Origin of the sequence: Actinomycetospora sp. (assembly GCF_036497585.1) — a bacterium.
In the GTDB taxonomy this organism is placed as follows: domain Bacteria; phylum Actinomycetota; class Actinomycetes; order Mycobacteriales; family Pseudonocardiaceae; genus Actinomycetospora.
In genome coordinates, this window is record NZ_DASXJD010000196.1 from 1 (window position 1) to 56698 (window position 56698).

Annotated in this window: 54 protein-coding genes, 1 tRNA gene and 1 pseudogene (1 of these 56 cut by a window edge); 32 read left to right on the forward strand and 24 right to left on the reverse strand. The window is 74.0% G+C overall.

All coding sequences use genetic code 11. The features are described 5' to 3' along the window. The first annotated feature begins 133 nt into the window (after positions 1-133). Positions 134-1216 carry a ferrochelatase gene (locus VGH76_RS18700; protein WP_331558222.1) on the forward strand — a complete coding sequence of 361 codons (1083 nt, stop codon included), beginning with the start codon at positions 134-136 and terminating at the stop codon, positions 1214-1216. A 70-nt stretch (positions 1217-1286) separates the two neighbouring features. On the opposite strand, the gene VGH76_RS18705 is transcribed toward VGH76_RS18700, so the two are convergent. Continuing rightward, on the reverse strand, positions 1287-2078 hold the full coding sequence (locus VGH76_RS18705; protein ID WP_331558223.1) for a hypothetical protein: 792 nt from the start codon (positions 2076-2078) through the stop codon (positions 1287-1289). A 140-nt stretch (positions 2079-2218) separates the two neighbouring features. On the opposite strand from VGH76_RS18705, the gene VGH76_RS18710 reads away from it, so the two are divergent. From VGH76_RS18710 to VGH76_RS18725, 4 genes are read left to right on the forward strand one after another with little or no spacing between them, the layout of a single operon-like run. Then, positions 2219-3130, forward strand: a complete 912-nt coding sequence (locus VGH76_RS18710) for a DUF3097 family protein (protein ID WP_331558285.1) — start codon at positions 2219-2221, stop codon at positions 3128-3130. A gap of 24 nt (positions 3131-3154) precedes the next feature. Next, positions 3155-3583: an NfeD family protein gene (locus tag VGH76_RS18715; protein ID WP_331558224.1), complete on the forward strand. Its 429-nt coding sequence runs from the start codon at positions 3155-3157 to the stop codon at positions 3581-3583. 26 nt (positions 3584-3609) lie between these two features. Beyond that, positions 3610-4764, forward strand: coding sequence for an SPFH domain-containing protein (locus VGH76_RS18720; RefSeq protein WP_414637757.1), 1155 nt, complete (start codon positions 3610-3612; stop codon positions 4762-4764). A 9-nt stretch (positions 4765-4773) separates the two neighbouring features. Continuing rightward, complete coding sequence (locus tag VGH76_RS18725) at positions 4774-6444, forward strand: glutamate--tRNA ligase (RefSeq protein ID WP_331558225.1); 1671 nt, start codon at positions 4774-4776, stop codon at positions 6442-6444. 106 nt (positions 6445-6550) lie between these two features. On the opposite strand, the gene VGH76_RS18730 is transcribed toward VGH76_RS18725, so the two are convergent. The 3 genes from VGH76_RS18730 to VGH76_RS18740 form a co-directional block, all read right to left on the reverse strand. Further along, on the reverse strand, positions 6551-7279 hold the full coding sequence (locus VGH76_RS18730; protein WP_331558226.1) for a TSUP family transporter: 729 nt from the start codon (positions 7277-7279) through the stop codon (positions 6551-6553). Positions 7280-7387: 108 nt separating this feature from the next. Next, positions 7388-9346 carry a DUF6777 domain-containing protein gene (locus tag VGH76_RS18735; protein WP_331558227.1) on the reverse strand — a complete coding sequence of 653 codons (1959 nt, stop codon included), beginning with the start codon at positions 9344-9346 and terminating at the stop codon, positions 7388-7390. 155 nt (positions 9347-9501) lie between these two features. Further along, entirely contained in the window at positions 9502-10968 is a 1467-nt protein-coding gene (locus tag VGH76_RS18740) for an NAD-dependent succinate-semialdehyde dehydrogenase (RefSeq protein WP_331558228.1), read from the reverse strand. A gap of 144 nt (positions 10969-11112) precedes the next feature. Here VGH76_RS18740 and VGH76_RS18745 point away from each other — a divergent pair, with 144 nt between their 5' ends. Together VGH76_RS18745 and VGH76_RS18750 are read left to right on the forward strand one after the other, a co-directional pair. Further along, the gene (locus VGH76_RS18745; protein ID WP_331558229.1) at positions 11113-12645 is read left to right on the forward strand and encodes an FAD-dependent oxidoreductase; all 1533 of its coding nucleotides are present in this window, start codon (positions 11113-11115) and stop codon (positions 12643-12645) included. A 101-nt stretch (positions 12646-12746) separates the two neighbouring features. After that, the gene (locus VGH76_RS18750) at positions 12747-13007 is read left to right on the forward strand and encodes a hypothetical protein (RefSeq protein ID WP_331558230.1); all 261 of its coding nucleotides are present in this window, start codon (positions 12747-12749) and stop codon (positions 13005-13007) included. Between the two features lie 157 nt (positions 13008-13164). Here VGH76_RS18750 and VGH76_RS18755 read toward each other — a convergent pair whose 3' ends face one another. Both VGH76_RS18755 and VGH76_RS18760 read right to left on the reverse strand, forming a co-directional pair. Then, positions 13165-13833, reverse strand: a complete 669-nt coding sequence (locus tag VGH76_RS18755; RefSeq protein WP_331558231.1) for a TVP38/TMEM64 family protein — start codon at positions 13831-13833, stop codon at positions 13165-13167. A gap of 14 nt (positions 13834-13847) precedes the next feature. Continuing rightward, entirely contained in the window at positions 13848-14471 is a 624-nt protein-coding gene (locus VGH76_RS18760) for a putative glycolipid-binding domain-containing protein (protein ID WP_331558232.1), read from the reverse strand. A gap of 67 nt (positions 14472-14538) precedes the next feature. Between VGH76_RS18760 and VGH76_RS18765 the strand changes: the two genes are divergently transcribed. Both VGH76_RS18765 and VGH76_RS18770 read left to right on the forward strand, forming a co-directional pair. After that, a complete protein-coding gene (locus tag VGH76_RS18765) occupies positions 14539-15693 on the forward strand; it encodes a hypothetical protein (RefSeq protein WP_331558233.1) in 1155 nt (384 codons plus the stop codon). A gap of 82 nt (positions 15694-15775) precedes the next feature. Then, positions 15776-15958 carry a hypothetical protein gene (locus tag VGH76_RS18770; protein WP_331558234.1) on the forward strand — a complete coding sequence of 61 codons (183 nt, stop codon included), beginning with the start codon at positions 15776-15778 and terminating at the stop codon, positions 15956-15958. A 227-nt stretch (positions 15959-16185) separates the two neighbouring features. On the opposite strand, the gene VGH76_RS18775 is transcribed toward VGH76_RS18770, so the two are convergent. Then, positions 16186-18459 carry a heavy metal translocating P-type ATPase gene (locus VGH76_RS18775; RefSeq protein ID WP_331558235.1) on the reverse strand — a complete coding sequence of 758 codons (2274 nt, stop codon included), beginning with the start codon at positions 18457-18459 and terminating at the stop codon, positions 16186-16188. A 58-nt stretch (positions 18460-18517) separates the two neighbouring features. Between VGH76_RS18775 and VGH76_RS18780 the strand changes: the two genes are divergently transcribed. The 3 genes from VGH76_RS18780 to VGH76_RS18790 are packed head-to-tail and all read left to right on the forward strand — an operon-like array spanning position 18518 to position 22191. Next, a complete protein-coding gene (locus VGH76_RS18780; RefSeq protein ID WP_331558236.1) occupies positions 18518-18985 on the forward strand; it encodes a hypothetical protein in 468 nt (155 codons plus the stop codon). Next, positions 18982-20913 carry a cytochrome c oxidase assembly protein gene (locus VGH76_RS18785; RefSeq protein ID WP_331558237.1) on the forward strand — a complete coding sequence of 644 codons (1932 nt, stop codon included), beginning with the start codon at positions 18982-18984 and terminating at the stop codon, positions 20911-20913. Before VGH76_RS18780 ends, VGH76_RS18785 begins: the two co-directional genes overlap by 4 nt. Before the next feature lie 45 nt (positions 20914-20958). Next, on the forward strand, positions 20959-22191 hold the full coding sequence (locus VGH76_RS18790) for an MFS transporter (RefSeq protein ID WP_331558238.1): 1233 nt from the start codon (positions 20959-20961) through the stop codon (positions 22189-22191). 10 nt (positions 22192-22201) lie between these two features. Here the strand turns inward: VGH76_RS18790 and VGH76_RS18795 are convergent, their stop codons facing one another. From VGH76_RS18795 to ilvA, 5 genes are all read right to left on the reverse strand, one after another. Further along, positions 22202-22492, reverse strand: a complete 291-nt coding sequence (locus tag VGH76_RS18795) for a hypothetical protein (protein ID WP_331558239.1) — start codon at positions 22490-22492, stop codon at positions 22202-22204. A 212-nt stretch (positions 22493-22704) separates the two neighbouring features. Beyond that, the gene (locus VGH76_RS18800) at positions 22705-23031 is read right to left on the reverse strand and encodes an AzlD domain-containing protein (protein ID WP_331558240.1); all 327 of its coding nucleotides are present in this window, start codon (positions 23029-23031) and stop codon (positions 22705-22707) included. Beyond that, entirely contained in the window at positions 23024-23749 is a 726-nt protein-coding gene (locus VGH76_RS18805; RefSeq protein ID WP_331558241.1) for an AzlC family ABC transporter permease, read from the reverse strand. Before VGH76_RS18805 ends, VGH76_RS18800 begins: the two co-directional genes overlap by 8 nt. Then, positions 23746-24552: a PIG-L family deacetylase gene (locus tag VGH76_RS18810; RefSeq protein ID WP_331558242.1), complete on the reverse strand. Its 807-nt coding sequence runs from the start codon at positions 24550-24552 to the stop codon at positions 23746-23748. The genes VGH76_RS18805 and VGH76_RS18810 overlap by 4 nt, the downstream gene beginning before the upstream one ends. 111 nt (positions 24553-24663) lie before the next feature. Beyond that, a complete protein-coding gene (gene ilvA / locus VGH76_RS18815) occupies positions 24664-25935 on the reverse strand; it encodes a threonine ammonia-lyase IlvA (protein ID WP_331558243.1) in 1272 nt (423 codons plus the stop codon). Positions 25936-26204: 269 nt separating this feature from the next. Between ilvA and htpG the strand changes: the two genes are divergently transcribed. Genes htpG through VGH76_RS18830 form a run of 3 tightly spaced genes read left to right on the forward strand, consistent with a single transcriptional unit; the run spans position 26205 to position 30015 of the window. Beyond that, entirely contained in the window at positions 26205-28094 is a 1890-nt protein-coding gene (gene htpG / locus VGH76_RS18820; protein ID WP_331558244.1) for a molecular chaperone HtpG, read from the forward strand. A 29-nt stretch (positions 28095-28123) separates the two neighbouring features. After that, the gene (locus VGH76_RS18825; RefSeq protein ID WP_331558245.1) at positions 28124-29116 is read left to right on the forward strand and encodes an LLM class flavin-dependent oxidoreductase; all 993 of its coding nucleotides are present in this window, start codon (positions 28124-28126) and stop codon (positions 29114-29116) included. A 50-nt stretch (positions 29117-29166) separates the two neighbouring features. Then, positions 29167-30015, forward strand: coding sequence for an NUDIX hydrolase (locus VGH76_RS18830; RefSeq protein WP_331558286.1), 849 nt, complete (start codon positions 29167-29169; stop codon positions 30013-30015). 9 nt (positions 30016-30024) lie between these two features. Here the strand turns inward: VGH76_RS18830 and VGH76_RS18835 are convergent, their stop codons facing one another. Together VGH76_RS18835 and VGH76_RS18840 are read right to left on the reverse strand one after the other, a co-directional pair. Then, the gene (locus VGH76_RS18835) at positions 30025-31275 is read right to left on the reverse strand and encodes a cytochrome P450 (protein WP_331558246.1); all 1251 of its coding nucleotides are present in this window, start codon (positions 31273-31275) and stop codon (positions 30025-30027) included. 167 nt (positions 31276-31442) lie between these two features. Next, positions 31443-32549, reverse strand: a complete 1107-nt coding sequence (locus VGH76_RS18840) for a cation diffusion facilitator family transporter (RefSeq protein WP_331558247.1) — start codon at positions 32547-32549, stop codon at positions 31443-31445. Between the two features lie 153 nt (positions 32550-32702). Between VGH76_RS18840 and VGH76_RS18845 the strand changes: the two genes are divergently transcribed. From VGH76_RS18845 to VGH76_RS18855, 3 genes and pseudogenes are all read left to right on the forward strand, one after another. Further along, positions 32703-33143, forward strand: coding sequence for an SRPBCC domain-containing protein (locus tag VGH76_RS18845; RefSeq protein WP_331558248.1), 441 nt, complete (start codon positions 32703-32705; stop codon positions 33141-33143). Further along, a complete protein-coding gene (locus VGH76_RS18850) occupies positions 33133-33531 on the forward strand; it encodes a helix-turn-helix domain-containing protein (RefSeq protein ID WP_331558249.1) in 399 nt (132 codons plus the stop codon). The genes VGH76_RS18845 and VGH76_RS18850 overlap by 11 nt, the downstream gene beginning before the upstream one ends. Then, positions 33528-34049, forward strand: a pseudogene (locus VGH76_RS18855) (DUF899 family protein); the annotation flags it as partial. The gene VGH76_RS18850 and the pseudogene VGH76_RS18855, both read left to right, overlap by 4 nt. Positions 34050-34083: 34 nt before the next feature. Here VGH76_RS18855 and VGH76_RS18860 read toward each other — a convergent pair. Genes VGH76_RS18860 through VGH76_RS18880 form a run of 5 tightly spaced genes read right to left on the reverse strand, consistent with a single transcriptional unit; the run spans position 34084 to position 40356 of the window. After that, positions 34084-34908 carry a TIGR02206 family membrane protein gene (locus VGH76_RS18860; RefSeq protein ID WP_331558250.1) on the reverse strand — a complete coding sequence of 275 codons (825 nt, stop codon included), beginning with the start codon at positions 34906-34908 and terminating at the stop codon, positions 34084-34086. A 40-nt stretch (positions 34909-34948) separates the two neighbouring features. Continuing rightward, a complete protein-coding gene (locus tag VGH76_RS18865) occupies positions 34949-36127 on the reverse strand; it encodes a hypothetical protein (RefSeq protein WP_331558251.1) in 1179 nt (392 codons plus the stop codon). A 4-nt stretch (positions 36128-36131) separates the two neighbouring features. Then, the gene (locus tag VGH76_RS18870) at positions 36132-37283 is read right to left on the reverse strand and encodes a hypothetical protein (RefSeq protein ID WP_331558252.1); all 1152 of its coding nucleotides are present in this window, start codon (positions 37281-37283) and stop codon (positions 36132-36134) included. Further along, the gene (locus tag VGH76_RS18875) at positions 37280-38533 is read right to left on the reverse strand and encodes a cytochrome P450 (RefSeq protein ID WP_331558253.1); all 1254 of its coding nucleotides are present in this window, start codon (positions 38531-38533) and stop codon (positions 37280-37282) included. Before VGH76_RS18875 ends, VGH76_RS18870 begins: the two co-directional genes overlap by 4 nt. Beyond that, the gene (locus VGH76_RS18880; RefSeq protein WP_331558254.1) at positions 38530-40356 is read right to left on the reverse strand and encodes an amino acid adenylation domain-containing protein; all 1827 of its coding nucleotides are present in this window, start codon (positions 40354-40356) and stop codon (positions 38530-38532) included. Before VGH76_RS18880 ends, VGH76_RS18875 begins: the two co-directional genes overlap by 4 nt. A 355-nt stretch (positions 40357-40711) precedes the next feature. On the opposite strand from VGH76_RS18880, the gene VGH76_RS18885 reads away from it, so the two are divergent. From VGH76_RS18885 to VGH76_RS18930, 10 genes are all read left to right on the forward strand, one after another. After that, positions 40712-42712, forward strand: a complete 2001-nt coding sequence (locus VGH76_RS18885) for a glycosyltransferase (protein WP_331558255.1) — start codon at positions 40712-40714, stop codon at positions 42710-42712. A gap of 284 nt (positions 42713-42996) precedes the next feature. Then, entirely contained in the window at positions 42997-43842 is an 846-nt protein-coding gene (locus tag VGH76_RS18890) for an aldo/keto reductase (protein WP_331558256.1), read from the forward strand. A gap of 225 nt (positions 43843-44067) precedes the next feature. Beyond that, positions 44068-44235 (forward strand): hypothetical protein, encoded by a 168-nt coding sequence (locus VGH76_RS18895; RefSeq protein ID WP_331558257.1) that lies wholly within the window; start codon positions 44068-44070, stop codon positions 44233-44235. Positions 44236-44253: 18 nt separating this feature from the next. Continuing rightward, a complete protein-coding gene (gene zwf, locus VGH76_RS18900) occupies positions 44254-45702 on the forward strand; it encodes a glucose-6-phosphate dehydrogenase (RefSeq protein ID WP_331558258.1) in 1449 nt (482 codons plus the stop codon). Between the two features lie 240 nt (positions 45703-45942). Then, entirely contained in the window at positions 45943-46158 is a 216-nt protein-coding gene (locus tag VGH76_RS18905; protein ID WP_331558259.1) for a hypothetical protein, read from the forward strand. A 37-nt stretch (positions 46159-46195) separates the two neighbouring features. After that, the gene (locus tag VGH76_RS18910; RefSeq protein ID WP_331558260.1) at positions 46196-46792 is read left to right on the forward strand and encodes a hypothetical protein; all 597 of its coding nucleotides are present in this window, start codon (positions 46196-46198) and stop codon (positions 46790-46792) included. A gap of 139 nt (positions 46793-46931) precedes the next feature. Beyond that, complete coding sequence (locus tag VGH76_RS18915) at positions 46932-47390, forward strand: GreA/GreB family elongation factor (RefSeq protein WP_331558261.1); 459 nt, start codon at positions 46932-46934, stop codon at positions 47388-47390. Positions 47391-47651: 261 nt separating this feature from the next. Continuing rightward, positions 47652-48083, forward strand: coding sequence for an Hsp20/alpha crystallin family protein (locus tag VGH76_RS18920; RefSeq protein ID WP_331558287.1), 432 nt, complete (start codon positions 47652-47654; stop codon positions 48081-48083). A 25-nt stretch (positions 48084-48108) separates the two neighbouring features. Next, positions 48109-48279 carry a hypothetical protein gene (locus tag VGH76_RS18925; RefSeq protein ID WP_331558262.1) on the forward strand — a complete coding sequence of 57 codons (171 nt, stop codon included), beginning with the start codon at positions 48109-48111 and terminating at the stop codon, positions 48277-48279. A gap of 274 nt (positions 48280-48553) precedes the next feature. Then, the gene (locus tag VGH76_RS18930) at positions 48554-48943 is read left to right on the forward strand and encodes a hypothetical protein (RefSeq protein ID WP_331558263.1); all 390 of its coding nucleotides are present in this window, start codon (positions 48554-48556) and stop codon (positions 48941-48943) included. 1038 nt (positions 48944-49981) lie between these two features. Here the strand turns inward: VGH76_RS18930 and VGH76_RS18935 are convergent. From VGH76_RS18935 to VGH76_RS18945, 3 genes are all read right to left on the reverse strand, one after another. Further along, a complete protein-coding gene (locus VGH76_RS18935) occupies positions 49982-50431 on the reverse strand; it encodes an Hsp20/alpha crystallin family protein (RefSeq protein ID WP_331558288.1) in 450 nt (149 codons plus the stop codon). A 416-nt stretch (positions 50432-50847) separates the two neighbouring features. After that, positions 50848-50988, reverse strand: a complete 141-nt coding sequence (locus VGH76_RS18940) for a hypothetical protein (protein WP_331558264.1) — start codon at positions 50986-50988, stop codon at positions 50848-50850. Between the two features lie 213 nt (positions 50989-51201). After that, positions 51202-51285 (reverse strand) — tRNA-Leu (locus VGH76_RS18945). 64 nt (positions 51286-51349) lie between these two features. Between VGH76_RS18945 and VGH76_RS18950 the strand changes: the two genes are divergently transcribed. Genes VGH76_RS18950 through VGH76_RS18960 form a run of 3 tightly spaced genes read left to right on the forward strand, consistent with a single transcriptional unit; the run spans position 51350 to position 54392 of the window. Beyond that, a complete protein-coding gene (locus VGH76_RS18950; RefSeq protein WP_331558265.1) occupies positions 51350-52666 on the forward strand; it encodes a M20/M25/M40 family metallo-hydrolase in 1317 nt (438 codons plus the stop codon). After that, a complete protein-coding gene (locus VGH76_RS18955; RefSeq protein ID WP_331558266.1) occupies positions 52660-53430 on the forward strand; it encodes an SDR family oxidoreductase in 771 nt (256 codons plus the stop codon). The genes VGH76_RS18950 and VGH76_RS18955 overlap by 7 nt, the downstream gene beginning before the upstream one ends. Positions 53431-53432: 2 nt before the next feature. Next, entirely contained in the window at positions 53433-54392 is a 960-nt protein-coding gene (locus VGH76_RS18960; RefSeq protein ID WP_331558267.1) for an NADPH:quinone oxidoreductase family protein, read from the forward strand. Positions 54393-54446: 54 nt separating this feature from the next. On the opposite strand, the gene VGH76_RS18965 is transcribed toward VGH76_RS18960, so the two are convergent. Together VGH76_RS18965 and VGH76_RS18970 are read right to left on the reverse strand one after the other, a co-directional pair. Next, entirely contained in the window at positions 54447-54698 is a 252-nt protein-coding gene (locus tag VGH76_RS18965; protein ID WP_331558268.1) for a DUF5703 family protein, read from the reverse strand. Between the two features lie 71 nt (positions 54699-54769). Then, a complete protein-coding gene (locus tag VGH76_RS18970; protein WP_331558269.1) occupies positions 54770-55777 on the reverse strand; it encodes an aldo/keto reductase in 1008 nt (335 codons plus the stop codon). A gap of 108 nt (positions 55778-55885) precedes the next feature. On the opposite strand from VGH76_RS18970, the gene VGH76_RS18975 reads away from it, so the two are divergent. After that, positions 55886-56698, forward strand: the 5' portion of a protein-coding gene (locus tag VGH76_RS18975; protein ID WP_331558270.1) for an undecaprenyl-diphosphate phosphatase. 18 nt of this gene lie beyond the right edge of the window; the window shows 813 of its 831 coding nt (coding positions 1-813); the start codon lies at positions 55886-55888; its stop codon lies beyond the right edge, outside the window.

The following is a 56698-nucleotide window of genomic DNA, read 5'->3' on the forward strand; positions in this document are numbered from 1 at the left end:
CCCCCCTGAACGGCGCAGAGCCCCCTCGCACCGTGATGAAAGGTAAAGGCGATCACTCGTCCGAGCGATCGGCCATTCGGAGCAGTCCGGGGTCACACGTGGCAGGAACGCTGTGCCGGGGAACGATGGTGAGGTGAGCACGAACCCGTTCGACGCCGTCCTCCTCCTGTCCTTCGGCGGTCCGGAGGCTCCGGACGAGGTCCGGCCGTTCCTCGAGAACGTCACGCGGGGCCGGGGCGTCCCGCCCGAGCGGCTCGACGCCGTCGAGGAGCACTACCACCACTTCGGCGGCCGCTCGCCCATCAACGACCTCAACCGCGAGATCATCGCCGCGCTCCGTCGCGAGCTCGCGACCGCCGGGTACGACCTGCCGGTCTACTTCGGCAACCGCAACTGGCACCCGTTCGCCGAGGACACCGTCACCGAGATGGCCCGCGACGGCGTCCGGAACGCGCTCGTGTTCGCGACCAGCGCCTACGGCGGCTACTCGGCCTGCCGGCAGTACCACGAGGACATCGCGCGGGCCCGGGCCGCCGCGGCCGAGCGGCTGGGCGACGAGTCCGCGGTGCCGGACCTGACCAAGCTGCGGCACTTCTACGACCACCCGCTGTTCGTCGAGGCGGTCGCCGACGGGGTGCGGGCCGCGCGGGAGACCCTCGACGCCGGTCTCGACGCCCGTCTCGTCTTCACCGCGCACTCGATCCCGGTCTCGGCCGACGAGACCGCGGGGCCGCCCGAGGAGGGCGGGCACCGCTACTCGCGGCAGGTCGGCGAGGCGGCGCGGCTCGTGGCCGACGAGCTCGGTGCCGCCGAGCACGACCAGGTCTGGCAGTCCCGCTCGGGGCCGCCGCAGATCCCCTGGCTGGACCCCCAGATCGAGGACCACCTCGACGCCCTGGCGGCCGACGGGGTGACCGACGTGGTGGTGAGCCCGGTCGGGTTCGTCTCCGACCACATCGAGGTCGTCTTCGACCTCGACACCGAGCTCGCCGAGCAGGCCGACAAGCTCGGCGTCCGCATGGCCCGCGCGGCGAGCGCCGGCTCCGATCCGCGCTTCATCCGCATGATCGTCGAGCTCATCGCGGAGCAGGTCGACGGTGTCGCGGTGCGGGAGCTCGGGGACGGGCCGCGTGGCGGGGTCGGCTGCAACGGCACGCTGTGCGCGCCCGGCTGCTGCGAGCCCGCGGCCCGGCGGCGCCCGGCGAGCTCCACCTGAGACGAGCGAGCGTCACCCTCGCTGCTTCTCAGTGCGCGAGAGTGCCGCTCGCTCGTCTCAGGGGGAGGGCTCAGGCCGCCGTCAGGACCCGGACCGTCTCGGCGACCGCGGCCACCCGCGCGGCCCGGACGGCGGTCGCGAGCGGACGCAGCGCATCGGTGCGGGCGAGCGCGCTCGCCGAGGTGAGCGCGCCGCCGGGATCGTCCCCGGAGGCGGCGACGAGGATCGCCTCGACCTCGTCGGCGTGCTGCAGCACCCGCAGCGGGCGCCCCGGGGTCCCGGCGGGCCAGGTCGGCTGGGGACGGGCGCGCAGCGAGGCCGCGATCTCGTCGCGCACCCCGGCGCGCGGCCGCGCCACGTCCATCTCGGCCAGGGTGGTGGCGGCCTCGCGCACGCCGGTGCGCAGGTCGTGCTCGGCGTCGGTGAGGCTGGGGTGCGCCTGCGGCGGGACCTCGTCGACGACGTGGGCGGTCCAGCGCAGCACCCCGTCGGCGACCACGGAGGGGACGACGGCGAGGCCCGCGCCCGGGAACACCGCGCACTCGCCCGCCGTCAGCGCCGAGGTCCGCAGCGTCTCCGGGCCGGGCAGGCCCCGGACGTCCCCGGCGACGGGGAGGACGACCCGGGCGTCCAACTCGCCCCCGGCGCAGCGACGGCGCAGCAGCACCAGCAGTGCGGCGAGCCCGGCGCCCGCGCGGTCCGGGGTCGGCAGATCGGTCTCCGCGGCGACCCCCGCGTCGGCGGCCACGACATCGTGGGCCTCGGACCACGGGGCGAGCGCGTCGAGGACGTCGTCGGCGGCGGCCGCGCCGGCGATCCACGCCGCGCCCCACACCGCCAAGGAGGCACTCGCAGCAGGCATGCGCACCAGCCTAAGCAGGTGTTCGGCGGGCCGACCACCGCGCCCGGGGCACCGGCCGCCGGAGGACGCGTGTCGCGCCGCCGTCCGGGTACGGACCGCCACTACCGTCGTCCCCCGTGGCGAGAACGCAGGGCCGCGGCATGAACGGCTCCACCGGCGACGCGGGCTTCCGCACGACCGGAGGCCTGGGCCGGCAGGCATCCGGCCCCCGCAGCGGCGGCCCGTCCAGCGGCGCCGGCCGCTCCGGCGGGCTCCCCGGCCTCACGAACCACCGTCCCACGCAGGAGATCGTCACCGTCGAGGCCGAGCCCGGCCTCGTCGTCGAGGACGCCACCGGGAGTTTCTGCGGCGCGGTGATCCGCGCCGACGTCCGCGAGGTCGTCCTCGAGGACGCCGCCGGGCGTCGTCGCCTGTTCCCGATGAAGCCCGCCTCGTTCCTCTTCGAGGGCCGGCTCGCCACCCTGACCCCGCCGCGCCCGCGGGAGTCGCCCGAACAGCAGCGCTCGGCGTCGGGATCGGTCCGCGGCGACGACCGGCGCGCCAAGGTCGCGAGCCCGCACCGCATCTGGGTCGAGGGCGTGCACGACGCGGCCATCGTCGAGCGGGTGTGGGGCCACGACCTGCGCGTGGAGGGCGTCGTCGTCGAGCCGCTGCACGGCGCGGACGTGCTGGTCGAGGCCGCGCAGGAGTTCGCCCCCGGCCCGGACCGCCGGCTCGGGGTGCTCGTCGACCACCTCGTCACAGGCTCGAAGGAGACGCGGATCGCGGAGGGGCTCCGCCGTGACCTCGGGGCCGCCGCCGAGCACGTGCTGGTGCTCGGCCACCCCTACGTCGACATCTGGGAGGCCGTGAAGCCCGCCGCCGTCGGCATCCGGGAGTGGCCGACGATCCCGCGCGGCATCGAGTGGAAGAAGGGTGTCTGCGCGGCCCTGGGGTGGGGCGACGAGCGCGACGGGGCCCGGCGTGTGCTCGGGGCGGTGTCGACCTGGAACGACCTGCAGACCCCGCTCATCACGGCGATGGAGCAGTTGATCGACTTCGTCACCACGTGACGCCGGATGGGGCACACTAACGGTGTGATCCCGCTCATCTGGGCGATCGCGGGAGTGGTGCTCGTCGTCGCCGAAGTCCTCACCGGGGGCTTCGTGCTGCTCATGCTCGGCGCCGCCGCCCTCGGGACGGCGGCCGTCTCCGCGGCCGGGGTCCCCCTGGGGCCGGACCTCGCGGTCTTCGCGGTGCTCTCCGCCCTGCTCGTCCTCGTCGCGCGGCCGGCGGTCCGCCGGCGGGTCCTGGCACACGACGCGGTGAACACCGGGGCCACCGCGCTGCTCGGCACGCGGGGCGAGGTCGTCGAGGCCGTGGCCGCCGGATCCGGCACCGTCCGGCTCCGCGGCTCCCTCTGGTCGGCCCGATCGCTGCACGACGACGACCTCCCGACCGGCACGGCCGTCGTCGTCGTCGAGATATCCGGGGCGACGGCCGTCGTCACCCCCACCGAAGCCTGAACCATCCGCAGAGCGGGGGAGGAGCGATGGACGTGTCCGTCGTCGTCATAGTCCTCGTGGTGCTCGTCGTGATCCTCGTGGTCACCACGATCGCCAGGAGCATCACCGTCGTCCGGCAGGCCGAGGCCGCCGTCATCGAGCGCCTGGGCCGCTACCAGCGCACCGCCGAGCCCGGCCTGACGCTGCTCGTGCCCTTCATCGACCGCATCCGCGAGCGGGTCGCGCTCTGGGAGCAGGTCGTCTCGTTCCCGCCCCAGCCCGTGATCACCCAGGACAACCTGACGGTCTCCATCGACACCGTCGTCTACTACCAGGTCACCGAGCCCCGCAACGCCGTCTACGAGATCAACGACTACATCAACGGCGTCCAGCAGCTCACGACGACGACGCTGCGCGACGTGGTCGGCGGGATGAGCCTGGAGCAGGCGCTGACCTCCCGGGAGACCATCAACACCGGGCTGCGCCGCGCCCTCGACGACGCCACCGGGCCCTGGGGCCTGCGGGTGGTCCGCGTGGAGCTCAAGGCGATCGACCCGCCGCCGTCGATCCAGGACTCCATGGAGAAGCAGATGCGCGCCGACCGCGAGAAGCGCGCCATGATCCTCACCGCCGAGGGGCACCGCGAGGCCTCGGTCGCCGAGGCGCAGGGCAACAAGCAGGCCGCCATCCTCAACGCCGAGGGCGCCAAGCAGGCGGCGATCCTCGAGGCGGAGGCCGACCGCCAGTCGCGGATGCTGCGCGCCCAGGGCGAGCGGGCCGCCCGCTACTACCAGGCGCAGGGGCAGGCGAAGGCCATCGAGAAGGTCTTCGCGGCCATCAAGGCCGGCAAGCCGACTCCCGAGCTGCTGGCGTACCAGTACCTGCAGACGCTGCCGCAGATGGCGCAGGGCGACGCGAACAAGATGTGGGTAGTGCCGAGCGACTTCGGCAAGGCGCTGGAGGGCTTCACCCGCATGCTCGGCGCCCCGGGTGAGGACGGGGTGTTCCGCTTCCAGCCCTCGCCGGTCGACGACGAGACCGCCGCGAAGCGCGCCGGGGACGCCGACGACGACGTCGCCGACTGGTTCGACACCCGCACCGACCCGGAGATCGCGGCCGCGGTGGCGAAGGCCGAGGCGATCGCCACGCAGGGTGTCGCGGGCGCCGGGTCGAACGGGAGCCCGACCACGGGCGACCACTAGCCTGGGGACATGCTGGACCGCGCCGCCGTCGACTCCCTCTTCCCGCCCGACCTGCCGGAGACGGCCGAGTGGGAGCAGCGGTACCCGGCCCGCGACGTGCCGTCCGGGGCGTTCGTGACGCGGTTCGGGCCCAGCCCCACCGGGTTCGTGCACATCGGCGGGATCTACACCGCGATGGTGTCCCGCGACCTCGCGCACGCCTCGGACGGCGTCTACTTCCTCCGGATCGAGGACACCGACCAGGCCCGCGAGGTGGCCGGGGCCGACGCGCAGTTCGCCCGGGCGTTCGACGCGTTCGACCTGCGTCCCGACGAGGGGCCGACCTCGCGCACGGGCGACGACGGCCCCTACGCGCCCTACCGCCAGTCCGAGCGCAGCGCGATCTACCTGTCGTTCGTGCGCGAGCTGATGCGCCAGGGCCGCGCCTACCCGGACTTCGCGACCAAGGACGAGCTCGCCGAGATCTCCGAGCGGCAGCGGACGCTGAAGCTGCCCACCGGCTACTACGGCCGGTGGGCCCCGTGGCGCGACGCCGACGACGACGAGGTGCGCCGCCGGCTCGAGGCCGGCGACCCGTACGTCGTTCGGTTCCGCTCCGAGGGCCGGGTCGGCGAGCGGGTGGCGTTCACCGACCGGCTCCGGGGGCGCGTCGAGGCCGAGGACAACCACAACGACGTCGTCATCCTCAAGACCTCCGCCACCCTCGACACTGGGGGCCTCCGGCTGCCGACCTACCACTTCGCCCACGCCGTCGACGACCACCTCATGCGGACCTCGCTGGTGGTGCGCGGCGACGAGTGGCTGTCCTCGGTGCCGACCCACCTGCAGCTCTTCGCCGCGCTCGGCTTCCCCCAGGTCGAGTACGCCCACCTCGCGCCGCTGATGAAGCAAGAAGGGAGCTCGCGGCGCAAGCTCTCCAAGCGCAAGGACGCCGAGGCCTCGGTCGACTTCTACCTCGAGGCCGGCTACCCCGCCGAGGCCGTCCTGGCCTACCTGCGCGGCCTGGCGAACGCGCGTCTGGCCGAGCTCCCGGTGCCCGAGGCGCTCGCCACCCCCCTGCGCCTCGACGACTTCCAGGCGGCCGGCCCGCTGGTCGACACCGTGAAGCTCGCCGACATCTGCGCCGACTTCGTCGCGACGCTGCCCGCCCCCGAGGTGCTCGCGGCCGTGCGGGGATGGGCGGCGACCTACGACCCCGAGCTCGTCGAGGTGCTCGACGAGCACGAGGCGCTGGCGCTGGCCGCGATCGACGTCGAGCGGATCGGGGTGGAGAACCCGCGCAAGGACCTCGCGCGCTGGTCGGACTTCCGCAGCGCGTACGGATTCTTCTTCCCGGCGCTGTTCACCGACGTCACCGACCCCGCCGACGAGCGCTTCAACGGCCTCGCCCCCGAGATCGTGCACGCGCTCGCCGCCGACCTCGCGGCCGGCTACACCCACGAGGGCGACCAGCCGACCTGGTTCCAGCAGATCCGCGACCTCGCCGAGAGCCACGGGTTCGCGCCCAACCCGAAGACCTACAAGAAGGACCCGGACGCCTTCCCGGGCATGCTGCGCGACGCCGCCAACGTGATCCGCGTACTCCTCACCGGGGCGCAGCGCAGCCCGGACCTGTACGAGGTCACCCGGGTGCTCGGGGCGGACGAGGTGGTGCGCAGGCTGGGGGCGCTCGGGCGCTGAGGGCGATTCGTGACGAACGCCCCGTGGTGGCCGGATGATGGAGTCCCGACCGCCTGATCTCGGCGGCGGCGCCGCTACGGCGGCCCGGTTCGTCGTGTGAGCCGCCTCAGAGCGTGAGCACGCCGCGGGCCACCGTCGCCGCCGCGCCCGCCGTCGCCACCGCCAGCACGAGACGCCGGCCCGCGACCGGGCCCAGGCGCCGCGACACCGGACCCCCGGCCGCCACCCCCACGACCAACGCCGCCGCGCCGGCCCCCCAGACCGCGACCGGCAGCGTCGGGACGCCCTTGACCAGCAACGACGTCACGTTGATCGCCAGCAGCACGACCTGCGCCGTCGCGACGAAGCTGGTCCGGTCCCAGCGCCGGGCCATCCCGTAGGCCGAGATCAACGGGCCGCCGACCCCCGCGGCGGCGTTGACGAAGCCCGCGGCGACCCCGGCCCCGACCGCGCCCGGGAAGCCGCGGAGCACGACCCCGGCCTGGGGCAGCGCCGCCAGCGCGATCCCCAGCAGCGCGAGACCGCCGACGACGACCAGCAGCGGCCCCTCGGGGAGCCTGCCCACCAGCAGCGCCCCGGCGGGCACCCCGACCGCCGCGCCGAGCAGCAGCGCACCGGCCGCGCCCCAGCGGGTGGTCCGCCACGTCCCGATCAGCACGAGCAGGCAGAGCACGATCTGCAGGGCGTTCCCGAACGACACCCCGTCCTGCGGCCCGAGCACCGCCACGAGGAACGGCGCGGCGACGAGGGCGAGACCGAGGCCGGTGGTGCGCTGCAGCGTCGCGCCCCCGGCGACCGGGACCGCGACCAGCAGGGCGGTCACGACCGGGCTCACGCCCGGCATCGTCCCGCACGAGGGCGGGCGCGCGCTGCACCCGGAGACGACGACGGGCCCCGGCACCACCTCTGGTGCCGGGGCCCGTCGCGCGTGACGTACCGGCGATCAGCCGCCCGAGGTCGAGCTCCCGCTGCCCGACCCGCCGCTCGAGCCGGAGCCGCCGCTCGAACCACTGCCGTCGGACGAGCCGCTGCCGTTCGAGCCGCTCCCGCCGCCGCTCGTGCTGGTGCCGGAACCGGTGCCCGTGCCGCTGGTCGAGCTGCCCTCGGTCGAGGTCCCGGTCTGCTTCTCCGGGACCGCCGGGCAGGCCGGCGTGGTGGCCGTGGCCGGGGTCCCCGGCACGCAGGCGGTCTGGCCGGTCTGCCCGGTCTGGCCCGCCGTCCCGGCCGTGCCGGGAGTACCGGGCTGCCCGGCCGTGCCGTGACCCTGCTGCCCCGTCGTGCCGGTCTGCTGCGCGTTCTGGGCGTTCTTCTGCGCGTCGCCGCCGATCGTGCCGTTCGCGTTCTGGAACGTCTTGTCGATCTTCGCGTCCGGCGGCGGGGTGTTGTTGCCGTTCTGGTCGACCTTCCCACCGTTCGGCAGGTCGACGTCGGCGCGCGGCGTGCCGTTCGGGTTGAACACCTGGGTGCTCGGGGGCTGGGTGAACGAGCCGTCCGGCCCGACCACGGCGCCCGCCGGGATCGTCGTCGTGGACCGCGGCGTCCCGTTCGCGTTGAGGATCTGGACCTTCCCGTCCTTGCCGGGCGTCACGATCGTCACGGAGCCGTCGTAGTTGAACACCACCACCTGTCCGTTGTTGAGCACCTTCGTCTGGCCGTCCACGATCTGCCCGTTGATGACGATCGGGTTCCGCGTGGTCCCGTCGACGTTGAGGATCACGCCGTTGGGCAGCTTGTGCCCGCCGTCGGGCAGGGTCTGCGTGTTGGGCGGCAGATCGGCCACGACCTTCGGCGGCACGACCTTGCCGTTGGCGTCGAGGATGCGGCCGTCGGAGAGCGTGACCGTGCCGTCGTAGTTGCGCGTGGCGGTGAGGACCAGCTGGCCCCCCGCCGTCGTCGGCGGACCCGGGTTCGGCTTCGGGTTCGGGTTCGGCGGCAGCGGCTTCGGGCTCGGGGTGTTGGTGCCCGGGTTGACCACGATGATCTGGGTCTGCGGCGCCGGGGCCGGCGTCACGACGATCGTGCGCTCCTTGACCCAGCCGTTCCACGGCAGGCCGACGTACGAGCCCGAGTTGTTCGACGCGGTCGGGGCGCCCAGCGGGTCGCCGTTGTAGCACTTGACCGTCGGCTCGCCGTAGCTGTTGACGAGCACCGCGGTCCCGGCCTGCAGCACCGCCGGATAGGGCTGGAACTGCCCGCTGCCGTACCCGTACTCGGTGACCGCGGTGTCCGCCCGCAGCGTCACCGCGTCCAGGCTGTTGACGAACCCGCCGACGCCGTTCGCGTCGATGCCGAGCGGCTTCGCCCACGCGGCGGCCTTGGCCGGGTCCGCGGTGACCCGGTTGACCAGCGACGCGGTGTCACAGGACGCCTTCGCGGGGTCCTGGGCGTAGAGCCCGCCCGTGTTGCCCGGCTGCGTCCCCTGGGCGTTGGCCGGGGCGACGACGCCGGCCGTGTCCTGGCCGACGGGGGCCGTGAACGGCGAGGGCCCGGCGGTCGAGGTGGCCTCCAGCTGCACCTGGGCGGCCTGGGCGCTCGAGGTCCCCCACAGCGCGAACCAGGCGACGCCGCCGACGACGAGCAGGGCAACCACGCCGACGGCGATCCAGATGCGCGCCCGGGAGTGCCCCGTCCGCGGCGGCTTCCCGCCGAGGGCGGGAGGCGGCGTCCCGGCGCCCGTCCCCGGCGGCGGCCCGCCGGGCCCGGTCGGACCCGGGATGCCGCCGCTCGGCGGGCCCCACTGCTGCGGCACGGGTGGCGCCGTGTGCGGGGTGGTGGCCGACGTCGCCGCGCCGAACCCCCCGGTCGCCCCGGGTGGCGTCGCCCCTCCGCCGCCACCCAGCGGCGAGTACCTCGGCGTCCACCCCGACGGGTTCATCCCGCCCGGCGACGAATCCTGGCCCATCCCGGCCCTCCCCACCCTGACCCCGGCCTGTGATGACACACGTCACCTGTCGCCGGGGACGATGCCGCTGCGGCACCGGCCGGTATGCCGTAGTGCACTACTGCACTTCGGAGTGGATCATCTCGACCACGCTGCGTGGTCAGGGTCCGGAGGATCTACACGTTCATCGCGACGTACTTGATCTCCAGGTACTCGTCGATGCCCACGTCGCCGCCCTCGCGGCCCAGGCCGGACTGCTTCCAGCCGCCGAACGGCGCGCCGGCGTTGGAGACCATGCCCTGGTTGAGGCCCACCATGCCGGCCTCGAGCCGCTCGGAGAGCCGGATCGCCCGCTGCAGGTCCCGGGTGTACAGGTAGCTCACGAGGCCGAACTCGGTGTCGTTGGCGGCGCGGACCGCCTCGTCGTCCTCGGTGAAGGTGAAGACCGGCGCGACCGGGCCGAAGATCTCCTCCTTGACCAGCCGCGCCGAGGTGGGCACGTCGGCGAGCACGGTGGGGGGGTAGAAGTAGCCGGCGCCGTTCGGCACCTGGCCGCCGGTGCGGACCTTGGCGCCCTTCTGCACGGCGTCGTCGACCAGTTCGGCGACCTTGTCGCGCTGGTCGGCCTCCACGAGCGGGCCGACCTCGACGCCCTCGTCCACCCCGCGCCCGATCGTCATCGAGCCCATGCGGTCGGTGAGCTTCTTCGTGAACTCCTCGGCGACGTCGGCGTGGACGTAGAACCGGTTCGCCGCGGTGCACGCCTCGCCGATGTTGCGCATCTTCGCGAGCATCGCGCCGTCGACGGCGGCGTCGACGTCGGCGTCCGCGCACACGATGAAGGGTGCGTTGCCGCCGAGCTCCATCGAGGTCTTGAGCACCTGCTGCGCGGACTGCTCGATGAGCTTCTGGCCGACCTCGGTGGACCCGGTGAACGACAGCTTGCGGAGCCGGGGGTCGGCGATCAGCGGGCCCATCACCTTGCCGGTGGACTTCGTGGTCACGACGTTGAGCACGCCCTCGGGCAGCCCGGCCTTGGCGAGGATGTCGGCGAGCTTGAGGATCGTCAGCGGCGTCAGGGCCGCGGGCTTGATGACGACGGTGCAGCCGGCCGCGATCGCCGGTCCGATCTTGCGGGTGCCCATGGCGAGCGGGAAGTTCCACGGCGTGATGAGCAGGCACGGGCCGATCGGCTGGCGCATCACGAGCACCCGGCCGCTGCCGGTCGCGTTCACCTTCCACTCCCCGGAGATCCGCACCGCCTCCTCGGAGAACCAGCGGAAGAACTCGGCGGCGTAGGTGATCTCGGCCTTCGACTCCGCGAGCGGCTTGCCCATCTCGAGGGTCATGAGCATCGCGATGTCGTCGGCCTGCTCGGTGACCATCTCGAAGGCGCGGCGGAGGATCTCCCCGCGGTCGCGGGGGGCGGTGGCCGCCCACTGCGCCTGCGCCTTGTGCGCGGCGTCCAGCGCGGCCATGCCGTCGTCGGGGGAGGCGTCGGCCACCTCGCAGAGGATCTCGCCGGTCGACGGGTCCTCGACGGGGAACGTCTTCCCCTCCGCGGCGTCGCGCTCCCGGCCGCCGATCAGCAGCTTCTTCGGGACCTCCTCGACGATCCGGCGCTCCCGTGCGGCGTCACCCATGGCGTGCTCCAGCTCCCCTCGACCGCTCCCGACCCCGCGGCCCGCCCGGTCGGTTCGGCCGGTGAGGTGCCCCGTCGGTCCGCCCCCCACACCGGGAGGCCGCGCGCCGCGCCGATGGGCGGCTTCCTGCTTACGCTCGGTGCCGTGTTCTCCCCCCGCACGGCGTTCTCCCCCCACCCCGTCGTCGCCGCCCGCCCCGACCTGCCGTCGCGCGTCCCGGAGGACAGCGGGTCGGCGGTCGTCGTCGGGGGCGGGATCGCGGGCGTGAGCGCCGCGCTCGTCCTCGCCGAGCGCGGGGTGCCGGTGGAGCTGCTCGAGGCGGCCCCGACCCTGGGGGGCCGGCTGGGGACGTGGCGGCGCACGCTGGCCGACGGCAGCCCGGTCACCGTCGAGCACGGCTACCACGGCTTCTTCCGGCAGTACTACACGCTGCGGGCGATCCTGCGCCGCCTCGACCCGGATCTCGGGTTCCTGCGCGACGTCGGCGGCTACCCGATCGAGGGCCGTGACCCGGCGTGGGCCGCCGAGGACTTCACCGACCTGCCGCGGGTGCCGCTGGCCAACCTGGCCGCCCTGGTCTGGCGCTCGCCGAGCTTCCGGCTCCGGGACCTGCGCAAGGTCGACGGCCGCGAGGCGGTCGAGATGCTGCGCTACGACCCGGTGACCACCTTCACCCGCCACGACCACCGCACCACCGCCGACCTCCTGGACTCCCTGGGCTTCTCGGAGCGGGGCCGGGCGATGCTCTTCGAGGTCTTCGCGCACTCCTTCTTCAACACCGAGCAGCGCTACTCCGCCGCGGAGTTCCTCGCGATGTGCCACTTCTACTTCACCGGCAATCCCGAGGGCCTCGGGATGGACGCCCCCCGCGACCAGTACGCGACGACGCTGTGGGAGCCCTTCACCCGCCTGCTGGAGAAGCACGGGGCGACGGTGACGACGGGGGCGCGGGCCACCGTCGTCGTCAACGGCCCGTCCGGGTGGTCGGTCGGGGTGGCGGACGGCCCGACGCGCACCGCGCGGCACCTCGTCGTCGCCACCGACGTGCCCGGGACGCGGGCGCTGTTCGACCGGTCGCCGGGGTTCGCGACGACAGCCCCGCGCCTGGCCGGGCAGGTGGCGGAGCTCCCCGGCGGCGAGCCCTACGTGGTGGCGCGGCTGTGGTGCCGTGGCGACGTCGACCCGTCGCACGCCCCGTTCACCGGCGTCACCCGGGAGCGCGTGCTCGACTCGGTGACGCTCTTCCACCGGCTCGAGGCGGAGTCGGCTGCCTGGGCACGGCAGGCCGGCGGGTCGGTGATCGAGCTGCACTCCTACGCCTGCCCGCCCGAGGAATCGCTGGACGACCTGGTGGCGGCCATGCGCGCCGAGCTGACCGCGCTCTGGCCGGAGTTCGCGGGGCTCGAGGTGCTCGACGTCGACGCCCACCGCTACACCAACGCACCCGGCTTCGACCCCGGCTACCACCCGCGCCGTCCCGGCGTGCTCACCGACGCGCGGGGGCTGCGCCTGGCGGGGGACTGGGTCGCCAGCGACGTGCCGTCGGCGCTGATGGAGCGCGCCGCCCTCACCGCGGTGCTGGCGGCCAACGACGTCCTGCGTGAAGAGGGGGCGGCCCCGGAACCGGTCCGCTCGATCGCGCCGCGCGGCATCCTCGCGGGACGCACCCGGACGTGATCACCGGCAGGCGCTAGGGTGCTCGCGCACCGCGTGTCGAGCGACGAGGAGAGAACTGCGTGCGAACCCGACGGACGGCGTCCTCGGCCAAGGTGGGAGCGGTGGCAGTCGTGGCGGCCGCGGCGGCCGGCGTGCTCGCGGGCTGCACCTACTCCGCCGAGCCGGCGCCGGACCAGCCCTCGAGCCCCAACGGCTACTCCACCTCGGGCTTCCCGGCCCCGGGGCCGGCCCCGACCCCCGGCGCGATCACGCCCGCCCCGGTGCAGCCGCCGCAGCCGTCGAACGCGCCCCGCCCGGCCGCCGGCCCGACCCCGACCCGCGGCCCCGCCGAGACCGGGACCCCGGCGGCGCAGGGCGGCTGATCCCCGCCGCCCCGATCTGAGCGAAGGGCACCTTCAGTCGATCTAGCCGTTCAGGGGCGCCCCTCGCCGGAATCCCTGACCGGCCCCCGATCTGAGCGAAGGGCACCTTCGGTCGATCTAGCCGTTCAGGGGCGCCCCTCGCCGGAACGTCGACCCCTCAGCTCGGATCGGCCTCCGGCCCGTCCTCGCCCGCCGGAGCGCTCCGCCGCCGCCCGCGCGCCGACACGATCACCCCGATCGCGCCCAGCGTGCCCGTCACCAGCAGGATCGCGATCATCCCGGGCGACGTCCCGCCGGTGACGGCGTCCCCGAGCAGGACCACCGCCGCCGTCCCGGGGACGAGCCCCACCACCGTGCCGATCATGTACGCCGGCCAGCCCACGCTGGTGACCCCGAGGGTGTAGTTGAGCGGCGCGAACGGGAGGCCGACCAGACGTGTCGAGGTCACCGTGAGCAGCTCGCGTTCGCAGAGCCGCTCCTCCAGGGCCCGCACCCGGTGCGGCCCGAGCCGGGCGATCGCCCGCCCCCCGAGCCGGCGCGCGATCGCGAAGCCGAGCAGCGCGGACACCATCGACGCGCCGACCGCGAGGGCCAGCCCCCACACCGGCCCGAACATCAGCCCGGCCGCGAGGGTGAAGGCGGTGCGGGGGATCGGGGTGGTGGTGACGATCGCGTGTGCGAGGAAGAAGACCAGGGGAGCGGTGGGCCCCAGTCGGATCGCCCAGTCCCGCAGCTCGAGCGGCGACGGCAACGGGACGGTGAGCGCCACCACCAGGGTGACGACAAGCGCCCCGAGCAGCAGCAGCGCGCGCGTCCGGTTCCGCACCCCTCCGAGGGTAGTCAGGCGACCCGGGCGAACAGGCCCTGGTACTCACGGACGACGCCGCGGGGATCCACGGTGAACAGGAAGGAGCCGTAGGTCGGGTCGGCGTAGACGTACCGCTGACCGTCGGCGTCGTCCGGCTCGCGCCGGTAGGTCTGGGTGACCCGCGCGACGGCGAGCGAGGGGACGTCGAGCCACGCGACGTCCACCGAGCGCTCCTCGTCGACGTCGAGCCCGAGCCGGGCCACGACGAGCGTGTTCGTCAACGGCGAGATCGACACGTCCACGTCCGCACAGCCCTCGAGGTCGGCCCAGTCCCGGCCGTCGAGCGTCCAGTGCCCCAGGGCGTCCGCGGTGAGGGTGACGCGGTCCAGCCCGTCGCTGCCGAGGACCTCCACGAAGCACGACCGGGTGCGCCACCCGGCGTCGACCACCACGGAGAAGCGGGTCGACCACGGGCGCGGCGCCTCCTGCTCACCGATCGGGCCGGTGTCGTCCGGCGAGTCGGTGCCGATCGCCGCGCCGTCGAGGAGGAAGGCGCCGTCCGGGTGGTCCGGGGTGGGCTCGAGCTCGGAGATCACGCCGTGCACGAGACCGTGGGGCTCGTCCAGACGACGCCAGAGTGCGGAGATCGGGGCCACCGCGCCATCGTGGCACGATCGGATCCGACGAAGACGATCAGTCGGACACGAGAGCACAGGGGTGAAGGTGAGCGAGCCGCAGGACCGTCCCCGCGACGACCGGGGCGCCGACCGGGACCCCGACGCGGTGGCGCCCTGGGACCCTTCCCGTGCCACCGGCGCCGGGGACGGTCCCGCCACCCCGTCGCCCGCACCGCCGCCCGCCCCGCCGCCCGCCCCGCCCCCGCGGCATCCGGGCAAGCCGGCGGACCCGTGGGGGTTCGGGGGACCGGTGGCGGTGCCGCGGCCGGGCATCGTGCCGCTGCGGCCCCTGACCCTCGGCGAGCTCCTCGACGGCGCCTTCCGGTACATCCGCGCGCACCCGCGTGTCGTGCTCGGCATCTCGGCGGTCGTCGCGGTGGTCACGGTGCTGGTCCAGGCGCCCTTCCAGTCGCGGTTCGGGGCGTCGCTGCAGGGGCTGGCCTCCTCGAGCGGCACCGGCGCCCCCGACCTCGCCCAGCTGGGCGGGGTGCTCCGCGGCGCGGCCACCCTCGCCGGCGTCGGGTTGCTGCTCGGGCTGCTGGCCAACACCGTGCTGACGGGGCTGCTCGTCGTGGTGCTCAGCCGCTCGGTGCTGGGCGCGCCGATCGTGGCGCGCGACTGCTGGGAGGCGGCCCGGCCGCGGCTGCCGGGGCTGCTCGGCGTCGTCGTCCTGGTCGCGGTGGCGACGGTGCTGGGGTTCCTCGTGCCGCTGGTCCCCGCCGGTGTGCTGGCCCTCGTCGGGGCCCCGGCGGGCGCGACGGCGGCGCTGACCGTCCTCGGTCTGCTCGCCGGGATCGTGCTCGCCGTCGTCGTCGCGGTCGGGCTCGCGCTGGCCGCGCCCGCCTACGTGCTCGAGGGCGGCGGGGTGGTCGCGGCGCTGCGACGGTCCCCGGCGCTGGTCCGCGGCCGGTTCTGGCCGATCCTCGGCATCCTCCTGCTGACCGCGGTCATCGTGACGATGGTGGCCGGGATCGTCGGGATCCCGTTCAGCGTGGTCGCGACCGGGGTCGGGCGCGCGATCGGGGAGACGGACCCGTACGCGCCGCTGCCGCTGCTGGTCACCTCGATCGGCACCGTGGTCGGCGCGACGCTGACGACGCCGTTCCAGGCCGGCGTCACCGGCCTGCTCTACATCGACCAGCGAATGCGCCGTGAGGGATTCGACGTCGAGCTGCAGCGGGCGGCCCGCGGGCGGGGCTGAACCCGTCTCCACCCGACCGTCACTCCGGTCGGGTCACCGCGTTGGACCGTCCGACGGATGCGGATCTCGCGGGACGGTGGACATGAGCGGCGCGGGGCGGGGCCATGTGGAACTCGTGGTGGCGGTCGTCGGGCTGGTGATCGCCGCCGTCCTCCTGGCGATCAGCCTGTTCTTCCTCGTGACCCATCGCGGGGCCCACCGGACGTTCGGCCTGGCCAGCGCCGTCGCGATCGTCGGGACGGTCGGGCTCCTCAGCTTCATCTGAGCTCAGGCGGGCGCCGGTCGCCCCCGGGCGAGGCTCGCGGCCTGCTCGAGGTCCACCGGGTGGACGAGCGGGTCGGTGTCCCGCAGGAGCGTGGCGAGCTCGTCGTCGGTGATCGCGTCCATGACGGTGTCCCCCGGATCAGCGGGCCGCCGCGGGAGTTCGTCGGCGCCCTCCCCGTCGAGGGTTCGACGCCGGGCGCGGCCGGGCAAGGCCTCGTCCGTATCCGGTCACACGCGGCGGAGCCGCACGCTCGACGACACCACGAGCACGCTGGACAGGGCCATCGCCAGCCCGGAGATCAACGGGCTGAGCAGGCCGAACGCGGCGAGGGGGATCGCCGCGACGTTGTAGCCGAACGCCCAGACGAGGTTGCGGCGGATCGTGGTCGCCGTCCGGCGAGCGAGCTCGAGCGCATCGGGGACGGCGGCGAGGTCCTCGCGCACCAGGATGACGTCGGCCGCCTCGAGGGCCACGTCGGTCCCGGCCCCGACGGCGAGCCCCAGGTCCGCGGCCGCGAGCGCGGGACCGTCGTTGATCCCGTCGCCGACCATCGCGACCCGGGCCCCGTCCCGCTGCCGCGCCGCGATCGCCTCGACCTTGTCCGCCGGCAGCACGTCGGCGACGACGTCGTCCACGCCGATCGCCGCGCCCACCGCTTCCGCCGCGCCCGCCCGGTCGCCCGAGAGCAGCACGGTGCGCAGCCCGGCCGCGCGCAGCCGGGCGATCGCGGGCGCGGCCGACGGCTTGATCTCGTCGCCCAGCTCGAGCACGGCGACCGCCGAGTCGTCGTGCTCCACGACCACCAGCGTCGAGTCCGCCGCCGGCTCCGGCGCCCAGTCGGGCAGCCCGAGTGCCGCCGAGGGCCGCCCCAGACGCACGGCCACGCCCTCGACGGTCCCGCGCGCCCCCAGTCCCGGCAGCGCCTCGAAGTCCTCGACGGGCGGCAGCACCCCGCCCTCGTCGCGCGCCCGGGCCGCCACCGCACGGGCGACGGCGTGCTCCGAGGAGTCCTCCACCGCGCCGGCCAGCCGCAGCACGCGGACCGGGTCCTCGCCGGGGGCGAGGTGCACCGCGCGGACCGTCATCGCCCCCGTCGTCACCGTGCCGGTCTTGTCGAGCACGACGGTGTCGACGGTGCGGCTCGACTCCAGCGCCTGGTGGCTCTTGAGGAAGATGCCTTCGCGGGCGCCGCGGCCGGAGGCCACGAGCATCGCGGTCGGGGTCGCGAGACCGAGCGCGCACGGGCACGCGATGACCAGCACCGACAGCGCCGCCGCGAAGATCTGCCCGGCGTCGCCGCCCGCCAGCCACCAGCCCACGGCGGTCAGCACGGCGAGGCCGATCACCACCGGCACGAAGACCGAGGAGATCCGGTCGACCAGCCGCTGGACCGACGCCTTCGACGCCTGGGCCGACTCGACCAGCCGGATCATCCCGGCGAGCTGCGTCGCGGACCCGACCGCGATCGCCGTCACCACGAGCCGCCCACCGGTCGCGACGGTGCCGCCGGTGACGGCGTCGCCGGCCGCCACCTCGACCGGCACCGTCTCGCCGGTCAGCATCGAGCGGTCGACCGCGGACGCCCCGGACTCCACGACGCCGTCGGTGGCGATCTTCTCGCCGGGCCGCACCACGAACCGGGTCCCGACGGCGAGGGCGGACGCCGGCACCCGGGTCTCGCTGCCGTCGGGCAGGAGGACGGCGACGTCGCGGGCGGCCAGCGCCGCGAGGGCGGCGAGCGCGTCACCCGCCGAGCGCTTCGCCCGCGCCTCGACGTAGCGCCCGGCGAGCACGAACGTCGTCACCGCGGCGGCGACCTCGAGGTAGAGCGGCCCGACCGGGTCGAGGAACACCGAGAGCGCGCCACCGGCGGCCGGATCGGGGAGGTGCCCCAGCAGGATCGAGCCCAGCGACCAGACCGTCGCGGCCACGATCCCCAGCGAGATCAACGTGTCCATCGACGACGCACCGTGCCGGGCGTTCACCACCGCCGCGCGGTGCAGCGGCCACGCCGACCACCCGACCACCGGCGCCGCGAGCGCCACGACCACCCACTCCCACCCGGGGAAGCGCGCGGCGGGCAGCACGGAGAGCACCAGCGGCACGTCGACCATCGGGATGAACAGCACGGCCGCGACGACGAGGCGGCGCCAGAGGTCGGCGACGCGGTCGTCGCGGGAGGGCACCCTGGCCCCCCTGTCGGCGTGCTGCCCTTCCCGGTCGGGACCCTCCTCCGGAGCGCGCAGCGGCGTCGCGCCGTAGCCGAGCTTCGCGACGACGTCGACGACCGTCCGCCGGTCCACCGCCGGGTCGCGCAGCACGGTCGCGCGCTCGGTGGCGTAGTTCACCGTCGCCGAGATCCCGTCGACCTTGTTCAGCCGCCGCTCGATCCGGGAGGCGCACGCCGCGCAGGTCATCCCGGTGAGCAGGAAGTCCTCGGCGGGCTCCTGGGCGCCCGGGCGGTCCTGCGCGTCGACGGCGAGCGCCGCCGTGTCGGTCATGCTCCGATGGTGCGCCCCCGGCGCGGGTGCGCGCACACCGGGTGTCACCATCGGAGCCGTGACCAGCACCAGCGCGTCGGAGTCGGGGAGCCCGCCGCCGACCGGGCCGGAGGAGCCTGGTCGCGAGCCCGGACAGAGCCCCGGCGGCGCGACGGGGGCGGCGACGTTCGCGCTGGTCGCGGCGGTGATGGCGCTGGTGAGCTCCTGGACCGGCTGGGGCGGGATGGTCCTCGGCCTGGTCGCGCTCGTCGCCGCGCTGGTGGCGCTGATGCGCGTCCGGTCGGGCCGTGCGGTGGGGCGCGCGAAGCCGGTGGCGGCGCTCGTCGTCGGGCTCGTGGCGTTCGTCATCGGCACCGCGGTGGAGTGGCCGACGCTGGAGAGCGCGGTGACCTACCTGCACGCCTCGCAGGCCCGCACGCTCGACGAGTGCATGCGCCAGGCCATCAACGAGAAGGAACAGCACGTCTGCAAGTCCCAGCACCTCGACGAGTACCGGGCGCGGTACCCCGGACGCCTGGACCCGTGACCCGCCGCCTCGTCCCCGCCGTCGTCGCCGGCGCGGTGACGGTGCTCGTCGCTGCGCTGCTGCTGGGCCGCGCGGCCTACCCGGTCCTCGGGCTGGCCGATCCGGGCGAGCTGGTCCGGCTCGGGCTGCCGGTGGTGCGCCTCGCGGTGGCCGGTGCGGCCGCGGTGGCGCTCGGGGTGCTGGTCCGGGCGGTCGTGCTGGGCGACGGCGCCGGCGGCCCGTCCACGGGGGAGCGGGCGGTGGGGTCGACGGCGGCCTGGACCTGGGCGGTGCTGTCGTTGGCGGCGGCGGTGCTCACGGTGGCCGACGTCTCCGGCGGGCTCGCCGCGCCGGGTCCCGACCTGGTGGTGCAGCTCGTGGTGCGGGCGGCGCCGGTGGGCTGGCTCGCCACTTCGGTGGGCGCCGCGGTCGTCGCGGTGTGGGTGCGCGAGGCCCGGACATGGTCCTCGACGCTCGGGGCCGGCCTGGTGGCCTGCCTGGCGCTGCTCGGGCCGGTGGTGACCGGGCACGCGATCGACGGGGTCGGCAAGGACCTCGGCGCCCCCGCCGTCGGGCTGCACGTGATCGCGGCGACGGTGTGGCTCGGAACGATCGGGGCGCTGCTGGTCGGGTGTCCCCACGACGAGGCCGCCCGGGCCCGGTTCGCCGCGCGGGCCGGGACGGTGTCGACGGTGTGCGCGGTGGTGACGGTGGCGAGCGCGGTGCTCGCGGCCGCCGTCCTCGTGCCGTCGGTGGGGGAGCTGGCCTCCGCCTACGGGGTGCTGGTGCTCCTCGCGGCGGCGGTGACCGTGGTAGTGCTGGGGGTTCTGGTGCGGCGCCGCTTCGCGATGCGCGAACGGCCGTATCGGCGTGCTCCCCTTTTCCCTGGCGTCGGACGCCAGGATCGTGCCGTTGCTACTATCGGGCCCGCCGCGCTCGAGATCGCGCTGCTCGCCGTCGTCACCGGGCTCTCGGTGGCCATGGCCCGGGCCGTCCCGCCGGTGCAGGCGCCCTTCCACACCACCCCGACCGAGGCCGTCCTCGGGTTCGGCATCCCCGACCCGCCGTCGATCGGGACCCTGCTCGGCGCGTGGCGTCCCGACGTCGTCCTGGTGACCCTCGCCGCCGTCCTCGCCCTGGTGTACGGCCGGTGGCTGCCCCGCGTGCCGGGCTGGCCGGTCGGGCGGACGGTCGCGTGGTTCACGGGGTGCGCCCTGCTGGTGCTCGCGAGCTCCTCCGGGCTCGGCCGCTACGCCGACGCGCTGTTCAGCGCGCACGTCGCCGAGCACATGCTGATCAGCATCGTCGTGCCGGTGCTGCTCGTGCTCGGGGGGCCGGTGACGCTCGCCCGGCGGGCGCTGCCCGAGGAGGGCGACGCCCGCGACCGGCTCGAGGCCCTGCTCGACGCCCCCGCCCTGCGGCTGCTCGCGCACCCCGCGGTGGCCGCGGTCCTCGTGGTGGGCTCACCCTTCCTGCTCTACCTGACGCCGGTGTTCTCGCTGCTGCAGCCGCTGGGCTGGCTGATGCCCGCGATCTCGCTGTGGTTCCTCGTCGTCGGGTACCTGTTCTTCTGGGTCCTCGTCGGCGTGGACCCCGCGCCCGGGGCCCGGCTCCCGCACGTGGCGCGCCTCGCGGTGCTCGTCGCCTCGATGCCGTTCCACGCGCTGTTCGGTGTGATCCTGCTCGCGGCGGACCGGCCGGTCGCCCAGATCCCGTCGACCCTCGCGGCCGACGGCGGGGGCGGTCAGGTGTTCGTCACCGACTTCTACTCCCACCTGCGCCTGCCCTGGGCCGTCGACCTGCTCGCTGACCAGCACGTCGCCGCCCTGCTCGCCTGGGGGATGGGCGACGTGCCGCTGCTCGCCGTCGTCGTCGTGCTCCTCGTGCAGTGGCACCGCGCGGGCGCCGCGGAGGACTCGGCCGCCCGGGAGCTGCTCGCCCGCCCATAATCTCACGATGTGGGAAGCGTCTCGCATGATGGTGCTTCGTGAGGCATGCTGACGATCGTGAGCGCCGAGTCGGAGACCGTGGTCGCGCCGAGCCGTCCGCGCCGGCGCTGGGCGATCCTCGCCGCCGGGGTGCTCGCCCAGACCGCGGCGTCCTCCTTCGTCTACGGCATCCCGTTCCTGGTCCCGACGCTGCGTGACGAGCGCGGCCTCTCGCTCGCCCAGGTCGGCGTGGTCGTTGCGGCCCCGACGACGGGTCTGCTGCTGACCCTGGTCGCGTGGGGCTTCGTGGTCGACCGGGTGGGGGAGCGGTTCCCGATGGCGCTCGGGCTGGGGCTCGCGGGCGTGGTCGTCGGGGCGGTCGCGCTGGCGCCGCCCACCTCGCTCGTGGCGATCGCGCTGCTGCTCGGGTTCGCCGGGATGGGCGCGGCCTCGGTCAACGCCGCGAGCGGGCGGCTGATCATGGGCTGGTTCGGCGTCGAGGAGCGCGGCGTGGCCATGGGCATCCGCCAGACCGCCCAACCCCTCGGGGTCGCCCTCGCCGCGCTGCTCCTGCCGGTGCTGGCCGGCAGCGAGGGCCCGTTCGTCGCCCTGGGCTGGACCGGGCTCGCGTGCCTGCTCGCGGCCGGGCTCGTCGTGGTCGTCGCGCAGGACGCCCCACGACGACCGCCGGCACCGCACGAGCCGACCGGCAGCCCGTACCGGACGCCGACCCTCTACCGGCTGCACGCGGCGTCGGCCCTGCTGGTGCTGCCGCAGTTCGCGATCTCGGCCTTCGCGCTGGAGTACCTGGTCCGCGAGCAGCACTGGTCCGCGGGGGTCGCCGGCGTGTTCGTCGCCGTCGCGCAGATCCTCGGGGCGGCCGGGCGGATCGCCACCGGCTGGTGGTCGGACCGGGTGGGATCCCGGCTGCGCCCCATGCGTCAGCTCGCCGTCGCCTCGGCGCTGGTGATGCTGGGGTTCGCCCTCGGCTCGGCCTGGGTGCCGGTGATCGCGGTGGCGGCGATCGTGGTGGGGGCGATCGTGACCGTGGCCGACAACGGCCTCGCGTTCACCTCCACCGCCGAGATGGCCGGCCAGGCGTGGTCCGGCCGGGCCCTCGGCGTGCAGAACACCACGCAGAACGTGGTGGCCTCGGCGGCGCCGCCGGTGCTCGGCGCGCTGATCGGGGGGACCAGCTACGCGATCGGTTTCGCGGTCGCCGCGCTGGCCCCGCTGGTCGCTGTCGCCGTCACCCCGGTCGGCGCCGAACGACGGGACGCCGCGCGCTCCGGGAGCTGAGGCGCCGGCCTCATCTCGACGGCGTGGTCGACGCCGTTTGGGCCCCCGACGGCGCGACGAGTGCCCGCACCCGCTCGCGCTCCGTCGTGAGGCATTCGTTGTCGACGGCGAGCAGCGCGGGAAGGAACTGCGACCACCGCGCGCCGACGACGTTGACCGGGATTCCGCACCATCCCGCGACGAGTTCCTCCAGTCCGGTCAGGCCGTCGCCGTCGCAACGACTCACCGCGGCCATGTCGACCACGAGACGACGTCGGCCCTGATCGGCCTGGGTGCGCGAATACTCGAGCAGTTCGCCCACCGCGGCCCGGTCGATGGTTCCGGCGAGCAGGATCGTCCTGGGTCCGTGATACATCGCTGCCGCCCCCCGTTGGCCCGCGGTACGTATTCCTGGTCACTGTTTCGAGGTGCGTCCGGGCGTCTGCACCACCGAACAGACCAATATCCCGTGAACTTCACCCAACGTGAAGGGGTGCTCACGCGGATCGTTTCGTGTGCCGGACATTCGAGACGTCACACCGTCAGGACCGCGAACATTCCGAGCCCGAACCACCAGAGGCCGAGGCCGCCGAAGAGCGCGACCGGGAGGCGTCCGGTGCACCGCCAGAGCAGCCAGCAGCCGAGGGCGGCGACGAGCGCGGGCAGCGTCTCGTCCACAGCCACGTGCCCGCGGGGGGCGACGAGGGTCGGCACGGTGATCGCGGCGAGGACGGCGGGGCCGAGGTGGGGCAGGAACCGCGCGAGCCGTCGCGGCGGTCCCGCCCCGGCAGTCGCGAGGAACGACACCCGCATGAGGTAGGTGCCCAGGCCGATGACGACGAGGACGGCCAGCTCACGCATGACGGCCCTCCGCGACCACGCCGGCGACGACGCCGGCACCGGCTCCGCAGAGCAGCCCGAGGCCCAGCGGCAGGCCGGCGGCGAGCAGCGCCACGACCCCGCCGACCAGGGCGGCCGCGTAGGCGGCGCGGCCCGCGAGCATCGGGAGCAGCAGCACGAGGAACGTCAGGGGTGCGGCCAGCCCGAGGGGCAGCCAGGCCGGCAGGAGCCCGCCCAGCACGACCCCGGCGCCGGTGAGCACGGACCACCCGACCCACATCGTGGCCCCCGCCGCGAGGTAGTAGCGCAGCCGGCCGCGCGGCTCGCCGTCGTCGTCGGCTCCGGCGAACCGGCCCATCGCGAGCGCGTAGACCGGGTCGACCAGCAGGTAGGCGCCCGCCCAGCGCCACCGCCGGGGCCAGCCCCGCGCGTAGGGCGCGAGCGAGGCGCTGTAGAGCAGCAGGCGGGCGTTGACGACCAGGGACGCGGCCACGACGACGACGGCGGGCGCACCACCGGCGAGCAGCTGGACCGCGACGAGCTGGGCGGCGCCGCCGAAGAGCAGCGGCGAGGACGACCACGACAGGCCGGGTGGGAGCCCGGTCCGCGCCAGGGCGGCCCCCAGCGCGGTGCCGAAGGGCACGTAGGCGAGGACGATCCCGGCCCCGTCGGCGAGACCGCGCCACAGTGGCGACGCGGCGCGGACGGCCCGGGGGTGGCGGGAGGCGATGGTGGTCATGCCGCCACCTGCCACGTGCCCCAGCTCGCGGCGTCCCGGTCGGCGTCGTCCGCGTCGTCCGCGGAGACGAAGGCCTCGGTGGACCACCACTCGCGGATGCGGGTCTCGCCGAGCGCGTCGAACAGCGCGGTGGTCTGGCTGGCCTGGGCGCGCAGGGCGACGAGCTTGCGGTCGACCTGGTCCGGGTCGAGGTCGACGCGGACGGCCAGGGCGGACTCCGGCGTCGCGAGCGGCAGTCCCTCGGCGAGGAAGACGTCGAACGCGTCGCGGGCCGGCGACCAGCGCCGCACGAACTCGTCGGTGCTGGTGGCGAAGAGCAGGCGCGCGTGCGGCGCGGTGAGGTCGCGCGCCGCCCGTGCCCAGTCCGAGACCGTCTGGTGGTCCTCGTGGCCGGTGTAGCCGTCCGGGCCGAAGGTGACGATGGTGTCCGGCGCGACCTGCTCGACGATCCGACTGATCTGGGCGATCCGCGCCGGCGCCGACTCGGTGGCGCAGCGGCCGTCGACGACGCCGAGCAGATGGTGCTCGGTGACGTCGAGCGCGGCCAGCGACGCGCGCAGCTCCAGGCGACGCACGGCGGCGAGCCGTCGGGGCGGCCAGCGCTGCGGGTCGTCGGTCCCGCGCTCGCCGAGGGTCGCGGTGATGCACGCGACCCGGTGGCCGGCGCGGCGGGCCCCGGCCATCAGGCCGGCGGCGAGGAACGCCTCGTCGTCGGGGTGGGCCCAGACGCCGAGGACGGTGCCGAGCTGGGCGGGGTCGGTGATCGTCGGGCGTGGTGTGACAGACGCTGTGTTCGTGAGCATGACCCGATGCTCGTCACGCAGCGTTCGCACCGCGTTCCGACGAAGCGGACATCCGCGAACCGGGCACCCGAACGCCGCGCTCCGCGCGAACGCTCGGTAGGCGCCCCATCGTCAGACCAGGAAGCGGAACGCGGGGGAGCCCGGCTCGAGCGGCTCGATCTGCAGCGGCGAGCGGGCCATCCGCTCCAGCAGCGGCTCGTAGTCCGTGGGCCGCCCGATCTCGACCCCGACGAGCGCGGGACCCGACTCGCGGTTGTCGCGCTTGACGTACTCGAACCGCGTGATGTCGTCGTCCGGTCCGAGGACCTCGTCGAGGAAGCGGCGCAGCGCGCCGGGCTCCTGGGGGAACTCGACGAGGAAGTAGTGCTTGAGGCCCTGGTGGCGCAGCGAGCGCTCGATGACCTCGGCGTAGCGGGAGACGTCGTTGTTGCCGCCGGAGAGGATGGCGACGACCGTCTCGCCGGGCCGCAGGTCGAGCTCCGGCCCGTCGGCCCGCAGCGCCGCCCCGGCCAGGGCTCCCGCGGGCTCGGCGATGATCCCCTCGGTCTGGTAGAGCGCGAGCATCTCGGTGCACACCAGGCCCTCGTCGACGGCGATGAGCTGCGCGCCCGAGCGGCGGATCAGCGGGAACGTCACCGCCCCGGCCTTGCGGACCGCAGCGCCGTCGACGAACCGGTCGAACCCGTCCTCCTCGAGCACCACCGGGGTGCCGGCGTGGAGGGCGGCGGCGACGTTCCGTGCGCCCGCGGGCTCGACGCCGATCACCCGGGTTCGCGGGTGCGCCGACTGCAACCAGGTGGCGGTGCCGGCCAGCAGCCCGCCCCCGCCGACCGGGACGACGACGACGTCGGGCGCGTGCCCGAGCTGCTCGACGACCTCAGCGATGACGGTGGCCTGTCCGGCGACGGTGCGGCTGTCGTCGAAGGCCGGCACGAGCGTCGCGCCGGTCTCCTCGGCGAACGCGGTGGCCGCCGCGGAGGCCTCGTCGTAGGTGTCGCCCTGCACCACGAGGTCGACCATGTCGCCGCCGAGGGCCGCGATCCGCTCGCGCTTCTGGCGCGGGGTGGTCGAGGGGATGAGGACGCGGCCGCGGACCCGGTGGGCCTGGCAGGCGAACGCGAACCCCTGCGCGTGGTTGCCGGCGCTCGCGCAGACCACGCCGGCGGCGCGGGCGTCGTCGTCGAGCTGGGAGATCAGGTTGTAGGCGCCGCGCAGCTTGTAGGAGCGGCCGACCTGCAGGTCCTCGCGCTTGAACCAGACGTTGGTGCCGGAGGCGGCCGACAGCCGGAGGTTCTGCTGCAGCGGGGTGAGCTCGGCGATACCGGAGAGACGCTCCGAGGCCTCGAGCACCTGCTTCTCGAACGCCGTCCCGTCCCCGCCCATCGCACTGCTCCCTGCTCGTGTGGTCCGAACGGCTCATGGTAGGTGGCGGTGGGCGGCGCTCGCCCGAGCGGCCCCTCCGACGTCTCTCACCCAGGGTCACCGTCCGCGCCGCCGCCCGATCGCTCCCAGGGTCACCAGGCAGATGCGGCTCACGGAGCGCCGCCCGCCGCGGCGGCTCACCGTGCGTCACCGCCGCCAGGACCGGTCGGGCGCGCCGTTATCGTGGTGAACGACCGATCTGGCACGCCGTGGAAGGACGCAGGGAAGCGATGACCGAGACGATCGAGTTCCAGGCCGAGGCCCGTCAGCTGCTCCAGCTGATGATCCACTCGATCTACTCCGACAAGGACGTGTTCCTGCGGGAGCTGATCTCCAACGCCTCCGACGCGCTGGACAAGCTGCGGATGGAGTCCTACCGGGACAAGGACCTCGGGGTCGACACCTCGGACCTCCACATCGAGCTGCGCACCGACGCCGCGAACCGCTCGCTGACGATCACCGACAACGGCATCGGGATGAGCCGGGACGACGTCGTCAGCCTGATCGGGACCATCGCGAAGTCGGGGACCGCCGAGACGCTGGCCAAGCTCCGGGAGGCCCAGGCGGGTGGCAGCGAGGAGGTCGCGGCGGAGCTGATCGGGCAGTTCGGCATCGGCTTCTACTCGAGCTTCATGGTGGCCGACAAGGTCGAGATGACGACCCGTCGCGCCGGCACCGAGGGCGGGGTGCACTGGGAGTCGGCGGGCGAGGGGACCTACGAGCTCTCCGAGGCGCCCGAGGCGCCGCAGGGCACCAGCATCACCGTGCACCTCAAGGCCGAGGACGCCGAGGACAGCCTGCACGACTACGCCGACCCGGCCGTCGTCACGCGCATCGTCAAGCGCTACTCGGACTTCATCACCTGGCCGATCCTGCTGAACCCGGGCGAGGGCGGCGAGGACGAGGAGAGCTCCGACGAGCCGATCAACTCCCGGAAGGCCCTGTGGGCGCGCCCGCGCTCCGAGGTGACCGACGAGGAGTACGCCGAGTTCTACCGCCACGTCTCGCACGACTGGCAGGAGCCGCTCGAGACGATGCGGTTCACCGGCGAGGGCACCTTCGAGTACCAGGCGCTGCTGTTCCTGCCCAGCCACGCGCCGATGGACCTCTACTACCGCGACGCCCGGCGCGGCGTGCAGCTGTACGTGAAGCGCGTCTTCGTCATGGAGGACTGCGAGGCGCTCGTCCCCGAGTACCTGCGCTTCGTCAAGGGCGTCGTCGACGCGCAGGACCTCTCGCTCAACGTCTCCCGGGAGCTCCTCCAGCAGGACCGCCAGATCCAGCTGATCCGCAAGCGTCTGGTCAAGCGCGTGCTGCAGACGATCACGACGATGCGCAGCGAGAGCCCGGAGAAGTACGGCACCTTCTGGACCGAGTGCGGCCGCGCGCTCAAGGAGGGCCTGCTCACCGACGCCGAGAACGCCCAGGCCGTCCTGGAGGCCTCGAGCTTCGCCTCGACGCACGACCCGGAGGTGCTCACCACGCTCGCCGAGTACGTCGCGCGGATGCCCGAGGGCCAGGAGTCGATCTACTACGTCACCGGTGAGTCCCGCGCGAGCGTCGAGAACTCCCCGCACATCGAGGCGTTCCGCGCCAAGGGCTACGAGGTCCTGCTGCTCACCGACCAGGTCGACGAGGTCTGGGTCGGCGCGGTGCCCGCCTACGGAACGGGCGACGACGCCAAGCCGTTCGCGTCGATCTCGCAGGGCGACGTCGACCTGGGCGACGAGGCCGAGAAGCCCGAGGGCTTCGACGACCTGCTGTCCTGGATGACGACGACGCTCGCCGACGACGTCTCCGAGGTCCGGCTCTCCACGCGCCTGACCACCTCGCCGGCGTGCCTGGTCGGCGAGGTCGGCGCGATCCCGCCGCAGCTCGAGCAGATGATGCGCTCGATGGGCCAGGAGCTGCCGGTCCAGAAGCGGGCGCTCGAGCTCAACCCGAAGCACCCGCTGGTGCAGAACCTCAAGGCCGCCCACGAGGCGAAGCCCGACGACGCCGGCGTCGCCGAGACCGCCTCGCTGCTGCACGACATGGCGCTGCTGGCCGAGGGCGGCGAGCTCAAGGAGCCCTCGGCGTTCGTCGGGAAGCTCGCCCAGCGCCTGGCGGCCACCCTGTGAAGGTCGGCGTCGACAGCTTCGTCGCGAAGGTGACCGAGCCCGACACCGAGCAGGTGGTCGGGCCGGTGGAGCGGTTCGCGCACCTGATGGAGGAGATCGAGACGGCCGAGCGGGCCGGGCTCTACTCCTACGGCATCGGTGAGCACCACCGCGCCGAGTACTACGACGCGGCGCCCGCGATAATCCTGGCCGCCGCGGCGTCGCGCACCCGCCGGATCCGGTTGCGCTCGGCCGTGACGGTGCTGTCGGCCGCGGACCCGGTGCGGGTGTTCCAGGAGTACGCGACGGTCGACCTGATCAGCGGCGGTCGCGTCGAGCTCGTCGTCGGGCGCGGCTCGTTCATCGAGGCGTTCCCGCTGTTCGGGCTGGCGTTCGAGGACTACGACGAGCTGTTCGTCGAGAAGCTCAACCTGCTGCTGCGGCTGCGCGACGACGCCGTCGTGACGTGGTCGGGCAAGCACCGGCCCCCGCTGCACGAGCAGCCGGTCTACCCGCGCCCGGTGCAGGACCCGTTCCCCATCTGGGTCGGGGTGGGCGGCACGCCGGAGTCGTTCCTGCGGGCGGGCACGCTCGGCCTGCCGCTCATGGTCGCGATCATCGGCGGTGAGCCACGCCAGTTCGCGCCGCTGATCGACCTCTACCGGCGGGCCGGGGAGCAGGCCGGGCACGACCCGGAGCAGCTGAAGGTCGGGCTGCACTGCTTCGGGTTCCTCGGCGACGACGTCGCGAAGGCCACCAACGCGTTCTACCCGGGCTGGGAGGCGATGTTCACGACGATCGCCCGCGAGCGCGGCGGGATGCCGCCCACCCGGCGGCAGTTCGACGCGACCCGCGGTCCGGACGGCGCGTACGTCGTCGGCGACCCCGACCAGGTGGCGACGAAGCTGACGCGCATCTCCGAGCAGCTGGGCGGGGTCGACCGGATCAACCTGCAGATGACCAACCCGCGCCTGCGCCACGCCGACCTGCTGCACTCGATCGAGCTGCTGGGCGAGGTCGCGCCCAAGGTCGCCGCCGTCTGACGCGCCGGTCGAGAGGGACCGAGGTCCACGTGTGATCAGATGGGTCCGTGATGGACCCGACCGCGCTGCCCCCGGGATTCGCCGACCAGCTCGAGGACTACCGGGCCCGGGCCGCCGCGCCGGTGGAGCCGAAGGCGGCGGCCTCGACGATCCTGCTGCGTGACGGCGCCGCCGGGGGCGTCGAGGCGTTCCTGCTGCGGCGCCGCACGCAGATGGCGTTCGCTGGCGGGATGGTGGTCTTCCCGGGCGGCGGGGTCGACCCGCGGGACGCGACCGACGACGTCAGATGGGTCGGGCCGCCGCCGTCGACCTGGGCCGGGCGCCTGGGTCTCGACGAGGCCGCGGCCCGCGCGGTGGTCTCGGCGGCGATCCGGGAGACGTTCGAGGAGTCGGGGGTGCTGCTCGCCGGCCCGGACGGGGCCTCCGTCGTCGCCGACACCTCCGGGCCGGAGTGGGCCGAGGCGCGGCGGGCCCTCGAGGCCCGCGAGACCGCGTTCACCGACGTGCTGCGCGAGCGCTCCCTGGTGCTGCGCACCGACCTGCTCCGGCCGTGGACGTGCTGGATCACCCCGGAGTTCGAGCCGCGGCGTTACCGCACGTTCTTCTTCGTGACGGCGAGCCCGGCCGGGCAGCACGCCGCCGCCGGCTCCACCGAGTCCGACGCGGCCGGGTGGCTCGGCGTGCACGACGCGCTGAGCTCCGCCGGACAGAGCGTCGCGATGCTCCCACCGCAGTACTGCACGTTCCTCGAGCTCGCGCAGTACCCCACGGTGGCCGAGGTCCTCGACGCCGCCGACCGCCCGATCCCCGACCCGGTGATGCCCGGCCTCGACACCACCGCCGACCCGGTCCGTCTCGCGCTGCCCGCGCGCTACGCGGAGCTCAACGCCGCGGGCTGAGGGCCGGGGTCACCACGTCACCGGCAGGGCCTCCACGCCGTGGATGAGGGCGTCGCGGCGGAACTCGAGCTCGGCCGGGTCGACCGCGAGCGCCAGCCCCGGGAACCGGTCCAGGAGCGCCGAGAACGCGATCCGCAGCTCGATGCGCGCCAGCGGCGCTCCCAGGCAGTGGTGGATGCCGTAGCCGAAGGCGACGTGGGGGAGCGGCTCCCGGGACAGGTCGAGGTGGTCCAGGTCGCCCGACGCCAGCGCCGAGTCCCGGTTGGCGGCGCACAGCGAGGCGGTCACCATCGTGCCGGCCCGGATCTCGTGGGTTCCGACGACGACGTCGCGGCTCGCCACCCGCGGGAAGCCCGCCGACACCGGGGACACGTGACGGAGCAGCTCCTCGACGGCCCGGGTCAGGGGAGCCGGGTCGGGGTCGGAGACGGCGGCGCGCAGGAGCGCCATCTGGTCCGGGTCGGTGAGCAGTTCGAGAGCGCCCAGGGCGATCACGTTGGACGTGGTCTCGTGGCCGGCGATGAGCAGCAGGTTGGCCAGCCCCGCGAGCTCTTCGCCGTCGATCCCGCCCTCGGCCGCGGGACGGTCGCCGTGCTCGCGGACCAGCATGCCGATCAGGTCGTCGCCGGGGTCGCGCCGGGCACGTTCCACCAGGGTGGCCATGTACTCGCGGGAGGCGCGGATGACCTGCGAGCGCTTCGCGGGGGTGAGGTCGGAGCGCAGCGTGCGCTCGGCGCGCTCCTGGAACCCGCCGCGGTCGGCGTAGGGGACACCGAGCAGCTCGCAGATCACCAGGGAGGGCACGGGCAGCGCGAAGTCGGCGACGAGGTCCGCCGGGGGCCCGCCGTCCGCCATCGCCGTGAGGGCGTCCGCCACGATGGCCGCGACCCGCGGCTCCAGCGCCTTCATGGCCCGCACCGTGAACCGGCCGGTGAGCATCCGACGCAGCCGGGTGTGGTCCGGCGGGTCGATCGCGAGCAGCATCCCGCTGCGGCGGCGGTGCATCTCGGCGGCGGTGAGCTCATCGGTGATTCCCGGCGGGGGCGGGACCGTCTCGAACCTGAACGCGGGGTCGCCGTGCACCGTCCGGGCGTCGTGGAAGCCCGCCACCAGCTCGGCCCGGTGGCCCGCCAGCGTCGTCACCGGGCACGTGCCGTCGTGCTCGCGCAGCGCGGTGACGCGCGGGTCCGGGTCGAGCCCGTCGCGGCGCAGGCCCAGCGGCGGGACGGGGGCCACGTCCGGTTCGGTGTGCACGCTCACGACCCGAGACCCTGCTCCTTCCACCCCGCCCGACGAAAGGGGGGTTCCGGATCACACCCCGCGGGAACATCGGGGAACCGTCTCTCGAAGAACGCGTCGTTGATCGGGCTCCCTCCCTCCGGGGTGTCGGCGCCCATCATGGCGCGCGCCCCCGGCGACGCACCGGCTCACTGGTCGGGCGCGGTCCGGCTCTCCCGCAGATGGTCCAGGGTCGTCCCGTAGCGCTGCAGCACGGCGGCCCGCACGTCGGGGTCGGTCCGGGGCACCGGCTCGATGAAGACCTGGTCGAGGTCGTGGAACCGCTCGTGCAGCTCGTCGTCGAGACGCACGCAGGCCCGCTCGAGGTCGCCGGCCGTGAGCTCGTCGACGAAGTCGACCCGGGCGCAGAGCAGCACGGAGTCGGTGCCGGTGAGCATCGACTGCAGGTCCACGACGGCGACGACCTCGGGTGCCGCGTCGAGGTGCTCGTAGACCGCCTGGAGCACCCGCGGCTCCGCGGCCCGGCCGATGAGCAGCGCCTTGTTCGAGCTGCCGAGCGAGAACGCGACGCCGGCGAGCAGCAGACCGATGAGGACCGAGGCGATGCCGTCCCAGACCGAGGACCCGGTCGCGCGGTGCAGGGCCACGCCGATCGCGGCGAACGCGAGGCCGAGCAGCGCCGCGGTGTCCTCGAAGAGCACGCTCTTGACCGTCGGGTCGTCGGAGAGCGCGAGGTAGCGCCGCAGCGGCAGCCGGAGCTCCTGCTTCTCCCGCCAGACCTGCCGGACGGCCTGCTGCCAGGAGATGCCCTCGATGATCGCGGAGAGCCCGAGGACCGCGAACGCCACCCAGGCGTACTGCTCCTCGGCGGGGTCACGGGGGTTCTCGACGATCGTCGTGATGCCCTCGTAGATCGAGTAGGTCGCGCCGGTGACGAAGACCGACACCGCCGCGATCATCGACCAGAAGAAGCGCTCCTTGCCGTAGCCGAAGGGGTGGGTCCGGTCGGGCCGGCGCACCGAGCGCCGCAGGGCGGTGAACAGCAGCACCTCGGTGGTGCAGTCCGCCACCGAGTGGGCGGCCTCGGCGAGCATGGCCGACGAGCCGGTGAGGAGACCCGCCACGAGCTTGAGGACCCCGACCGCCGCGTTGGCGAGGAAGGCGAGGACCACCGAGAGCGTGCTCTGGCCCGAGGAGGACTCCCCGTCCTCGCGGCCCTCGTCGGTCGGGTCGTCCGGCTCGGGTCCGGCGGTGGCGTCCTCCGCGGTCCGGGAATCCGGGGGGCCGACGGTCATGGGCGTTCCTCCTGTTTCGTCCGCGACGACCGCTCTACCCGTTGCCGTCGGGCGCCACGCGATCGCCGGGAAACGTCTCGGCGCGGGCCTTGACGCAACCACATGGTTGCCATAGTTTGGGTCGCAACCGAGCAGTTGCGACAGGAGGTCGACGTGGCATTCCCGGACCGGATCGAACGGACCATCGAGCTCGCCCACCCGCCGGAGCGGGTGTGGACCGCGATCACCACCGCCGAGGGCCTCGCCGCGTGGTTCGGCGACCGGGCCGAGATCGACCTGCGGCCCGGCGGCGCCGGCTCGCTCATCTGGACCGCCGAGGGCCACCACCAGGACCTGCGCATCGAGCGCGTCGAGGAGCCCACGGCCTTCGGCTTCACCTGGCGGATCGACGGGCTGCCCCGGGAGGACCCGCGCCGTACCTACGTCGAGTTCACCCTCGAACCGATCCCGACGGGCACCCGGCTGCACCTCGTGGAGACCGGCTTCGCCCAGCTCGGGCCGGACGAGCACCGCGCGCACAGCGGCAACACCGACGGGTGGGACCACGAGCTCGGAGACCTCGCGGCCCATCTCGACGCCGTCCATGCCGCCTGAGCGCAGCGCCGCCCAGCCCGGGGACGCCCAGCCCGGGGACGTCGAGGGGACCGCCGAGAGCACCGCCGAGGCGGTCTTCGCCGCCCTCGCCGACCCGACCCGGCGCGCGATCCTCGCCGACCTCGCGACCCACGGCCCGTCCACCGCGACCGACCTCGCGGGCCGGCTCCCGATCTCCCGCCAGGCCGTCACCAAGCACCTCGACCGGCTGACCGGGGCGGCCCTGGTCAGCGTGGAGCCGGGGGAGCGGCGCCGCATCCGCCACCGCGTCCGGTCCGCCCCCATGCGCACCGCGCAGCGCTACCTCGCCGCCCTGGCCCGCGACTGGGACGGCCCGCTCGCCGCCCTGCACGACCATCTCGATGCCACCGACCAGGAGGAGCCATGACCCTGCCCCCGATCGTCGACGCCGCCGCGTGGGAACGCGCCCGCGCCGACCTGCTCGCCGCCGAGAAGGACCTCACCCACGCCCGCGACGCGCTCGCGGCCCGCCGCCGGCGGCTGCCGATGACGCCCTTCGGAGCCCACCACGTCTTCACCACCCCGACCGGCCCGCGGACCCTGCTCGACCTGTTCGACTGCCGCGGGACGCTCGTGGTCTACCAGTTCATGGACCGCGGGCCCGACGCCTACTGCGGCGGCTGCACGTGGTTCACGGACAACGTCCCGGCCAGCGCGCCGCGCCTGCTCGCCGAGCACGACGTGACGTGGCTGCACGTGACGGACATGCCGCTCGAGCAGGCGCAGCACTACTGGCGGGAACGGGGGTGGACGCTGCCGGTGGTCTCCTCACGGGGCACCACCTTCTCGGCCGACACCGGCGCCGGTGAGGGCTTCGGCTTCTCCGTGTTCGTCCGCGACGGCGACGCGGTGCACCGGACCTACGCGACGACGGGGCGCGGGATCGAGCACCTCGCGTTCGTGACGACGCTGCTCGACCTCACCCCGCACGGCCGGGGGGAGGACTGGGAGGACTCCCCGGAGGGTGTCGAGCAGGTCCCCTCGGCGATGATGCCGAACCTGCTGACGACCGCGGACGTGGCCACCAGCTTCGGCCGGTTCCGCCGGGCGGGCGCACCCACGGGAGCGTGATCAGCGCCCACACCCCGACGACGAGCGCCGCCTCGACGAGCAGGTACCACGGCCACGGCCCGAGCACGTCGAGCAGCGACGCCGTCTCGGGCTTGTGGCCGAGGTAGCCGTAGTTCGCCCCGGTCACCACGTTGACGACCTGCGCCGGCACCGCCCACAGCACCGTCGCGCCGAGGGCGACCCGGTAGTCCCACCACGTCGGGTGCCGGCGCAGACCCCAGGTGAGCAGGACCGCGATCCACACGACGAGGACGTGGTCGCTGAAGAACACCAGGAACGACGGCGCCGGGAAGTCGGCGCCGCCCAGCGCCGGGGTGAGCAGCGCCTGCACGGAGAGCGTGAGGCCCCAGTAGTAGGTCAGCACCGTCGCCCACCGCTGCCCGGACACGACGGCCCACGCCGCGGCGTAGGGCGCGAGGTCGGAGAGCTGCAGGGGCAGGGTGAGCCCGGGACGGGCCGGGTCGAACGCGGCGACCTGGTAGCCGGCGGTGACGAGGGTGAGGGCGCCCGCGAGGACGAGCCCGGCGACCCGCACCGTCCGGGCGTCGCCGCGGCGCGCGAGCTCGACGAGCCCGATCGCCCCGAGCACGGTGACCGTGAGGACGGCGAGGTGCGACGTGCCCCAGGGCAGGAAGATCCTGTCGGGGGCGGCGAGGGGCACGACGGCGTGCACCGGGCCGATCGTCCTCGCCCTCCTCGCGGCCGCGGAACCCTCAGGCGGCCAGCGCGACCGGATCCTCGCCGCTCGCCGCGTCCGCCCCGACCTCCGCGCCCGCGACCACCGCCCACGCCGCGATCGGCACCGCGACCGCGCCGAGCGTGAGGTCGGCGCTCCACACCGCGCCGGTCTCGACCAGCGCGCGGGCCAGCGAGAGCAGCGAGGGCGCCACCAGCACCGCCGCAGCGCACCACGCGACCGCCACCTCCGACGCCGGCCGCAGCCACCACAGCGCCGCGGCGAGCAGCAGCGCCGCCGCGAGCCCGATCACGACGATGCCGACCGAGAGCCCACGCTCGTCGGTCACCTTCGCCGCCACGTGCAACGGCGAGAACCGGGCGAGCCCGCCGAGCAGGAACGGCACGATCAGCACCAGCCACACCAGGCCCGCGACGCCCCCGACCAGCAACCCCCGCCGCCGTCCCGCCCGCAGCCCCACGGCCACCGCGACGATCGCGACGACGAGCGCCAGGTGCGGCCGGGTGCAGGTGGCCACCCCGAGCGCCACCGCGGCCGCCGTCAGGAGCCGCACCGACCCGCCGTCGGGACGAGCCGTCCGCAGCGTCCACACCGCCGCGGCGAGGGCGGGCACGGTCCCGGCGACCAGGTCATCGCCGATGAGGAACTCGCGCCACACCTCGAGGCCGCCGGCGACGGTCAGCAGCCACACCAGGGTCGGGCCCGGCCGCAACCGCCAGCCGCCGTGCAGCAGCGGCAGCAGCAGCGCGGTCCACGCGACGTTCTGCCAGGCCGCCGAGCCGAGCAGGAACCGGAACGGGGCCGCCAGCACGAGCGCCCCGGGCAGCGGGGTGATCGGGTTCCCCAGGTAGGTCGTCGCGGCGTAGGGGTAGCGGCCCGCGGCGAGCTCGCCCAGGGCCACGTCGAGGGCGTTCGCGCGGTCGCTGCCGACCCCGAGGACGAGGTCGTCGGCGGGGGGCACGCCGACGACGAACACCGTGGTGAGCGTCCCCAGGCAGGCCACGACGAGCACGGGCAGCACCCACCACGGCGCACGGGCCAGCAGCTCCGTCGCCGCCGGGAGCAGCAGCGCCACCACCCCGGCCGCGACGGCGTACCACGCGGCCGCGGGCGGCCCGCCCAGGTTCATCGCGGTGTGGGTGGACACCACGACGAGGACGGCGGCGAACGCGACGGGGCCGCAGGCGCCCGCCACCGACCTACATGAAGCTGGTGTCACCGTCGTACTCGGAGGGGTCCCACGCGTCCGGGTGCGCCAGGGTGTCGGCGAGGTCCGGGTCGGTCGTGCGGTAGTAGAAGGACCAGGCGGCCTTGGTGATCCGGTAGGGCGCGACGTCGTCGAAGCCGCTCATCTTCGGGATGTCGCAGCCGTTGTGCTCGAGCATGCCCAGCCGGGCGTCGGCGCTGCGCTCGGCCGCCGCGCGGGCGAGGCCGGGCAGCAGGTCGACCGCGTCCTCGACGGTCTGGTAGTCGACGATCTTCATGCTGCGCATGCCCGTCGGGCGGGTGTACTCCTTGACCACGCAGAACGCGCGGATCGACCCGGCCCGCTCGGCGGTGTAGACCCAGAGCCGCCCGGCGCGCAGCGGGATGCGGTAGTGCCATTCGAGGGTCGCCCGGTCCCGGACGGCCAGCAGCATGTCCGCGTGCTTCGCGCGCAGCTCCTCCCAGAATGCGTCGAACCGGTCGTCGAAGCCGCGGGCCTCGACGATCTCGACGCCCTCCGGCGGCCCGGCCAACTTCCGGGCGGTGGCGCCCTCCTTGACGGCGAGCCCCGCCGCGGCCGGCACGGAGAGGGCCCCCGCCAGGGGGATCCCCTTCATCGCCAGCACCTCGCGGGTGAAGGACCGACGGTTGGTGACGACGTAGGCGGCCCTGCCCCAGTCCCCGAGCGGGACCCGGGTGCCGTACGCCTGCCAGATCGTCGTCGCGCCCACCCCGACGTTGGAGCTGGCGACGAAGTCGGCCTGCTCCTGCTCGAAGTACTCGTCCATGAGCAGCGCCGCGTAGCCGCGGTGCTCCTCGGTGACGGCCCAGGCGAGACCGTTGCCGCAGATCTTCTCCTCGCCGTGCAGCACGTAGGGCGAGGGCACGTTGGTGACCGCCCCGACGATCGACCCGTCCGGGTCCTCGAGGACCCACCCGACGGTCCAGCGGTCCTTCAACCGGGGCCAGAGCGGGTTCTCCTCGAACAGCGCCCGCCGGTCCTCCGGCGAGAAGATGTTCGTCAGGAACCGCGACTCGAGCCCGTGCATGGCGGGGAAGTCGTCGAAGGTCGCCGGCCGCAGCTCGGGCGGTTCGACGAAGGCCGTCGGCGCGGCGGCCGCTGTCCCGGTGGACTCCGCGCTCACGTGCCGGACACCTCCAGCGGCAGGGCGGTGAGCCCGCGCAGCCCGAGGTTCTCGCGCCAGGTCAGCGGCTCGTCGGTGAGCTCGATCGTCGGGAGCCGCCGCAGCAGCGTCTCGAAGCCGATGCGGCCCTCAAGGCGGGCCAGCGGCGCGCCGAAGCAGAAGTGCGCGCCCCACGCGAAGGCGACGTGGCGGTTGTCGGTGCGGGCCAGGTCGAGCCGGTCGGGGTCTCCGAAGCGCTGCGGGTCGCGGTTGGCCGACCCCATCACCGCGATCACCGCCTGCTTCTTCCCGATCTGCTTGCCCCCGAGCTCGAGGTCGCGGGGCGCGAGGCGGGCGGTGTGCTGGCTGGGGCTCTCGAAGCGCAGCAGCTCCTCCACCGCGGAGTCCATCAGCTCCGGGTGGGCGCGCAGCCGGGCCATCGCCTCGGGGTCGCGCAGCAGCGCGAGCAGCCCGTTGCCGAACAGGTTGGTGGTGGTCTCGAGACCGCCGACCATGGTGACGATGCAGTTGGCGACGATCTCCTCGGTGGTGAACCGGTCGCCGTCGACCTCGGCCTGGATGTAGGCCGAGACCAGCCCGTCCACCGGCTTCTCGCGCTGCGCCTCGACCTCCCTCGTGAAGTAGGCGATGAGGTTCTGCACCGCCTCGAGCACGCCGCCGAGCCGCTCGGGGTTGTGCTGGAAGTTGCCCAGCATCTCGGCGAACGTCGTCGACCAGCGCTTGAGGTCCATGTGGTCCTCGACCGGCACGCCCAGGAGGTCGGTGGTGACCATCGCGGGCAGCGGGTCGGCGAAGTCGGCCATGAGCTCCATGTGGCCGTCGCCGCGGGCGAGGACCTGGTCGAGGAGCTGCTCACCGATCTCGGCGATGCGCTGGTCGAGCACCGCGACCCGCGCCGGGGTGAACGCCGCGCTCGCGAGCCGCCGGACCCGGGGGTGCTCCGGGGAGTCCATGAACAGCATCATGCGGACCATCAGCTCGGCGACCGGCGCGACCTCCGGGACCCCGAGCAGCTCGAAGTACTCCGGCGGTGGGGTGCGGCGGGCCGAGAACCGCTTCAGCACGGTCGTGACGTCGTCGTAGCCGGTGACCACCCAGGCGTGCAGGAACGGGTCCCAGTGCACCGGGTCGGTGGTGCGCAGGTTCTTGTACAGCGGGTACGGGTCGGCCAGCACCTCGGGGTCGAGCAGCTCGGCGTAGCTGCGCGTCTCCTCCTCGAGCTCCGGGGCGACGGTGCTCTGCTCGGTCATGCGCTCGCCTCCTGCTGCTGCTGGGCGACCTCGGCGGCGATCGCCGAGACCGTCGGGCCGCGGAAGAGCTGCCGCAGCGTCATCTTGACCCCGTAGCGCTGCCGGACCCTCGAGACCACCTGCATGGCCAGCATCGAGTGGCCGCCGAGCAGGAAGATGTTGTCGTCCTCGCCGACCTGGCCGAGGTTGAGCAGCTCGGCGATCAGCTCGCCGAGCCAGACCTTGACGTCGTCGGTGCTCTCCCCGGCCGGCGACGCCGCCGGCTCGGCGACCACGGCCGGCCGGGGCAGGGCCGCCCGGTCGAGCTTGCCGTTGGGGGTCATCGGCAGCGCGTCCAGGGTCACGACGTGGGCGGGCACCATGTAGTCGGGCAGCTGCGCGGCGAGGAAGGCGCGGACCTCCGCGGCGGCCGGCGGCTGGTCGCCCGAGGCGACGACGTAGGCCACCAGTTCCCGCTCGCCCTCGCCCGACTCGTCACCCAGCACGGTCACGGTGCCGGCGCCGACGCCGGGGGCCTGGGTGAGCCAGCTGGTGATCTCCGCCGGCTCGATCCGGTAGCCGCGGACCTTGACCTGGTCGTCGAGGCGGCCGAGGAAGATCAGCCGGCCGTCGTCCAGGCGCCGGACGCGGTCACCGGTGCGGTAGGCCCGCACCGTCTCGCCGTCGCCGGTGCGCACGGTGACGAAGCGCTCGGCGGTGCGCTCGGGGTCATGGCGGTAGCCGCGCCCGACGTGCGGCCCGGCCAGCACCAGCTCACCCGGCTCGCCCTCGCCGACCGGGCGCTGGGCCTCGTCGAGCAGCAGCGCGAGCGTGCCCGGGATCGGCCGGCCGATCGAGGGCGGGCCGGGGTGGTTCCCCTCCGGGCCGACCTCGCCCGAGGTCGCCACCACCGTGCACTCGGTCGGCCCGTAGTTGTTGACCAGGGTGAACGGCAGCCCCGCCAGCGGCCGGCGGTTGAGCCGCTCCGCCCCGGTCAGCAGGGTGCGCAGCGCGGTGTGGGCCGGCCACTGGGCCGCGATGAGCTGCTCGGCGAGCAGTGTGGGCGCGAAGCCGATCGTGATCTGCTTCTCGACCAGCCAGTCCTGGAGCAGCTGGGGCGAGCGGTGGGTCCCCTCGTCGGCGACGTGCAGCGCCGCGCCGGCCGCCAGCGGCGGCCAGATCTCCCAGACCGCCGCGTCGAAGCCGAGCCCGGCCACCTGCGAGGCGCGGTCGTCGCTGCTCACCTCGAACGCCGCGTTGTGCCAGTCGACCAGGTTCGCCAGGTTGGCGTGGGTGATCTCGACGCCCTTGGGGCGCCCGGTGCTGCCCGAGGTGTAGATCACGTACGCCAGGCTGTCCGGTCCGATGTGCGGATCCGCCGGCGTCTGCGGCGCCGGGACCAGGCTGCGCGGCTCGTCGAGGTCGATCACCGTCCACGGCCCGGCCGGCAGGGTGCCGGCGCGCTCGTGGTCGGTGAGCACGACCGCGGTGGCCGCGTCGCCCAGGATGTACTCGACCCGGTCGGCGGGGGTGGCCGGATCCAGCGGCAGGTACGCCGCCCCGGCCTTCATCACCGCCGCCGCCGCCAGGACGTAGCGCGCGGAGCGGGGCAGCAGGACGGCCACGCAGGACCCGGGGCGGGCGCCCGCGGCCTGCAGGGCCGCGGCCAACCGGTCGGCGCGGTCGTCGAGCTCCCCGTACGTCAGCGTCGTGTCCGGGCCCGTGACCGCGACGCGGTCGGCGGCACTCGCGCCGTGGGCGGCGATGCGCGCGGGCACCGGGACGGACGTGGCGGGCGCCTGCGCACTCGGGCGGGCGGGTGGCTCGACGGTGTCTGCCCTCATCAGTCTCCGATCACACAGGTGGGCCGTGGTGCACGGCGGGCCCGGGCGTGGGCGGCGGCGGCGCCGACCACGGGGACGTCCGCTTCCGTGAATCGATCCAGGGCGGCCGGGAGACGGCGGCGAGCCGGGGACATCACTGCTCCCGCAGAGGACACGCCTACTCCCTTTGGCCAATCCGGACCCTAGCAACGTGACGCGTGGCGCCCGCCGAGGTTGTCCGGGTGCGTGATCACGACCCGGCTCGTCGGCACACGACCCCTTGACAACGAACGGACCCGCACCGCGACACGGGTGCCCCAGCCGACCGTGACACGATGCGGGCGCTTTCGTCGTCGACGGGGAGGAGCCCCGGAGCGTGTCCACCGGCCTCCGTGAGCCGACGGTCCTGATCGTCTCGCACCGTCGTGTCGACCTCCTCGACCGGGCCCTGGCCGGGGTCGAGAAGTGGCTGCCCGAGGCCCGCGTCCTGGTGTGGGACAACCGTTCGACGGACTCGCCCGCGGTCGCCGAGCTCGCCGCCCGGCGTCCGGACGTGGAGTGGACGCTGTCGGAGTCGAACGTCGGGTACGCGATCGCGGTCAACCGGCTCATGGCGCGGGTCCCCGACGGCGACGTCCTGCTGCTGGACCCCGACGTCGAGCTGCTGGGGCCGCTGACCCGGGTGCGCGAGGTGCTCGCCGAGCCCGGCGTCGCCGTCGTCGCCCCCACCGGGGACGGCCTCGCCGACGACGGCGACGAGCCCTGGGACGTGGCCCGCCGCCCGCAGACCGTGCTGCGCGACCTCGCGGCGGTGGCCGGGCTCGCCCCGGCGCTGCGGGGGAGGCCGGGCGGCGAGCTCTACCGGCGCGCCCCGGAGGAGGTCGACGGCTACCTCACCGGCGGCTGCCTGCTCGTGGCCCGCGAGGCGTGGGACGCGCTCGGCGAGCTCGACGACTGGTTCTTCGACGGCGGCGAGGACGCGGCCTGGCAGCGCCTGGCCCGCGAGCACGGGTGGTCGCTGCGGCTGGTCGACGACGACGGCCCGCAGGTCCGCCGCACGCCCGCGCGCGGCGACGACCCCTGGGCGGCGCGGAACGAGGACCTCCGCCGCGCGGCCCGGGCCCTCGTCCTGGGTACCGGGGCCGATCACGGTCCCGGCGGCAACGGCGGCCGCGGCCGGGTGTTCTCGGCCGCCGCGCTGGTCCTCGACCGGGTGCAGCCCTCGCAGCGCGCGCGGCGACGCGAGCGCCGGACCGTGGAGGCCCGCCGGTCCGGCGGGCGCCCGACCATCGTGATCGCCACGAACGGCGTCGCGCTCGGCGGCGCGGAACGCCAGCGCGTCCAGCTCGCGAACGAGCTCGTCGCGCGCGGCCACCCCGTCGTCGTCGTGTGCATGCAGCACCTCGGGATCCTCCTGGGCGAGCTCGACCCCCGGGTCCGTCTGGTGTTCCAGCCCTGGTGGCAGCCGGTGGTCGACGTCGGCACCGAGGACGCGATCGTCATCGCCGGCGGCACCCGCACCGAGATCGGGTTCGCACTCGGGTGGCGGGCCCAGGCCCGCGTCGCCGGGGGACGGCGCTGGTGGCTGCCCGCGCTGCACGATCCGGCCGAGCCCGACCACCCCACCTTCTCCGAGGTCCAGGCCCGGGCGCTGCGCAGCGCCGACGGGATGCTCGTCCTCTCCGCGCAGCACCACCGCGACCTGACCCGCCACCAGCGCCTGCACGACACCGTCATGGTCGCGCCGAACGGCGTCCCGGCGGCCGAGCCGCTGCCGTTCCGCGCCGACCCGGCGGGCCCGCTGCGCTTCGGGATGCTGTCGCGGATCAAGGAGTACAAGAACCCGATGCTGCTGGTCCACGCGCTCGACGCGCTGGGCGCGGACCGGCGGCGGGAGTGGACGCTGGACATCTTCGGCGAGGGCCCCGACCGGGAGCGGCTCACCGCGGAGTCGCCGGCGCACCTGCGCGACCGGGTCTGGTGGCGGGGCCCGTCCCCGGGGCCGGACCACGCGTTCGCCGAGTTCGACGTGCTGTGCGTGCCGAGCGGGTTCGAGGCGTTCCCGCTGGCGATCGTCGAGGCCCTCACCCGCGGGATGCCGGTCATGGCCTCGGCCAGCGGCAGCGTCGCCGAGATGCTCGACCACGGTCGGGCCGGCGTCGTCGTCGAACCGGTCACCCGCGAGGCCTGGGCCGCCGCGCTCGACGGCGTGCTGGCCGACCGGAACCGCGTCGCCGCCCTCGGCGAGGCCGGTCGGCGCTGGGGGCTGGAGAACTACACGGTCTCGGCGATGACCGACGCCTACCAGCGGGCGTTCGCGCGGGTGCTGGGCCGGCCGATCCCCGGCGGCCCGGAGGGCGACGCCGCGGTGCTGTGATCCCGCGAGGAGGATGTCGGCGAGTCGCCCTCGTCCTCCCCGATGGATGGTCTCGACCGGGCAGATGGGCTCGCAGGCGCCGCAGTCGATGCGCGCCGCGGGATGGATGTCGAGCATTCGCAGCCCTCGAGGCGCCGACGATGACGACCCGCGGGGGCGGCCGCACCGTCCTTCGGGGCCCAGCCCTGCCGTGCCGCTTCGCGTGCCGGGGTCCGTGGCGGGGGCGGACACGCCGCGGAGGATCGAGCGGCAGACGGTCCCGTCCCAGTCTGCGAGGTTCCCCCATGACCAGCACGTCGCGCCCCGTCACCCTTCCGTCCGGAGAGGCCATCCCCGCAATGGGTCAGGGCACGTGGCACCTGGCCGAGAGGCCGGCTCGCCGATCCGACGAGATCGCCGCGCTCCGACTGGGGCTCGACCTCGGGCTGACCCTTGTCGACACCGCCGAGATGTACGCCGACGGGGCGACTGAAGTGCTGGTGGGCGAGGCGATCGCAGGCCGTCGTGATGAGGTGTTCCTCGTCGACAAGGTGCTTCCGCACCACGCGACGCGCACCGGCACGGTCCGGGCCTGCCAGGCCAGCCTCGCGAGGCTGGCCGTCGACCACATCGATCTCTACCTGCTGCACTGGCGCGGCCAGGTCGCGCTGGCCGAGACCGTCGCGGGCTTCGCCGATCTGCAGGCAGCAGGGCTGATCCGCTACTGGGGGGTGAGCAACCTCGACGTCGACGACCTGATCGACCTGGCCGCCGTGCCGGGCGGGGACCAGGCGCAGACCGACCAGGTTCTCTTCAACCTGGTCCGTCGCGGAGCGGAGTACGCCCTGCTGCCGTGGCTCTCCGCCCACGGCATTCCCGCGATGGCGTACTCGCCGATCGAGCAGGGCCGTCTGCTGCGCCACCCCGTGCTCACCGAGGTCGCGCAGCGCCACTCCGCCACGGCCGCCCAGATCGCATTGGCGTGGGTACTGGCCCACGACGGTGTCAGCGCCATCCCGCGCACCGGAAGACCCGAGCACGTGCGGGCCAACGCCGAGGCGCGGGGGATCGGTCTCGGCCGCGATGACCTCTACCTGCTCGACCAGGCGTTCCCGCCGCCGGTCCAGCCGCGCAGGCTGGAGGCACTCTGACGGCAACCCGGCGATCACGCCGAACAACCGCGACGAACGGATTCGATCCCGACCCGTGCCCCTGGAACCCCAGGAGATCGCCGTCGTGGCGCCCGGCCGCGGCGGGTGTGGGCGGCGGCTGCGCCGTCGGGTCGAGTCCGGTCCGTCGATTTCAGCCCCTCGGACCGGACTGCCACGCGGTTGACACGGCCGAGACTGGAGTCCCAGACGTCAGCGGGAGGGCGCATGACCACGACCTCGAAGCCCGCGGCCGCTCCGCCACCCGGGCTGCACCAGCACGGCCACGAACTGCAGGCCTTCGGCAGGGTGCGGCGGACCGGGGAGACGACGGCGTGGCTCGTCGCCGAGCACCTGGTCGACACCGCCCTGGTCCGAGCCGACGACGGGCGCTGACCTGTGGTCGATCCGTGTATGCCCGGCCCGCACGTCCTGGTCGTGCTCGGGGCGACGGGCGACCTGGCGCGGCGCAAGCTCTTCCCCGCGCTCTATCGCCTCTACCAGCTAGACCTGCTCCCGCGCGGCTTCCGCATGGTGTGCTCGGGGCGCACCGAGCCGGACACGACGGGTGCGTTCCTCGAATTGGTGCGCGTGGCGATCGAGCGGCGCCATGGCCCGGTCGACCCGCAGGTGTGGTTGGGCTTCGATCGGCGGATCACGTTCGTCACCCTGTCCGACGACCGGGGCGCGGCGCTCGAGAAGGCCGTTGCCTTCGCAGCCGCTGCACTCGGCCCGAACGCCGAGCGCTGCTACTACCTCGCAGTACCGCCGGCGGCGACGGAGTCCGTCGTTCGCATGCTCGGATCCTTCACGGCGGGCCGACCGACGAAGATCGTTCTGGAGAAGCCGTTCGGCCGCGACCTGGCCTCGGCCCGGCGGTTGAACGCCGTCCTGCACGCGGTCGTCGATGAGCGGCACATCTACCGGATCGACCACTTCCTGGGTAAGGAGGCGGTGCAGAACATCCTGGCCCTCCGCTTCGCCAACGGGCTCTTCGAGCCGGTCTGGAACCACCGGCACGTGTGCTACGTGCAGATCGACGTGCCCGAGGAGATCGACATCCAGGGCCGGGCGGAGTTCATGGAGTCGACGGGGACGCTACGCGACATGATCTCGACGCACCTGTTCCAGCTGCTCGGATTGGTGGCCATCGAGCCCCCGTCGCGCATGGACGGCGACTCCCTCAACCACGAGATGACGAAGGTCTTCCGCGCTATCCGCCCCGTGGACCCGGACCGCGTGGTCTACGGCCAGTACGAGGGCTACCGCGACGAGCCGGGTGTGGACCGGGCGTCGGTCGTGGAGACCTTCGTCGCGATGGAGGTCTACGTCGACGACTGGACCTGGATCGGTGTGCCGTTCCACCTGCGGACCGGCAAGGCGCTCGCCGAAGGCAGGCGCACCATCACGATCGGCTTCCGCGAGCCACCGCTCAAGGTCTTCCCCGGCGACGTCGACGACACCTGCAACGAGCTGGTGATCGAGCTGAGCGAGGACCCGCGGATCTTCGCCGACGTCCGGTCCAAGGTCCCCGGTCCCGACTTCCGGCTGGCCCGCGCCCGGATGCGACTCGACCTCCTGGAGTCCTTCCCCCAGGCCGAGCCGCTCGAGGCCTACGAGCGGCTGCTGCTCGACGTCCTACGCGGCGACACCACCCTGTTCCTGCACACGGAGGCGACGGAGCTGCTCTGGGGGCTGTTCGACCCGCTGCTTCGCCATCCGCCGAAGACGATCCCCTACCCACGGCATTCGTGGGGTCCCACCGAGGCATTGCGCCTCCCCGGCCGGCGCGGCTGGCGGTTGCCGGAGACGGACGCCGAGACGGACGGGGAAACCGACGCGAAGGGCGACGGCGGAGGCTGACCTCGCCCGCGACGGGCACGCGGTCGTGAAGGACCGCCTCGCGCAGCGCCTGGTCGTCCTGCGTCGCCCCTCCGAAGCCTTCGAGAGGCCGGGCCCATCCCGGTGGGGCCGTGCCGGTTCAGCGGTGTCCGCCACGACGGGCGATCGTCGACGCGGCATCACCGTGCCCTCGGGGACCGAGCGGTGGCGGGTCGATTCACGCTGCGAAGCCGAAGCAGAAGGAGGTGCCGGCGGGCGAGCGTGGCCACCATGACGTCTTCGAACCGGGCGGACCCGTGTCCCTCGCCGCTCGAGTCCAACGATCTGTCGGACGGTCGCGCCGTCCACCTCAGCGGCGGGATGGACATGCTCACAGCGCCCTACCGGTGGCAGGTGCAAATCTTCATCGTGATCGCCGTGGCGGGCGTGGTGTTCCTCGTCCAGCTCCTGCGCAGGCGGGCGGCAGGGCATGAATGAGGTTCCGAGTACGGCCTTCGATCTCGATCCGGATCTGGTGGCGGCATTCCGCGCGGGCAAGCTCGACGTCGAGGAGTGCGCGCGCTTGGCCGACCAGGTCTCCCGCGTGCTGCCCTTCAGTCGCGAACTGCCGAACCCACTCGCAACGAGCCTGGTCCGCGTGGCCGAGCGCGTCGGTGGGGACGAGGCGCTGCTGCGGTGGCTGGACGGCTTTCCCGGACGGCCACGGCTCACCGCGCGGCTGTTCTGGGTGATCGGTGTACTCGACCGGTACTCGGCAGCGGACGGCGTCCTCGGGGCGCTCGGCGAGCTGCGAGCCCGCGACCCGTTCCCGCACGGGCTCGAGGGGCACCTCGTGCCGGACACCGCGTCGTACACGTTGGCGAGCCTCGGTGAGGAGATCGAGGAACTGCTCGGGCGGGACCGGCTCGCGGACGCCGGGAACCTGGCGCTCCGGGCATTGGCGCTGTTGTCGGACATCGCGCCGCGGGCGGCCGAGCTGGATCGGCACGCGGCAGACCTCGGGCCCACGGTCCGCAGCCTGTGCGACAGACTCCGTCCGCTCGTCGAGCCTGACCGGCCCGTGGGGACGGTGACGCCGAATCACCTCGATGACGGAGGGCATGCGGGGTGAGGCGCAGCCGTGGGAACGAAGCCCGGCACGACGAGAAGGCGCAGTCGGCAGTTCGACGCCGAGTGGTCCGTGAACGACTCGTACATCCGCCCGACCCGCCGCCCCCCACGGAGGCGATCATGCTTGTAGCCGTGTGCAGATGACCAGCCACGACGAGCGGCATGCGCTCCTGGACGAGCTGGACCTCCTACGGGCCCGCCGGGCGGAGCTGGAGGCGAGCTTCGCCGCCGACGACCATCCGCACGACATGGGTGAGCAGTCCGAGGCGACCCTGCGCCGAGACGAGCTGACCTGGATCGACGGCAGAATCCGCGACATCAAGCACCTGCTCGAGGCCGCGGCTCGGACAGGCAACGGCCTGCCAGGCCGGGTCTGCGTCGGCAGCGTGGTGGCGCTCCGCTACCCGGACGGGCAATCCGAGCGCCTCAAGGTCACCCGCGTCCCGGACGGCGACTTCCCCACCGTCACACCCGAGAGCCCACTCGGGCGCGCGCTCCTCGGCGCCGGCGTCGGCGACGAGATCGAGTGGGCGGCGCCGGAGGGTCGGTTGCACGCCCGCGTGGAGAGCATCGACTCCGACGTCGACGGGGAGCGGTGATGGATCGACAACATCCTGCACGGCCTGGGCACCGGCATCAGCCCGGAGTGGCAACTGCGGGCGGCAGCGTCGGCTTCGCGGGACAGGCCGGGCCCGCCTGGTGCCGCCGAGCAGCACCCGATCCACCCGACGGGCCGAGCCCGTGGCGGCGAATCGCTGCTCGCGGGCCGGTCCGGATCGCCGGCGGGCTTGCCAGGGTGGACCCGGAGGTGGGCGGCACCGCCCACCGTCGGCCTGGATCAAGGAGGACACGTGACCCTGATGCGCTTTGACCCGTTCCGCCAGTTCGAGCAGATCATGGACCAGAGCTCCGCCGGAACGCGGACACCGAGGACGGTGCCGATGACCGCACTGCGCCGGGGCGACACCGTCATCGTCGATCTCGACCTGCCGGGGGTGTTCGAGGACGACGTCGAGCTGACCGTCGAGCGGAATGTCGTCACCGTCCGGGCCCGCCGCGCACCTGCTCGCCAGGAGGGCGACGAAGTGATCATCGATGAGCGGCCGTCCGGCGAGTTCACCCGACAGCTGTTCCTGGGAGACAACCTCGACGCAGGCCGGATGACGCCGGACCTGCGCGACGGTGTGTTGCGGCTGACCATTCCGGTCAGCGAAGAGAGCAAGCCGCGTCGGATTCCACTGGGCTCGTCCCGCGACAAGGGGCCTGCGGAGACCTCCACCTCTTCCGGCTGAAGGCGCCGAACAGGAAGGAATCGTGATGACTGCTCAGCCCGACGTCCAGACGAAGGAGCGCGACCTGCTCGCGCGATGCATCGCCGAGGCGTACGAGACGCTGGATCTCATTCCCGGCGTGAATCCGAACGGTCCTGCTCTGGTCTGGCTGGCCGAGCAGTACCGGCAGCTTCGTGTCGAGACACCGGACGGCTGACCCTCCTCGACCTACCGCACGCCGAACGGCCCCGCGTCGATGACCGGCGCGGGGCCGTTCGGGTCCAGCCGCCCGCGTGATCAGTACCTGGCTCGCCACCGGAGCACCCGCTCCCTCGCCGTGCCCTTCGCATGACCCCGGCGGCGCTGTGGCGTACCTCGACCGCCATCACGGCAAGCCGTGCGGCCGGGGTTGGGCCCGCCAGGTCGAGGCGCCGAAACGCTGCGGGCGGCACCCTCGTGGGCATGCCATTCCCCGCTGCCCGCTCCAGACGATGATCGACGAGATCGCGGTGGAGCGGGTGCTCCTGTTCTGTCCCGAGAACCACTGGCAGCAGGAGGTCGACGTGGACGTCGTGCGCTACGCCGACCCGGACGGCGGGCTGTGGGAGTACTTCTCGATCGACGGCGAGCCCGTCATCTCGCCCTACACCCCGGACGGACGGCCGCTGTGCCCGTCCTGTGGGCGGACGACGGCGGCCCGGCTGCTGCGCCGCCGCCTGGTCCCGGTGCCCGACGGCGGCCGGCCGCGCAGTCTGCACGCGGAGCGCCCCGAGCGGGCCGACGCCTCGGCGCGTCAGGCCCGACGATCAGGCGAAGTCGGGACCGCGCAGCCTGTGCCGGCTCGTCGAGCTCGCGCATCCGCTCCTGAAGCCTCTTCGTGATCCGGCAGACCACCAGATCGTTCAGCTGGAACGGAGGTCGAGCTCCTCAGCGGAGGTCTCCCGCCACCAGCGCCGCCCCGATGGCGACCAGCCAGGAGTCCTTGGCCAGTGCGATGCCGTCCTGGGTGGGGAAGGGGGTGCCCGGCCTGCGCATCCCGGGGGTCCGCGCGTACAGGCCGACCAGACCGGCTCCGAACCCGAGCAGCCCGACGCCTGCCAGGGCTGCCGGGACGACCGGGACGAGCAGCGCGGCTCCGACCAGTATCTCGGCCGCAGCCAGCGCCTTGGTGAAGGTGACCGGCTGGAGGGCGCCCAGGAACGGATAGGTCCCGGTGGCGAACCCGTGCAGACTTCGCCGTGTCCTCGTCGGGATCCCATTTGTGCAGGCCCGAGTCCAGGATGTAGGTGCCTGCGGTCAGGCGTAGCGGCAGCTGCCAGGCGAGGTCGCGTCCGTTCATGATGGCTCCTTCTCTTCGAGAGTTGGGGTTCGGCGAGGGGGTCGTCCAGCCCAGCGCCCCAACGCCGCGACCGGGGCGGCCCCCGCCGGCCGGGCGGCGACCTCGCCGCCGCGCAGCACGAGCAGCGTGGGCACGGCCTGGATGTGGAACCGTCTCGTGCTGCTTCTCGTCCAGTCCGCAGGCCGGCAGTCCGCAGGCCGGCGCGGCCGCCTCGGGTCGAGTGCCCCCGCTGGAACGCGCCCGGTACGGCGTCGAAGATCAAGCCGTACGACGCGCGCCCAGCAGTGCGCCGATCAACGGGTCCACCCAGGCCAGGAGGCCGAAGATCCAGCCGACCAGGGCACCGAGCAGGGCCCGGCCATGCGACGGAGGCGAAGGTCAGCCGTCCGGTGATCGGCTCGACCGAGAGACGGGTCGCGGCCGACGATCGCGACCCGCTCCACGGGCAATCCGTGCGAGGCGGGCCGCTCGACGGCCTGCTCGGCCTCCGCGTCGTGGTCGATCAGACATGGAGGTGATCTACGATCTCGACGGTCGGGTCGCGACGGTTCGGCCCCCGGTTCCGGCTGCGGCCTGGCGACTACCGAGAGGATGAGGCGGCACTGGCCGACGTGTCCTCGCGTTCGGTCGAGTCCCCGTCGCGCTCGGACGCGGCGAGCGCGATACGTCGGGGCTTGCTGGCTTCGTCGACCGGGATGCGCAGGGTGAGCACGCCGTCGGAGAGGTCCGCGGTGAGGCCTCCCGGATCGAGGTTGTCGCCGAGGAACAGCTGCCGGGTGAACTCGCCGTAGGTCCGCTCGTCGGCGATCACCTCGTCCCCTTCCTCGCGTTGCGGCATGCGCCGGGCCCGGATGGTGACCACGTTCTTCTCGACGGTGACGTCGACGTCGTCGGGATTCACGCCGGGCAGATCCAGGTACGCGGCGAACTCGTCGCCGCGGCGCAGGGCCTCCATCGGCATCGTGCGGGCGGCCGGGGAAATGGTTCGTTCGGCGAGGCGGTCGAGCTCGCGGAACGGGTCGAATCGCATGAGCGTCACGGGGACTCCAAGTGGGTCGCGGGGTGGCGATGCCGGGGTCGGCCCGACCCCGTTCGGTGCTCATGACGGTGGCAAGGGCGCCGCGGCTCCGATTCGGTCCCGGAGAGGCAATCTCGGTACGGGACCTCGGCCCGGCAGGCCGACCGGGCGCGCGTCGCCGGATCCGGACCGCACGGCCGTCGCGTTCGGCCTGGCGAGGTGGGTCGGAGGCCGCGGGTTCGCTCCGGGCGGCCGAAGCCGCACCGACGTGTCACTGCCATGGTGACCGCAGCCCGACAGGCGAGCGGCGGGTGAACGGGGAGAGCGGCGGACCGGGCCCCGGCTGAGACGACACTCGCCCAACCGCTCTGCATCCGAGCTGCGGCTCCCGGGCTCCGGGCCGGTGGCGAACGGTCGGCGCGACGGACCTACTCCGACCCCTGCTGGCCGGGACACCGCTCGAGGTGGCGGGCGAGGGCACGGATCATGCCCTCCTCGCTCAGACCGACGACGGTGGCGTCCGCACACCACGGGCAGGTTCGCGTGAGGTGGGGAGTGGAGCTGCTCACCCGACAGAGTGTAGGTGGCGTGGTCGACCGGTTCAGCGGCGGCTACGACAGCGTCAACGCCGCGGCTCCGCGACCTGGCGACCTCGTCCCGGTCTGCCCGGGCGGGATGTGTTCCCGAGCGGCTCGTCGTGCCGGAGAAGTGACCTGTGAGCCAGGGCAACGAGTCGTCGAGGCCGAGGTCGGTCTCGACGCACGTCGTGCGATGATGCTGTGTGTCCGAGGGGGGACTTGAACCCCCACCCCCTACTCGGGGACTAGCACCTCAAGCTAGCGCGTCTGCCATTCCGCCACTCGGACCTGCAGGAACACAGCTTACGCGACGCCACTGCCCGCGATCACCGGGGGTGGCAGGATGCCGCGCATGGGTGCCGCCGAGGACGATGTCGTGCAGCTCACCAGCGAGCTGATCCAGATCGACAGCAGCAACACCGGCGAGCTCGAGACCACCACGGGGGAGGCCGAGGCCGCCGCCTACGTCGACGCGAAGCTCCGCGAGGTCGGCTACGAGACCGAGGTCGTCGAGTCCGGGGCGCCGGGCCGGCACAACGTCTTCGCGCGACTGTCCGGCGCCGATCCGTCACGTCCCCCGTTGCTGGTGCACGGCCACCTCGACGTCGTGCCGTTCACCGCCGAGGACTGGTCGGTGCACCCGCTCTCCGGCGCGGTGCAGGACGGCTACGTGTGGGGCCGCGGCGCGGTCGACATGAAGGACATGGACGCGATGATCCTGGCGCTCGCGCGCCAGTTCCGGCGGGAGGGCGACGTGCCGCCCCGCGACCTCGTGTTCGCCTTCCTCGCCGACGAGGAGGCCGGCGGCGCCTACGGCTCGCACTGGCTCGCCGAGCACCGTCCGGACCTGTTCGAGGGCTGCACCGAGGCGCTGGGCGAGGTCGGCGGGTTCTCGGTGACCCTCGGCGAGGACGTCCGCGTCTACCCGGTGATGACCGCCGAGAAGTCGATCGCGTGGATGAAGCTGCGGGTGCGCTCGCGGCCAGGGCACGGCTCGATGGTCCACGACGAGAACGCGGTGACGATCCTCGCCGAGGCCGTCGCCCGGCTGGGCCGCCACCGCTTCCCGCTGGTGCTCACCGAGTCGGTGCAGGGGTTCTTCGCCGAGATCACGGCGCTGACCGGCATCGAGTTCCCGACCGACTCGGCCGCGGCGCTCGACGGCGCCGTCGCCAAGCTCGGTGGGGTGGCCCGCGTGGTCGGGGCCACCACGCGCGACACCGCCAACCCGACGATGCTCTCCGCGGGGTACAAGGCCAACGTCATCCCGGCCGTCGCCGAGGCCACCGTCGACTGCCGGGTGCTTCCGGGGCGGCAGGAGGCCTTCGAGCGCGAGCTCGACGAGATCCTGGGACCCGACGTCGAGCGGGAGTGGATCCGCAACCTGCCCGCGGTCGAGACGGAGTTCTCCGGCGACCTCGTCGACACCATGACCGCCGCCGTGCAGGCCGAGGACCCGGGCTGCCACACGCTGCCCTACATGATGTCCGGCGGCACCGATGCCAAGGCGTTCGAGAAGCTCGGGATGCGCTGCTTCGGGTTCGCGCCGCTGCGCCTGCCCCCGGACCTCGACTTCACCGCCCTCTTCCACGGCACCGACGAGCGGGTGCCGGTCGACGCGCTGCACTTCGGCACCCGCGTGCTCGAGAGGATCCTCCGGACGTGCTGATCACCGACCAGACCGTCGCCCTGGTGACCGGCGGCGCCTCCGGCATCGGCGAGGCCGTCGCCCGCCGGCTGGCCGGGGCGGGCGCGAAGGTCGCGATCGTGGACCGCGACGTTGTGGCCGCCGCCGCTGTCGCCGACGAGATCGCGGGACTCGCGGTCTCCTGCGACGTCACCTCCCCGACCGCGATGGCCGCCGCGGTCGCCGAGGCCGAGACCTGGGGCGGGCGCCTCGACCTCGTGCACCTCAACGCCGGGTCGGTCGGCGGGCAGTCCGGGATCACCGACCTCGACGTCGAGGCCTACCGCCGCGTCCTCGGCGTCAACGTCGACCACGTCGTGTTCGGGCTGACCGCGGCCGTGCCCGCGTTGCGGCGTGCGGGCGGCGGGACGGTCATCGCGACGTCGTCGCTGGCCGGCCTGGTGCCGCTGCCCGGCGACGCGATCTACACGCTCACCAAGCACGCCGTCGTCGGCTACGTGCGCTCGGCCGCGGCCACGCTCGCGACCGAGGACATCCGGGTGATGGCCCTGTGCCCGGGGTACGCGGACACCGCGCTGATCGCCCACCTGCGTGACCAGTTCGCCGGGTTCCCGCTGCTGACCGCCGACGACGTCGCCGACGGGACGGAGCGCATGCTCGCCGACGGCGCGCCGGGGGAGTGCTGGTACGTCCAGCCCGGCCGCGACCCGGGGCCCTACGGGTTCCGCGGGGTCCCCGGCCCGAAGGGCGGCGAGGCCCCGCCCCGGTTGGCCTGGGAGGGCTGACCGTGCGCGGCTGGACGGTGCCGCGGTTCGGGGAGCCGCGGGACGTGCTGGAGCTGACCGACCTGCCGGCTCCGGCGGCTGGAGACGGGCAGCGGGTGGTCCGGGTCGAGGCGGCGTCGGTGAACTTCGCCGACATCCTCTACTGCCGCGGCACGTACCAGGAGCGCCCGCCACTGCCGTTCACCCCGGGCCTGGAGGTGGCCGGGACCGACGTCGCGACCGGAGAACGGGTCTTCGGTCCGGCCGTGCTGCCCCACGGCGGATACGCCGAGCAGGCGGTCGTCGGGACCTCGTACCCGTGGCCCGAGGGCATGACGGCGGCCCAGGCGTCCGGGTTCTTCGTCGCCTACCAGACCGGCTGGTGCGCGCTGCACCACCGGACGTCGCTGCGCGCCGGGGAGACGTTGCTCGTGCACGCCGCCGCCGGCGGGGTCGGGGCGGCCGCGGTGCAGCTCGGGGTCGCGGCGGGGGCGCGGGTGATCGCGACGGTGGGGTCCGCGGACAAGGCCGAGGTGGCACGGCGGCTCGGCGCGGACGAGGTGATCGTGCTGGACGGCCCGGTCGCCGAGACGTTGATCCCCGCGGTCAAGGAGCTCACGGACGGGCGCGGGGCCGACGTCGTCTACGACCCGGTCGGCGGCGACACCTTCGACGCCTCCCGGCGGGTGACGGCCTGGGAGGGCCGGATCCTCGTCATCGGCTTCGCCGGGGGCCGGATCGCCGACGCGCCCACCAACCACGCGCTGGTGAAGAACTACGACGTCGTCGGGGTGCACTGGGCGGCGTACCGGACGCGGGCGCCGGAGCTGGTCGAGGCATGGCAGCGGGAGCTCGAGGCGCTGTGGGCGCGGCGGCTCATCGACCCGCTCGTGGGGGCGGAGTACGCGCTGGCCGATCTCCCGGACGCCCTCGACGCGATCGCGGCCCGCACGACGACGGGGCGCGTGGTCGTCACGCCGTGAGCCGGGCGCCGCGGGCCGGCGACAAGGGCGCCGAGCACCCGCCGGGGACGCCCCTCAGACGCCGACGGCGCCCAGCGAGGCCCGCGACAGCTTGCGCCGCAGCCACACCTTCCGGGTGCCGTCCGCGTAGAGCAGGGTCCGGGCGAGCTCCCACCCGCCGAACTGGGAGCGCAGCCCGAGCTCCGCGCTCGCCGAGAGGCGGGACACGTCGGGCGGGAGGCGCACCGGCTGGTACTCCCAGTCGCCCTCGACCACGCCGGGCTCGAGGGCGACATCGGGATGATCGGGCAGCGTCGCGTCGCTCACCGGCAACCTCCTGGTCGCAGTCCGGCAACCACCGTACGTCCTCGGGACCGGCGACGGCAGGCTCCGGCAGGTCACGTCCAGGGCGCCGGCTCGTGGTCGACCAGGACGCCGTCGGGTCCCACCGCGCCCGCGCCCACCGGGACGAGGGGGGAGGACGAGACGTCGTCGAGGGCTCCTCGGATCGCCGGCGGCAGCGTCAGCTCCTCCGCGGCGAGCGAGCCGAGCAGCTGGGCCCCGTCGCGGGCGCCGACCACCGGGGCCACCACGCCCGGGCGGTCCCGTACCCAGGCCAGCGCGACCGCGAGCGGGGAGGTGCCGAGCCCGTGCGCGGCCGTCACCACCGCCTGGACGATCCGGGCCGCCCGATCCGTGCGGTGGTGCCCGACGTAGGGCCCCAGGTGCGCCGAGGCGCCGCGCGAGTCGTGCGGGGTGCCGTCGCGGTACTTGCCGGTCAGCACGCCGCGCCCCAGCGGACCCCAGGGCAGCAGCCCCATGCCGTGGTACGAGGCGGCCGGGAGCACCTCGTCCTCGACGCCGCGCTCGAGCAGGGAGTACTCGGACTGCACGCTGACCAGGGGCAGCCCCGCCGACCGGGCCGCCGCGGCCACCTGCCAGCCGGCGTAGTTCGCGACCCCGGCGTAGCGGACACGCCCGGAGGAGACCGCGAGGTCCACCGCGGAGAGGGTCTCGTCGAGCGGGACCTCCGGGTCCCACGAGTGCAGCTGCCAGAGGTCGACGTAGTCGGTGCCCATCCGCTCCAGCGACGCGTCGAGCGAGGCGAGCAGCGACGAGCGCGACGCCCCGCCGCCGAACGGTCCGTCCTCGCGGCGCGCCCCGGCCTTGGTCGCGAGCACGACCTCGGTGCGCGGGATCACGTCGGCGAACAGCCCACCGAGGATCGCCTCGGCCTCCCCGTCCGCGTACACGTCTGCGGTGTCGACCAGGGTGCCACCGGCGTCGAGGAAGGCCAGCAGCGACGCCCCCGCCTCGTCGGCGTCGGTGTCGCGACCCCAGGTCATCGTGCCGAGCGCGAGCCGCGAGACGCGCAGCCCGCTGGCACCGAGGCGTCGCTGTTCCACGGCCCCGCAGGATAGGGGTCATCACCCCGCCGGCCGTGGACGCCGGGCCGCGACCCCCGACGCGACCGCGGCGTACCGGTCATCCGTTACGGTTCCGGACCCGTGCAGATGAGCTGGCTCGAAGCCCTGGTCCTCGGACTCGTCCAGGGGTTGACCGAGTTCCTGCCCATCTCCTCCTCGGCGCACCTGCGGATCGTCGCGGGGGTGTTCTTCGGCAACGACGCCGGCGCCGCGTTCACCGCGGTCACCCAGCTGGGGACCGAGGCCGCCGTCCTCATCTACTTCTGGCCCGACATCTGGCGGCTCCTGACGGCATGGCTGGCAGGGCTGCGAGGGCGATCCGCGCGCGGCCTCGACTACCGGCTGGCCTGGTACGTGATCATCGGCACCCTGCCGATCAGCATCCTCGGGGTGCTGTTCAAGGACGCCATCGAGGGCCCGGCGCGCAACCTGTGGCTCATCGGCGCCTCGCTGGTGCTCTTCGGAGTGGTCCTCGGCGCCGCCGAGAAGTACGGCCGCCAGCGCCGTCCGGTCGAGGACCTGACCCTGCGCGACGGCGTCCTCATGGGCTGCGCGCAGGCGCTCGCGCTGCTGCCCGGGGTGTCCCGCTCGGGCGGCACCGTCTCGGCCGGGCTCTTCCTCGGGCTGCAGCGCCCGGCGGCGGTCCGCTTCAGCTTCCTGCTCGCGATCCCGGCGGTGACCGCGGCGGGCCTGTTCTCGCTGCCCGACATCGAGAACACGTCGGGCCCGGGCGCGCAGCCCTCGGCGGCGCAGATGGTGGTGGCGACCCTCGTCGCGTTCGTGGTCGGGTACGCCTCGATCGCCTGGCTGCTGCGCTACGTCGAGCAGCACACGGTCTACGTGTTCGTCTGGTACCGGGTGATCCTCGGCCTGTTGGTCCTGCTCGCGGTGTCCGGCGGG

Coding starts and splice junctions, on each gene's coding strand:
- VGH76_RS18705 (WP_331558223.1), bottom strand. CDS start 2,078: ATGCCTGCTGCGAGTGCCTCCTTGGCGGTGTGGGGCGCGGCGTGGATC.
- VGH76_RS18710 (WP_331558285.1), top strand. CDS start 2,219: ATGAACGGCTCCACCGGCGACGCGGGCTTCCGCACGACCGGAGGCCTG.
- VGH76_RS18720 (WP_414637757.1), top strand. CDS start 3,610: ATGGACGTGTCCGTCGTCGTCATAGTCCTCGTGGTGCTCGTCGTGATC.
- VGH76_RS18725 (WP_331558225.1), top strand. CDS start 4,774: ATGCTGGACCGCGCCGCCGTCGACTCCCTCTTCCCGCCCGACCTGCCG.
- VGH76_RS18735 (WP_331558227.1), bottom strand. CDS start 9,346: ATGGGCCAGGATTCGTCGCCGGGCGGGATGAACCCGTCGGGGTGGACG.
- VGH76_RS18740 (WP_331558228.1), bottom strand. CDS start 10,968: ATGGGTGACGCCGCACGGGAGCGCCGGATCGTCGAGGAGGTCCCGAAG.
- VGH76_RS18770 (WP_331558234.1), top strand. CDS start 15,776: ATGAGCGGCGCGGGGCGGGGCCATGTGGAACTCGTGGTGGCGGTCGTC.
- VGH76_RS18775 (WP_331558235.1), bottom strand. CDS start 18,459: ATGACCGACACGGCGGCGCTCGCCGTCGACGCGCAGGACCGCCCGGGC.
- VGH76_RS18790 (WP_331558238.1), top strand. CDS start 20,959: ATGCTGACGATCGTGAGCGCCGAGTCGGAGACCGTGGTCGCGCCGAGC.
- VGH76_RS18800 (WP_331558240.1), bottom strand. CDS start 23,031: ATGCGTGAGCTGGCCGTCCTCGTCGTCATCGGCCTGGGCACCTACCTC.
- VGH76_RS18805 (WP_331558241.1), bottom strand. CDS start 23,749: ATGACCACCATCGCCTCCCGCCACCCCCGGGCCGTCCGCGCCGCGTCG.
- VGH76_RS18810 (WP_331558242.1), bottom strand. CDS start 24,552: ATGCTCACGAACACAGCGTCTGTCACACCACGCCCGACGATCACCGAC.
- ilvA (WP_331558243.1), bottom strand. CDS start 25,935: ATGGGCGGGGACGGGACGGCGTTCGAGAAGCAGGTGCTCGAGGCCTCG.
- htpG (WP_331558244.1), top strand. CDS start 26,205: ATGACCGAGACGATCGAGTTCCAGGCCGAGGCCCGTCAGCTGCTCCAG.
- VGH76_RS18830 (WP_331558286.1), top strand. CDS start 29,167: ATGGACCCGACCGCGCTGCCCCCGGGATTCGCCGACCAGCTCGAGGAC.
- VGH76_RS18840 (WP_331558247.1), bottom strand. CDS start 32,549: ATGACCGTCGGCCCCCCGGATTCCCGGACCGCGGAGGACGCCACCGCC.
- VGH76_RS18850 (WP_331558249.1), top strand. CDS start 33,133: ATGCCGCCTGAGCGCAGCGCCGCCCAGCCCGGGGACGCCCAGCCCGGG.
- VGH76_RS18875 (WP_331558253.1), bottom strand. CDS start 38,533: ATGACCGAGCAGAGCACCGTCGCCCCGGAGCTCGAGGAGGAGACGCGC.
- VGH76_RS18880 (WP_331558254.1), bottom strand. CDS start 40,356: ATGAGGGCAGACACCGTCGAGCCACCCGCCCGCCCGAGTGCGCAGGCG.
- VGH76_RS18890 (WP_331558256.1), top strand. CDS start 42,997: ATGACCAGCACGTCGCGCCCCGTCACCCTTCCGTCCGGAGAGGCCATC.
- VGH76_RS18895 (WP_331558257.1), top strand. CDS start 44,068: ATGACCACGACCTCGAAGCCCGCGGCCGCTCCGCCACCCGGGCTGCAC.
- zwf (WP_331558258.1), top strand. CDS start 44,254: ATGCCCGGCCCGCACGTCCTGGTCGTGCTCGGGGCGACGGGCGACCTG.
- VGH76_RS18915 (WP_331558261.1), top strand. CDS start 46,932: ATGACCAGCCACGACGAGCGGCATGCGCTCCTGGACGAGCTGGACCTC.
- VGH76_RS18920 (WP_331558287.1), top strand. CDS start 47,652: ATGCGCTTTGACCCGTTCCGCCAGTTCGAGCAGATCATGGACCAGAGC.
- VGH76_RS18925 (WP_331558262.1), top strand. CDS start 48,109: ATGACTGCTCAGCCCGACGTCCAGACGAAGGAGCGCGACCTGCTCGCG.
- VGH76_RS18930 (WP_331558263.1), top strand. CDS start 48,554: ATGATCGACGAGATCGCGGTGGAGCGGGTGCTCCTGTTCTGTCCCGAG.
- VGH76_RS18935 (WP_331558288.1), bottom strand. CDS start 50,431: ATGCGATTCGACCCGTTCCGCGAGCTCGACCGCCTCGCCGAACGAACC.
- VGH76_RS18950 (WP_331558265.1), top strand. CDS start 51,350: ATGGGTGCCGCCGAGGACGATGTCGTGCAGCTCACCAGCGAGCTGATC.